Source organism: Neptuniibacter pectenicola (assembly GCF_001597735.1).
In the GTDB taxonomy this organism is placed as follows: Bacteria; Pseudomonadota; Gammaproteobacteria; order Pseudomonadales; family Balneatricaceae; genus Neptuniibacter; species Neptuniibacter pectenicola.
The window spans coordinates 1-57,671 of the sequence record NZ_LUTS01000002.1 but is presented as its reverse complement, the minus strand read 5'-3'; the positions used below and the strand labels follow the sequence as shown (position 1 = coordinate 57,671).

The following is a 57,671-nucleotide window of genomic DNA, read 5'->3' as shown; positions in this document are numbered from 1 at the left end:
TTTAACAGCGCATCCGCTTTACCCGTAACAAGATTAACCGTGATACCCGTTTCTTCAGTAAAGCGGTCAAATAAAGGCTTAATCAGCGCCTCTTTACGTGCAGAATAAACATTAACAAGGTTATCATCAGCGGATACAGATAAAGGCAACAACCCTGTAGCAAAAACAGCAGCCATAGCCATTGTAGAAACAACGTGTGTGAATTTCACGGTAAACCCCTTACAAGAACAAAACGTAGAGAGAAGCTTTAAATTAAGTGGGCTAAAATTACCACAACACAAAAGATAATGCTACCGATAAACATTCTCATTTAGATTAAAAGCATTAATTATTGATCTAGATTAGTAGTCGCATCTATTAATATTGCTCGATAAACTAACCACCCCTAACGACCTAGACGCCTATAGCAAAACATATGAATCTAATACTTCTCACTGAGCATGATTTAATAACAGACGAGCAGGTTCAACTCGACGACAGGCGCTTCCAACATATTCGGATGGTGCATAAACCTGAAGTGGGCGCACACCTCAAGGTTGGTATGCTAAACGGTCTACTAGGTACAGGGCAGGTGTTAGCACTATCCGACACAGCAGTGACACTACAGGTTTCTTTCCATAAAACACCGCCTCCTCCCCTGCCTTTAACCCTGCTTTTGGCGCTGCCTCGACCTAAAATGCTCAAACGCATCTTGCAAACCGTAGCCGCTATGGGCGTTAAAGAACTCTACCTTATCAACAGCTATCGGGTTGATAAAAGCTATTGGGGAAGCCCTGTTTTAGAAAAACAGATTATGGAACAGTTATTACTTGGACTAGAGCAAGCAGGTGATTCAATCATGCCCCAAGTACATTTACGAAAACGCTTTAAACCGTTTGTCGAAGATGAGCTCCCCCATTTAGTGGAAGGCACAAGAGCACTCATTGCGCACCCCTATCATGCTGCCCCCTGCCCACCCGCCGAAACAACACAAACCACACTCGCCATAGGGCCCGAAGGCGGTTTTATACCGTATGAGGTTGAAAAATTAAATGAAGCGGGATTCCAGTCGGTCCATATCGGCGAGCGGATTCTACGAGTAGAAAATGCCGTTCCTGCGCTACTGTCGCGCCTTTTCCCTGTCTAACTGCCGAGCGTTGAGCACGCTATAAAAATATTCCCAATCAAATGCAGGCCCAGGATCCGTTTTCCTACCAGGTGCAATATCTGAGTGGCCAACTATTCGCTCATTCGTAATGGCCGGAAATTCAGCTTGTATAGCGATAGTCAACTCAACTAACTGTGCATATTGTTCCGGGGTATAGGGCTCAACATCCGTGCCTTCAAGTTCAATACCGATGGAAAAATCATTACAGTTAGGCACACCTTGATAACAAGACACGCCCGCATGCCACGCCCGCTTATGTAAAGGCACAAACTGAACAACCCGTCCGGTACGCTCAATCAGTAGATGTGCAGAGACCTGCAAATCTTTAATCTCTTGAAAAAACGGATCATCATTGATGGGTAGTTGATTAGTAAAAAATTGTTCAACATAACCTCCACCGTACTGTCCCGGCGGCAAACTAATATTGTGAACCACTAACAGCGAAACAATCGCGGCTTCAGGCCTCTCGTTAAAATTGGGTGACAACAGGGTATCTACACCGAGCAACCCGTCATTTTCGTTTTTTACAACCATCATCCCCTATCCGCTATTACTTAGATTCGTTAGAATTAGCGACCGATTAACTATCACTAATCAATAATAACAGAGGCTAGCCCTCTTTGACCCCATTCTCATCAGGAACTTACTATGTTGAATCGTGCCGATATCCAGCACCTTATTCCAGACGCCGTCACTTACGCACTCCGTGAAGATATTGGTAACGGGGACATTACGGCCCAACTTATTCCTGAGGAACAGACCGCTACCGCCCGCATCATTAGCCGACAAGACGCTGTGATCTGTGGTGTCGATTGGGTTAATGAAGTGTTCAAACAGGTTGACCCTAAGCTAACGCTTGAATGGCAAGTCGATGATGGTGATGTAGTACAGCGGGATCAGGTATTGTTTTATGCTAAAGGCGCCGCTCGCAACCTGCTAACAGCCGAACGCGCCGCTTTAAACTTTTTACAAACACTCTCTGGCACCGCAACCATCAGTAAATTTTATGCGGATAAAGTAACAGGGACCCACGTAAAATTATTGGATACACGTAAAACCCTACCAGGGCTTCGTTTTGCGCAGAAATATGCCGTCACCTGTGGCGGCTGCTTTAATCACCGCATCGGCCTTTTTGATGCCTTCCTGATTAAAGAGAACCATATTATGGCTTGCGGCGGTATTAAAGAAGCCATACAAACCGCACGCAATAATGAGCCAGAAAAACCCGTGGAAGTCGAAGTAGAAAGTATGGAAGAGCTGAAGCAAGCCTTAGAGGCCGGCGCAGATATTATTATGCTTGATAACTTTTCACTTGATGAGATGCGCGCATCCGTAGCACTAACCCAAGGCGCAGCCAAACTAGAAGCATCCGGTAATATTACCGATAAGACCTTGCGTCCCATCGCAGAAACCGGTGTCGATTATATCTCTATCGGCGCATTAACTAAGCATTGCCAAGCGGTTGATTTATCTATGCGTTTAATTGACAACTAAATAGCGGCATTTACCCACAAAAAAAGGCTCAACGGAATACGTTAGCCTTTTAAAATCCAACACGTACTAAAGATACCATCGCGTTAATAGACTGACTTACATGCATCAGATGCGAGTTTTTTCCACTCATCTTCTTTTTGAATTTTAACTACATCGTAGACTTCGACAGACACGGAGCTTATCCCCTTAGAGGCTAAGACTTTACACGCTTTATCCGCTGCCTGGTGAGGATTTGTCTGCCCAGCCAACACACCAATCGCCAACACAGAATCATCATGCCACCAAACAGGACGCGCAGGAAATTCGTCTAATTCAAGTAACTTATTCTCGACAGCACTTTTTATTTGCGGCGACAAAGGCTCCGTAGAGTTTGCAATATACCAAGTCACCCCAACACAAGCGGCAATCAAAATAATTATTATAGTTCGTTTCATTTACAGCATTTCTACTTATCAATAGATTAAATACAAAAAAAAGACGCAAAAACTTTGCGCCTTTTTTCTTGATACTCTAACTTTACACAATTAAGTAATTAGTCACACAAACCTGCATCATCACAAGTAGATGCGCTACTACTTAAACTCCATTGAACAGCCCCTTGAGTCAATAAACCAACAAGAGCATAAGTTTCACCATTCAGACCATTACCAGTGACGGCAGTCGCAGTAATAGTCGCATCAGATGCTGCTAGACCTGAAATAGCTACAGAAGAAACATACTGACCTACATTTGAGCCTGCAAGCGCTTTTGCCACTGTATTATTTCCAGCATCACATGAACTCATACTACCATTTGTTTGCCCGCAAATCTCGAGAGCTGTTTTCACACCACCTGTTGCATTGATTACTTCTGAGAAGCGTGCTTTAGCAGTGTAAGTTTGATAAGCAGGCAACGCAATCGCCGCCAAGATACCGATGATCGCCACAACGATCATCAATTCGATCAGGGTAAAACCTTGTGCTTTTTTATTCATTTCCATTATTTTATCTCCAGCGAAAAAAATTCCTTGGGATCAACCAAGTCCTTTGATTGTAGCGCATTTTTTATGACGCGCCAGTTACCAAATCAGTTTTATCTTATAAACCTTATAGTGCGCATTTTCAAACTATGATGCAAATGCTATTTTATAGGTATGATATGCGTTAATTCATGGAATGATAGTAAGGGGTTATATTTTGCAGCCGAACCAACCACTTAGCGGACTCGCAAAAAGATTAGTTAACGAAGGGGTTTGCTCCGCTGAAGTGGCTGCTGATGCAGCGATTCAGTGCCGTGAAAAACAACAAACATTTATCGCCTATGTTATTGAGCAACGTTTAGTCAGTGCCTATAGGGCAGCTGCCGCAGCATCGGAAGAGTTCGGCATGCCCTTACTCGACCTCGACGCCATGGACATGTCGACCCTGCCCCAAGGCCTCATTAACGACGCACTCATTAACAAACATCATGCGTTGCCCCTCCAAAAAAGGGATAACCGTCTTTTTGTTGCCATTTCTGATCCGACCAATATCCAAGCCCTAGACGAGTTTAAATTTCAAAGCGGCATCACCACCGAAGCGATCATTGTTGAGGAGGACAAGCTCACTAAAGCCATCGAATCCTTCCTCGACAACCAAGACTCCGCCTTAGATGACTTAGAAGATAGCGACCTTGATAATTTAGAGATCGATGACTCACTCCCTAATGCCGCACAAGAAGAATCAGCCGAAGAAGCAGCAAACGATGCGCCCATTGTGCGCTTTGTAAACAAAATTTTATTAGACTCCATTAAAAACGGCGCGTCCGATATTCATTTTGAACCCTACGAAAAAACTTATCGAATCCGCAGCCGTATAGATGGCATCTTGCAAGAGATCGCAAAGCCGCCATCCAACCTTTCATCACGCCTCTCTGCACGTTTAAAAGTTATGGCCCAGATGGATATCTCTGAACGACGCGTCCCTCAGGACGGTCGAATAAAAATGAAGATATCCAAAACTAGAGCGATCGATTTTCGTGTCAACACCCTACCCACCCTCTGGGGTGAAAAGATCGTACTGCGTATACTTGATCCCAGCAGTGCCAAGATGGGGGTGGAAGCGCTGGGCTTTGCCGACTTCCAAAAGGAGATGTACCTCTCCACCCTGCATCGACCTCAAGGGATGGTATTGGTCACAGGCCCAACCGGTAGTGGTAAAACCGTCAGCCTCTATACTGGCTTAAATATTCTCAACACCGAAGAGCGCAACATATCTACAGCGGAAGACCCTGTAGAGATCAACCTCGAAGGTATTAACCAAGTTCATGTCAGCGCTAAAGTAGGCCTCACCTTTGCCGAAGCGCTACGCGCATTCCTTCGTCAAGACCCTGACGTGGTTATGGTCGGTGAGATCCGAGATTTGGAAACCGCTGAAATCGCCATTAAAGCCGCACAAACCGGCCATATGGTGCTATCCACACTGCATACCAACAGCGCACCTGAAACCCTCACCCGACTTAGAAATATGGGCGTCCCCGCCTTTAACATTGCCACCTCTGTGAGCTTGATTATTGCGCAGCGCTTAGGGCGACGCCTCTGCGAAGGCTGCAAAAAACCCATCACATTACCTGAAGTCACCTTACGTGAAGAGGGCTTCACCGACGAAGAGATAAAGAACATGACGCTCTTCGAAGCGAACCACGAGGGTTGCAATAAGTGTAACAGGGGTTATAAAGGTAGGGTTGGTATCTACGAGATGCTCGCGATGTCGCCTGAGATCGCAGAAGTGATCATGCAAAATGGCAACTCGCTAGATATACTCAAGGTGGCCAACACCCAAGGTTTCCAAAGCTTAAGGCGCTCCGGCCTTAAGAAAGTAGCTGAAGGTATTACCAGCCTTGAAGAGATGAATCGCGTCATTAAGACTTAATAACAGGACACATTTGCTATGGCCAACGAAGCCAAGTTACACACATTTACCTGGCAAGGCAAAGACAAAAGCGGCAATGCCAGCAAAGGGAAGGTTGATGCAACCAATATTGCAATGGCGAAGGCTCAACTACGTAAACAGGGTATTCTCCCCTCAAAAGTAGCCAAAGAGAGAGGCGCCAGCTTTTTTAGCGCGAAAAGCAAGCCGATAAAGCCCGTCGATATCGCCTTTTTTACACGCCAAGTGGCCACCATGCTGAAATCCGGTGTTCCTTTGTTGCAAGGCTTAGATATTACCGCCGGCGGGGTTGAAAAAGACAAGTTGAAAGATATCATTTACGGTATTAAAAACGACGTCAATGGAGGGCTTGATTTTTCCACCGCGTTAACCAAATACCCTGAGCATTTTGATGACCTGTACTGCAGCCTTGTCAGCGCTGGCGAGCAGTCGGGGGCACTAGAACAGATGCTCGATCGTATCGCCACCTATAAAGAGAAGCTTGAAAGCCTAAAAGCTAAGATCAAAAAAGCCCTCACCTACCCCACAGCCGTTATTATTGTTGGTATCGTCGTATCGGCGATCTTGCTGGTCAAGGTGGTTCCTCAATTTCAAAGTGTATTTGACAGTTTTGGTGCCGATCTGCCTGCATTTACCCTCTTCGTTATCCACCTATCGGAGGTTGCCCAAGAGTGGTGGTGGATTGTACTTATAGGCATTGCCTTATTCGGCTATGCCTTTAACAAAGCGAAAACAAAGTCTAAGAAATTTAGAGATGCCGTGGACAAAGCGATGTTAAAAATCCCCGTTATCGGGCAGATTTTACATAATGCCTCTATCGCTCGCTTTTCCCGCACCTTAGCAACAACTTTTTCCGCTGGGGTACCTTTAGTGAATGCTCTTGATTCTGCCGCCGGCGCATCAGGCAACGCACTCTACCGAGATGCCATACTCCAAATAAGAAACGGCGTGTCTACAGGGCAATCATTAAAAGATGCGGTCACGATGACCGGCATCTTCCCCAACATGACCGTGCAGATGATCGCCATTGGTGAAGAAGCGGGCTCCCTAGAAATGATGCTAGAGAAAGTCGCTGATTTCTATGAAGAACTGGTAGATAATGCCGTCGACAACCTGTCTAGCCTATTAGAACCACTAATTATGGCGGTCTTAGGGGTATTAGTCGGTGGTTTGGTTATCGCCATGTACTTGCCTATATTCCAGTTAGGTAATGTGGTGTAGCGAACCTTTATTGCTCACTATTGCATAAACGCTCCCTTATAGAATGAGTCACTAAGAAGATTACTGATGACCCTCCTTTCAATTGAACCCGCGTGGGCAATAGCCTACGCTTTTATTTTATCTCTCTGTGTCGGCAGTTTTTTAAATGTCGTTATTCACCGAATCCCCATCATGATGGAACGTGAATGGCTATCAGAGCACGCTACCGAAAACACAGAGCAACAGGACCGATTCAACCTGTCCACTCCCGCTTCCACCTGCCCCCAATGCGGACACAGGATTCGATGGTATGAAAACATCCCCCTCATCAGTTATCTTTACCTGAGAGCAAAATGCTCATCATGCAGCTTACATATACCCTTCCGCTATCCCTTTATTGAGCTGTTAACCGCCATAAGCGGCGCCGCCATCGTCTACATCTATGGCGTTAATATGACTAGCTTGAGCCTAACACTACTGACCTGGGGCTTAATCTGTCTTATCTTTATCGACATTGACCACCAGCTTTTACCCGACCGTATTACGCTACCATTACTTTGGCTGGGGTTATTATTTAACAGCTTTAATCTATTCACCACTCTGGAAAGTGCAGTATATGGGGCAGTCGCGGGCTATCTAAGCTTATGGAGCGTGTATTGGGTATTTAAGCTTCTTACAGGCAAGGAGGGTATGGGCTATGGTGATTTCAAACTACTGGCAGCCTTAGGCGCTTGGGCCGGCTGGGCCCAACTACCCCTTATTATCTTATTAAGCTCCCTTGTCGGTGCGATCTTAGGTCTTGCGATGATCGCAGCAAAAAAACATGAGCAACAAAACCCGATCCCCTTCGGCCCCTATCTTGCCATCGCAGGCTGGATTGCTCTGATTTGGGGTGACTATATCACCGGCACCTACCTCCAATTTGCAGGCTTATAGATGTTGATTGTCGGCATAACAGGCGGAATCGGCTCTGGAAAAAGCGCAGTCACGCGCGAATTAGAGCAATTGGGTATTGAGGTGGTTGACGCTGATATTGTTGCACGTGATGTTGTTAAACCGGGTGAAAAAGCGCTCGAGGATATAACGGCTCACTTTGGTAACCATCTGCTCACAAGCGCTGGCGACCTAAACCGTGCTGCACTCAGAACGCTAATATTTGATGATCCCGCCGCCCGTAAATGGTTAGAAGAGCGCCTTCATCCGATCATCAGGGAGCGTATAGTTCAGCAATTAAACAACGCACAATCACCCTACGTGGTGCTCGCATCACCCTTACTACTTGAAACAGATCAGCATCAACTCACGGATCATATTGTTGTTGTCGATGTACCTGAAGCGATACAGATCACACGCACAGGTTCACGCGACAGCAACAGCGCAGCGCAAGTAAAAGCAATTATTCAAGCACAAATGCCAAGAGATCAGAAGATAGCAAAAGCAAATACAATCATCGATAATAGCGCGGACTTGGCAACCCTTAAAACCAAGGTGGTTGGCCTACACGCCAAACTACTCACACTCGCTAAACAGGCTCCCAACTGTGACTAAGCCCAAAGTAAAATGCCCAACCTGCCAGAAAAAGCAGGTATGGAACAGTGACAACCCTTTTAGACCTTTTTGCAGCGAGCGCTGTAAATTGATTGACCTTGGCGCTTGGGCCAATGAGGAATATCAAATTCCTGAATCAAAATCCGCCAGCGATTACAGCAGCGCAGAAAATGAAGAACAGGTTGACCGAGACGGTCCTATCCCTTTTGACCCTGAGACCATGCACTAATCCCCGCTATACCTTGCGCTCCACAGCCAATCGCCTGTTCGAGGACGTGCTTATCAAGCCCTCCTAAGGCGTATACCGGTATCGCACACTCATCAACCATCTGCTGGAATATCGGCCACCCTAGCGGTTCAGTCTCTGGATGTGAACCTGTACTAAGTACAGGTGACAGGGTTATAAAATCTATATTTTTAGCAAGCGCCCGATCCAGCTCTGCGCGATTATGGCAGGAAGCACTTAACCAGCGCCCAGAAAACTGATCTCGTCCCTGCAGTTCGGACAACCGAGAGGCACTCAAGTGCAAGGCATCCGCCTGCAGTGCCGTAGCCAGCTCAAGCGAACAGTTCACGATTAGAGGGATTGATGCGGATGCAAGCATGCCATTAATCCGCTGATATGCACGTTCAAACATATCGTCAGACAGGATATGGTTTCTTAACATCACCCCCTGAGCGCCACAAGATAGCGCCTGCTCCACAAAATAAACTAACCCATCAAGCGTGGTAAAATCAGGTGTGATAGCGAGCATTGTCGGTAAAAGACAGGCATTAAGAATCGGCTGATTCGCTGCAGGAAACGAAAAATGATCCATCTCCGCTTTTGCTACCCACTTTATGGGCTGCCCCTCTTTACCCCACGCCTCGCCAGTGAAGCGAGTAACCTCAAACACATCCAACAATACAGATTTATCACTGTAATGATGAGGCACCTTTATGAGCGGTCTAGCCTCCGTCACCTCTATCCCCAGCTCTTCATAAAGCTCTCTCGATAGGGCCGAAAGTGCACTTTCACCTTGCTCCACCTTACCGCCCGGAAACTCCCACAAACCACCTTGATGCTGCGCTTCAGAACGTTTTGCTATTAACACCTCTCCTGAGAGATTTGTAATAACCGCCGCGGCAACATGAATTAATTTACGGCTCATTTATCTGCAACGCCCGTTAAACAACACATAGTCAGTAGCATACAGGCATCCATTAGCTGCGATAATCTGCATTAATACTCACGTAGTCATGGGATAAATCCGTTGTCCATACCGTTTCAGTCACATCACCACGGTTCAACACAACTCTAATTAGGATCTCTTCACCATCCATCACTGCCTGTCCTGCATCTTCGGTATAGCCGCTATCTCGACCACCTTGACTAACAATACAAACATCACCTAAAAAGATCTGTAGCGCGTTCAAATCTAAATTTTCGATACCGGCACGCCCGACAACAGCCAAGATACGTCCCCAGTTTGGATCAGAAGCAAAAAGTGCAGTCTTAACTAACGGAGAATGGGCAATATCAAAAGCAGTCCGCAACGCCTCTTCTTGACTCGCGGCGGATTCAACGCAAACGGTAACAAACTTAGTAGCGCCCTCACCGTCCCTGATGATCGCATGGGCAAGCGTTTGCATCACTTCAGTCAATACCTGTTTGAACGCTAAAAACCCCTCTTGATCGCTTTCAGAGACAACCAAACCCGATTTACCCGTTGCCACCAGCATGCAGGAGTCATTCGTTGACGTATCACCATCAACAGTAATGCGATTGAATGAACAATCAGTTGCATCAATCAACAACTGCTGCAGTAACCCCGCCTCTACCTCAGCATCAGTCGCAACATAACCTAGCATCGTTGCCATATTAGGCTTAATCATGCCCGAGCCTTTAGATATACCCGTCAACGTCACGGTTTTACCCTGATAGACAAACTGTTTCGAGCAACCTTTCAGCCGTGTATCAGTAGTTAAAATACCTTCCGCCGCATCGTTCCAGCCATCCACTGACAACGCCTCTTTCGCCTTAGGCAGTGCTGCTATAAGCTTCTCAACCGGTAGTTTTTCACCAATCACCCCTGTGGAAAAAGGCAATACAGATGCGGTATCGGTATCGCACAACGTCGCAACCGCCTCACATGTGGCGACCGCATCCTGCCATCCCTCTTGTCCTGTGCCCGCATTCGCATTCCCTGTGTTGACGATAAGATAGCGGGCGGCTGCTTTACTTAAATGATCTTTACATAGCTGAACCGGCGCAGCACAAAAAGCATTTTTAGTGAAAACACCGACAACGCTGGCATCATCACAAATACGCATGAGTACAACATCTTTACGACCCGGCGTTTTAATACCGGCTGACGCGGTACCTAGTTCAAACCCTTGTACCGGATGCATTTTACTTGGAAAGGTTGCGGGACCAACGGCCATTTAAATTTTCTCCTTTAGCGCAGAAAGCAGCCAACAGGCTGCTTTCTTAACTGTCTCAAACTGTATAAAAGTTATGTGGATAGTTTACCGTGACACTGTTTATATTTTTTACCGGAACCACATGGACAAGGCTCATTTCGACCCACCTTACGTCCATCTCTTACAAACGTTTCACCCTGTTCATCTGTAGATTCAGCGTTATCGTCGTCAGACAGCGCGGAACTCTGATCATGGGTAAAATCCATCTGCTGATTTTCAGCCTGCTCACGGCGTAATTGCTCCATCGCCTCAAGCTCTTCAGGTTGCTGCACCTGTACATGACAGATAATACGAATAACATCACGTTTAATATTATCCAATAGCTCCTGAAAGAGATGGAACGATTCACGCTTATATTCTTGTTTAGGGTTCTTCTGAGCATAACCACGCAAGTGGATACCTTGTCGCAGATGATCCATGGTTTGTAAATGCTCTTTCCAAAGCGTATCAAGCACTTGTAGCATAACTTGCTTTTCAAAGTTACGCATAGTGGACTCGCCCACCTGCTGCTCTTTCTGCTTATAAACCGCTAAGATCTCGTCCTGAACTTTTTGATACAAGGTTTCTTCGTGCAGACTATCATCTTGATCAAGCCACTCTTGAACAGGTAACTTCACTGAGAAATCCGCTTCAAGTGAGCGCTCAAGCCCCGCAATATCCCATTGCTCTTCTAAGCTTTGCGGTGGCACAAACTCACTAAATTTACTTGCAACAACCTCTTCACGCACCGCATTAATCGTTTCAGAGATATCATCCGTTGCCATGATTTCATTACGCTGTTCATAAATAACCGTACGCTGATCATTCGCAACATCATCATACTCAAGTAATGATTTACGAATATCAAAGTTACGACCCTCAACTTTGCGCTGCGCTTTCTCGATAGCATTACTTACCATCTTATGCTCAATCGCTTCACCACGTTCCATACCCAGTGCTTGCATCAACTGGCGAACACGATCTGATGCAAAAATACGCATAAGGTCATCTTCCAACGAAAGGAAAAAGCGCGACGAACCTGGGTCACCCTGTCGACCTGCACGACCACGGAGCTGGTTATCAATACGGCGTGACTCATGACGCTCTGTACCAATAATATGTAAGCCACCGTTCTCGAGTACTTGCTTATGACGCGCTTCCCAAGCCGCTGTTACTTCAGCAATCTGTTCATCAGTTGGGTTATCAAGCTCAGCCAGTTCTGCTTCAAGTTTACCGCCGAGAACAATATCCGTACCACGACCTGCCATATTGGTTGCGATCGTTACCGCACCAGGACGGCCCGCTTGGGCAATGATCGATGCTTCACCACCATGGTTCTTGGCATTCAATACATTATGTACAATTTTCTCTTTCTTTAAGAGCGTAGAGATCAGTTCAGACGACTCAACTGACGCGGTACCCACCAAAACGGGACGCAGCGCTTCCTGACAGGCACGAATCTCTTTCACTATCGCTTCGTACTTCTCTTCTACACTCATGTAGATAAGATCATTTTCATCTTTACGTGAGATAGGCTTGTTCGTTGGAATTACAACAACATCTAAACCGTAGATCTGACGAAGCTCAAACGCTTCAGTATCAGCGGTACCGGTCATGCCTGAAAGTTTTGAATATAAACGGAAGTAGTTCTGGAAGGTTGTAGACGCAAATGTCTGGCTTTCGTTCTGTACCGACACGCCCTCTTTGGCCTCAACTGCTTGATGTAAGCCTTCAGACCAACGACGGCCTTGCATAATACGACCGGTATGCTCATCAACAATGACAACTTCATTGTTTTGTACAATATAATCAACATCTTTCTGGAACAGGTAGTGGGCACGCAAGCCCGCCAACACATGATGCAGCAAGTTCAGGTTATGAGGGGCATAAAGACTTTCCCCTTCATTTAACAACCCTTGTTCTGTTAACAATTCCTCAACAGCAGCATGACCCGCTTCGGTAAGCTCAACCGTACGATTCTTTTCATCTACCGCAAAGTGCTCACTAATATCTTGTGACTCATCTTGCGGATCAATCTCACCATCAAACTTTTTCAGCTGTGGAATCAGCTGATTAATCGTGACATACATCTGCGAGCTATCTTCGGCTGGGCCAGAGATAATCAAAGGTGTACGCGCCTCATCGATAAGAATCGAGTCGACCTCATCCACAACCGCAAAGTTAAAGTCTCGCTGTACCTTCTCATCAAGACTAAACGCCATATTGTCGCGAAGGTAATCAAAACCAAACTCGTTGTTCGTTCCATAGGTAATATCAGCGGCATAAGCAGCGCGCTTAGTTGCGGGGTCTTGTCCCGAAAGCGCAACACCTACCGTCAAGCCTAATGCTTCATACAATGGACGCATCCACTCGGCATCACGACTCGCTAGATAATCGTTGACAGTAACAACATGCACACCCAAACCAGTTAACGCATTTAGATACACTGCAAGCGTTGCCACAAGGGTTTTACCCTCACCCGTACGCATCTCAGCGACTTTGCCATCATGCAATGTCATACCACCGATTAGCTGTACATCGAAATGGCGCATCCCCATGACACGCTTGGACGCTTCACGAACAACAGCAAACGCTTCCGGCAACAACTGATCAAGGTCGGCACCCTCATCAAGACGCTGACGAAACTCAACAGTTTTCGCTGCCAGTTCTTCATCTGTTAGTTTTTCAAGATCGACTTCTAATGCATTAATCGCCTTAACGATTTTACCCATGCGCTTGAGTTCACGATCATTCTTACTACCAAAAACTTTTTTTAACAATCCTGTCAGCATATCTCGACTTATACCTATGAAGTCTAAAACGATCCTCGACTCTTTTCAGAGGAGGAAAAAATTAACTCAGCATTCTACCTTTATTTGGGGCAGAAATTGAATCTAAAAGGGCGAATTAATAAAAACCTTACATAAAATGCAAAAAAAAACCGAACATAGAGTTCGGTTTTCTTATAAATCAGGGATCAGAGCGCTAAAATAGGCTTTTGATAAGAGATAGGTGCACTTTCTTCATTATCTTCAAATGTAACGATCTCCCATGCATCTTCATTCGCTAGCAGCTCACGTAATAGGCGGTTATTCAGGTAATGGCCTGACTTATCTCCATAAAACTCACCGATTAAGCTCTTACCTAAAAGGTAAAGGTCGCCAACGGCATCAAGCACTTTATGCTTAACAAACTCATCATCATAACGAAGGCCGTCTTCATTAAGGATACGGTAATCATCTACAACAATGGCATTATCGAAGCTACCACCTAGCGCAAGATTTTGTGAGCGAAGGTATTCATAGTCGCTCATAAAACCAAATGTACGGGCACGGCTTACTTCTTTAACAAAGGACGTACTGGAAAAATCTAAAGATGATTCCATTTTTCGCCCTTCAAACGCAGGGTGATCAAACTCAATTTTGAAGCCTACTTTAAAGCCGTCAAACGGTTTAAACGTAGCAGATTTCCCGTCTGATTCAACAGTCACTTCTTTAGTAATACGGATAAACTCTTTCGCAGCATTCTGCTCTTCAAGGCCCGCAGACTGAATAAGAAACACAAATGGCGCAGCACTGCCGTCCATAATAGGTACTTCTTCAGCACTTAACTCAACATAAGCATTATCAATACCTAACCCCGCCATCGCGGACAGTAAATGCTCGACAGTAGCGATACGCGCACCGTCTTTAGCCAAGTTTGTAGACAACGTTGTATCGGCAACGTTATGCGCGTGCGCCAAGATTTCAACCATAGGGTCTAAATCGACGCGACGGAATACTATGCCTGTATTGACAGGTGCTGGTTTCAGGGTCAGATAAACTTTCTGACCTGTGTGTAAACCAATTCCTGTTGCTTTAATGCTGTTTTTTAACGTTCTCTGCTTAATCATGCCATCTGCCAAAAATAAAAAGGGCCATACTACCGCGCGATATTAACAAAGAAATCATCTTTTAGAAAGATAAATCCTTCCCCCGAAGCGTTTGCCTAATATTAGTCTGCCTGCTTTCTTAAGAAAGTAGGAATATCTAAATAGCCCGCATCACCTTCTGTACCCGTTTGTTTCAGTACATCTTCTGTGAACTCTGCAGGACCATCTAACGCTTCATTCTTTCTTCTACGAAGAATAGTAGGCAAGTCAATTTGTTCTAAGTTCAAACTTCCGTCTACTTTTTTCATATTGTCTTGAACAGGACGTACGGCTTCTTGCGGCTTATCCAACCCCGTTGCAACCACCGTTACCTTCAATTCGTCAGACATACCGGGTTCGATAACCGTACCAATGACAATGGTGGCATTTTCAGAAGCGTACTCTTCGATCTGATTACCAACCTCAGTAAACTCGCCTAGGCTTAAATCCATGCCTGCGGTGATATTGACCAAAATACCACTGGCACCACGAAGGTCTACATTATCAAGCAATGGGCTTTTAATCGCTTTTTCTGCCGCTTCCGCTGCACGATTTTCACCTCGAGCATGACCCGTTCCCATCATCGCCATACCCATTTCGGACATCACCGTACGTACATCGGCGAAATCCACGTTAATCATACCTGGGCGCGTAATTAGATCAGAGATACCTTGTACCGCCCCTCTAAGCACGTCATTTGCGGACTCAAACGCATTCAACAAACTACAATTGCGCCCAAGTACCTGCATCAATTTTTCATTTGGGATAATGATTAGCGAGTCAACACTCTCACGCAGCTCTTTAATGCCATCGGCGGCAATCGACATGCGCTTGCGGCCTTCAAATGGGAACGGCTTCGTCACGACAGCAACCGTTAAAATTCCCATATCTTTCGCCACTTCAGCCACAATAGGTGCTGCACCTGTACCGGTACCACCCCCCATACCTGCAGTAATGAAGACCATATCTGCGCCTTTCAGCATTTCGCCAATACGATCTCGATCCTCCATAGCCGCTTGACGACCCACTTCTGGATTTGCCCCTGCGCCTAACCCTTTAGTCAGGGCATTACCAAGTTGAATGACCGTCTGAGAAGACATTGATGAAAGCGCCTGTGCATCTGTATTCGCACATACGAATTCAACTCCCTCAAGATCACCACTTTCCATGTGCTTAACGGCATTGCCGCCACCGCCACCAACACCAATCACTTTGATCACTGCATTTTGTGGAACGCTATCTAACAGTTCAAACATTGTTAGCTCCTTTAGTGCTCAACCAAGCACTATCCCCTAATTCGCTGCCAAACATCATTAACAGCCGAAACATTAAAAATCGATTTAAGCTGGCTTAATAATTACTTTTAAACCAAGCTTTCATTTTTTCTAAAACACCTATCCGTGGAGCAGAGGCTACATCTTGATTAACCGTCTCTACACTACCGCCTACATGGTCATGCTGTGCATACTGCAACAACCCTATACCTGTGGCATAGATAGGGCTGTTAAGAATATCTGCCATTCCCCGCACACCATGAGGTGATGCTAGGCGTACCGGCATATGGAAAATCTCTTCTGCCAGTTCAATCGCCCCCTCCATTTTTGAGGTCCCTCCCGTTAAAACGATGCCGGCCGCAACCAGATCCTCAAAACCACTGCGACGCAGTTCTGCTTGGATCAGGCTAAACAACTCCTCGTAACGGGGCTCTACAACTTCAGCCAACGCTTGTCGGGACAAATCTCTGGACGGTCGATCGCCTACACCGGGCACTTTGACGGTTTCACTACCGGTCGCAAGTTGAGCCAAGGCACAGGCATATTTAATTTTTATCTCTTCCGCATGTTGAGTCGGTGTACGTAACGCCATAGCGATGTCATTAGTCACCTGGTCACCCGCTATAGGGATAACTGTGGTGTGCCTAATTGAACCACCGGTAAAGATAGATATATCGGACGTACCGCCACCTATATCTACCATACACACGCCGAGCTCTTTCTCATCTTCCGTTAACACGGAATAACTCGATGCCAACTGCTCAAGGACTAAGTTATCAACCTCTAGGCCGCAACGACGGACACACTTCTCAATATTTTGAGCCGCATTTACAGACCCCGTCACTAAATGGACTTTGGCCTCTAAACGAACACCCGACATGCCCAACGGTTCTTTAATACCTTCCGAACTGTCGATCTCATACTCTTGCGGCAAAATATGTAGGATCTTTTGATCCGCAGGAATCGCAACCGCCCTAGCCGCATCAATAACACGCTCAAGGTCATATTCAGTCACTTCTCGATCACGTACAGCAACAATACCGTGCGAGTTCAAACTACTTATATGACTACCGGCGATGCCAACGGTGACCGAATGAATTTTACACCCAGCCATCAACTCAGCCTCTTCAACCGCGCGCTGTATTGAACTGACCGTCGACTCTATATTTACAACAACGCCTTTTTTAAGCCCCCTTGATGCGTGAGAGCCGATGCCTATTATTTCGATGGCACCATCAACACCGATCTCACCCACAAGGCATAACACCTTAGATGTACCGATATCCAAGGCAACAATCATATTGTTATCCATCGAATTACTCATTTTCCTTACCCTGCATTTTCATCTTCGGGTTTTTCTCGCCACTTAACCGCTACACCATGGGTATAACGAATATCAATTGCTTCTATCTCATCAACCTGTTTTGACAATCTCAGCTGATAGAGATCCAAAAACCGCCGCAAACGCTCATTAATCGCTTCGCGTCCCACTGTCACCTTAATCTGGTTGTCTAGCTCAAATGTCCACGCACCTCGAGCTTCCAAATTAAGGCTTACCACATTCAGTCCTACCTGCCTCAGCATCTGACTCAGGTCATGAAACTGGGCCATCACTCGCTCGGTTTCAGGGGCCGGGCCACTTAACCGAGGTAAGCTGAGGTATTCATCTTTCAACTCAGGCCAAAAGATATCACCCTGATGATTAAGTAAGCCCCGTTCACCCCACCGTGCAACAGGAACTTCCTCTTCAATGTTAATCACCAGGCGATTAGGCCAATCACGCTTAATCGCAGCGACACGTACCCAGGGGTGTTCACTAACCAGCTCCCGAATAACTACAATGTCAGCGCTCAACAACCCATGTTTTAAACCGGTTCCTATATCTTCAGCCAACGCTTTACGATCTAAGTGCTGAGCCGTACCAATAATAACAATCTGTTCTACCGGCCTATCCAACCACGCCCATACGTTATAACTCACCCCCCATAACACACCGATAAAGATCAGTAGTGATGAGATCGTCCCAAAAGGCTTCCACCAGCGGTCAAAATCACCCGCTGTCTTTAACGTACTTTCTGTCTTATCAGCCAACGCCTCACGGCTTGCGCCTCGAGGAAACAAAGCAGGTTCAACATCAACCTCCTCCGTCTCTTTTCGCTTCAGAAAGTCGAAAAGCGCCATATCAGTGAGCCGTCTTTAAAATTTCTACAACCAATTGCTCAAACGAAATACCCTGCTGTTTAGCGGCCATCGGCACTAAACTATGATCCGTCATCCCGGGCGCAGTATTAACTTCTAATAACTGAAACTCGCCATGTTCATCCTGCATAACATCCACACGCCCCCAACCTGCACAACCTACAGCGGCAAACGCTTTTTCTGCGAGGTCGCGTAACGCTTTATCTTTTTCAGCGCTCAAACCATGGTCAAACCGATACTCTGTATCGTTTGCTACATATTTAGCATCAAAATCATAAAACTCATGGTTGGTCACCAGTAAAATGGGAGACAGCGCCTTTCCATCTAATACCGCAACTGTATATTCATCACCACTCATCCAGCGCTCAGCAATAACTGTGCGATCAAAACTTTCGGCGGTTGTTAATGCATCCGCTAATTCCGCACGACTGCGCACCTTACTCATACCGATGCTGGAGCCCTCATGTGCAGGTTTCACAATAATCGGAGTACCTAAACGCGTAATCACCTCATCTAAGGACTCATGTTGACCACACACTGCAAACGGTGGTGTTGGTAAACCCGCACCTAACCACAGCTGCTTTGTACGCAACTTATCCATACCGATTGCTGAGGCTGCTACGCCGCTACCGGTATAAGGTTTACCCAGCATCTCTAACGCGCCCTGCAGAGTTCCATCCTCACCACCTGGACCATGAAGAATAAGAAATGCACGATCAAACGCTTCCTCTTGTAACTGACGCAAGGGCTCTAAATCTGCAGACTCACCGTATAAATCGATTCCAAAAGCCTCTACACCCGCACGTTGCAAACCCGCTAGCACGGCTGCACCACTTTTTAAAGACACGGCGCGCTCAGATGAGTTGCCACCATAAATGACCGCAACACGCCCAAAACTCGCCTTTAAATCTGAATCGATCACAAAACTCATCTATTTCAATCCTCAGCAACTAAAGACAACTGGTTTAACTGGTGCGCCAATGCAGTAATGTCACCTGCACCTTGCGTAAGCAGTAGATCGCCTGGCTGCAAAATACCTTTTAGAACATCTGCCACTAAATCTTTATCACTCACAAAAACAGGGTCAATACGGCCACGCTGACGAATACTGCGACATAAACTTCGGCTATCCGCCCCCGCAACAGGCTCCTCTCCCGCGGCATAAACCTCTAGCAACAACAAAATATCGACTTCAGATAAAACCTCAACAAAGTCTTCATAAAGATCACGTGTACGGCTATAACGATGGGGCTGATTGATCATAACTAGACGCTTATCAGGCCAACCTTCGCGAATCGCTTTAATCACCGCGCTTACTTCACGTGGATGATGTCCATAGTCATCCACCAGCATCGCATTCCCGCCTTTAACCGCCACTTCACCCAAAACTTGGAATCGGCGACCGACGCCTTCAAACTTAGTAAGGGCCGCACAAATCGCCTCATCAGAAATACCTTCATCAGTAGCGACAACGATCGTCGCTAAGGCATTCAACATATTATGATGACCCGGCATATTTAACGACACATTAAGGTCCGCAAACCCTTCAGGACGTTTAACGGTGAATCGAGTAAACATCCCCTCTTGGCGAACATTTTCTGCTCGATAATCCGCATCATCAGACACGCCGTAAGTTAATACAGGGCGGCTAACCTCAGGCAAAATATCTCTCACAACAGGATCATCAATACACATCACGGCTAAGCCGTAAAAAGGTAAGTTATGGAGAAATTCGATAAAGGTTTTCTTCAAAACAGAGAAATCATTACCATAGGTTTCCATATGGTCAGCATCAATGTTCGTCACAATGGAGACCATAGGTTGCAGATGCAAAAACGAAGCATCGCTCTCGTCAGCTTCAGCCACAAGATAACGGCTTGTTCCCATTTTGGCGTTTGTACCCGCACTATTTAAGCGCCCACCGATAACAAACGTTGGATCTAACTTACCTTCCGCAAAAATAGACGCCAATAGACTTGTCGTTGTTGTTTTGCCGTGGGTACCCGCAACCGCTATACCATGACGGTAACGCATTAACTCAGCCAACATTTCGGCTCGGCGAACAATTGGAATTCGCTGGCCACGCGCTGCTTTGACTTCAGGGTTCTCTTCATTAACCGCAGTCGACACAACAACAACATCAACACCTGACACATTCTCAGTCGCATGACCAATAAAAATGGACATACCCAACTTCTCAAGGCGATCCGTCGTCGCTGACGCTTTTAAGTCAGACCCTGAAATCTGATAACCTTGGTTAAGCAAAACCTCTGCAATGCCACACATCCCCACACCGCCGATACCGATAAAGTGAATACGGCTGATACGGCGCATTTCGGGTATTTCAAATCGTGTAAAAGCATTTTGTTGTTCCATTATTTCATCGCCTCAAGACAAACGTTTGCGACCCTATCACTTGCTTCAGGTTTACCAAGAGCACACGCTTTATTTGCCATTTCAATCAACGTCTCACGCTGATTTAACTGTTCTGTAAGTAAACGTTTCAAAACATCTCTGCTCAAATCGTTCTGCTGCACAAGAATCGCAGCACCATTATCTGCCAAAAACGCAGCATTCTTTGTTTGGTGATCATCAACCGCATAAGGAAAGGGAACCAAAATAGATGCAACACCTGCAATACTCAGCTCACTGACGGTTAACGCCCCAGCTCGACATAACACAACATCAGCCCAACCGTAGGCCTCATCCATTGCATCAATAAACGGCTCCACCCTACAGCCATTAATATTAAATTTTTTGTAACGCTCTAACGTCTCTTCAATATTGCGCTTACCCGTTTGATGCCAAACCTCTGGGCGCTGCTCTTCAGGGACCTCAGCCAATACCTCAGGCAGCAGATCATTCATCGATTTAGCCCCTAAGCTCCCCCCAACAACGAGCAACCGAATGTTCCCATTACGCGCCGCCATCCGTTCAAGGGGCGTACGCATCTCTAATATGGACCCTCTCACCGGATTCCCGACAGATTCGGTAGCTACACGACCTTTAAACGCCCCTTTAAACGCTTCCAACACCCGCGTAGCAACCTTAGATAACGCTTTATTTGTCATACCAGCCACAGCGTTTTGCTCATGGATGATTAAAGGAATTCTCATCAGCCATGCCGCAACGCCTCCGGGGCCAGATGCAAAACCACCCATACCAAGCACAACATCAGGCTTCACCTTTCTCACAACCTGTAGTGCCTGCCATAACGCAATAATCAATTTAAACGGCGCTAACAACAGGCTGAGTTTCCCCTTACCTCGCAAACCTCTCACTTCAATAGAGTGCAACGTCAATCCAGCAGCCGGCACTAAATCCGCTTCAATACCGTGACGAGATCCCAGCCACTCGACATGCACACCTTGAGCCTGCATTTTTTCTGCCGTAGCAAGCGCAGGAAACACATGCCCTCCCGTTCCTCCTGCCATAACCAAGGCAACCGGTGTTTTACGCTGACTCATACATGCACCTTTTGCTGAACCCTTTCATTAGACCGTTTTTTCGCTGCACCATCGGACGTATTCGACTTCCCTTTTGCACGTGTAGCCGACAGATCAAATCGGCTTTTCTTTAGTTCGTAATCAATTCTTAAAATGACCGCTAACATGGCACAACTAACCAATAAGCTACTGCCGCCATAACTCACTAAAGGTAAGGTCAAACCTTTGGTCGGCAATGCACCTACATTCACACCGATATTAATGAGCGCCTGCCCAGCAAAAATAATTCCAAAGCCATAACAAACATAGGCTTTAAAAAACGCTTTCATTTTCTCCCCACGCCGGCCTATACGGAAAATATTTACAACTAGCACTGCGTATAAAACAATCAGTGACGCAGCGCCAATAAAACCAAGCTCTTCAGCCAAAACCGAAAAAACAAAATCGGTGTGAGCTTCAGGCAGATAAAAAAGCTTCTGGACACTATTGCCCAACCCCGTACCGAACCACTCACCACGTCCAAACGCAATTTGCGCTTGCGACAACTGATAACCCGCACCAAAAGGATCCTGCCACGGGTCCAAAAAGCTCTGCAATCGCGCAACACGGTATGGCTGTAAACCCACAACCAAACCTAATAAGGCCACAACACTCACAATTACAACTAAAAACTGCGAAAAACGCATACCGCCTAAAAAGATCATGCCCATAACCGTTCCCATCAGCACAACTAAGGCACCAAAGTCAGGTTCAAAGTAGAGCAATACACAAAAAATTCCTAAAGGTAGCGTCGGCTTAGCGATCCCCTTCCAACTGCGTCTTACCTCATGGAGACGGCGTACCAAATAGCCGCCCATGTACAGCACCATACAAAACTTTGCGACTTCCGATGCCTGCAAGTTTAAAGGCCCTAAAGGCAACCAACGATGACTACCATTAACCCCTTTCCCTACTCCCGGGATTAACACTAAAATCAATAAAAAACCCGCAGCAAGCATCCACCAGTGCCCAGTTCGCTCCCAAAAACTAATCGGGAAATTCCAGACAATAACGGCACCGATTAAAGCGATAACGATAAAAGAGGCCTGTCTAATCACGTAGTAATAAGGCGTACCATTATTTTCCATTGCAACATCTAACGAGGCCGAACTGATCATCACAAACCCAGTCAAAATCAACGCAATCGCGCAGCCTAAGACCCATGGATCAAAAGGCAAAACACCGAGCTTTGATTGCGGGGTTGAAGATGACATGATCGCACTAAGCATCAGAGCGAACCCACCGCATCAACAAACGCATCACCACGCGCAGGAAAGCCACTAAACATATCAAAGCTCGCACACGCTGGAGAGAGCAACACGATATCTCCGGATTCCGCCAGGCTAGTCGCCTTAGCAACCGCATCAGACATACTGAGTGCCGCTACTTTTTCAAGGGACCCACAGGCCGCCGCCAAACGCTCACCATCTTCACCCAAATACACTAAACCTCGACCGAAACGCTGTAAGGGTGCTGCCAAATCAAAAAACTCAGCGCCTTTACCTACACCGCCCGCAATCAACACTATTTTCTGGGTACCTGATAAGGTCTCACCTAAGCCAACCAATGCTGCAACGGTTGCACCAACATTTGTGCCTTTTGAATCATTAAAATAACTAACACCCGCTTTATCAGAGACCCACTGGCAACGGTGCTTTAAACCACCAAATGAGCGTAAAGCCCCCAGCATTGCATCCATTGGGAAGCCCGCAGCATGGCCAATAGCTAAAGATGCCAACGCATTGGCTATATTATGACTACCCCGTATCTTCAATTCAGAAGCGGGCAGCAGTTTGTTAAATTCAAAACTTAACCAACGCTCGCCCTGATCCTCAATTAAACCAAATACTGAAAAATCAGGTTTACCTAAACGGTAGGACAACGTATTCACATTGGTGGATAACAGCGGTGCAGTTAATGCATCATCGAGATTGATAACCACATGCTTGGCGCCCCGAAATATGCGATGTTTAGCTTGATAATAGCCCTGCATATTATTGTCATAACGATCTAAATGATCGGGTGTCACATTCAGCACTGTCGCCACTTCAGCCCGAAGCTCATGGGTTGTTTCCAGCTGAAAGCTAGATAGCTCCATGACATAAAGATCTTTTTCGGGCTGGTCTAACATCTCTAATACTGGGGTGCCTATATTGCCACACACACCTACATTCAGACCGGCCGCTTTGGCCATTTCACCCACCAAGGTTGTTACTGTACTTTTCGCATTAGAGCCAGTGATAGCAATAATCGGCGCGTCAACCTCTCGACAAAACAGATCGATATCACCCGTCAGCGAAACCCCTGCAGCAACCGCGTCTTGAATAGCTGACGCCCTCTGACTAACCCCAGGGCTCAGAATCAGCTCGCTCGCTCTTTTCAAATATTCACTATCAAAAGCGCCACAGCGCAAATCGACAGCAGGGAACATCTGTTTAAACTCATCAGCGCCTGGCGGATTAGCACGGCTATCAACCACCGCAAAAGAGATCCCTTTTTTAGCTAAAAAACGTGCGCACGCCAGCCCGGTCCGTCCCAGACCGATCACAATTTTAAAATTATCGCTGGCGATTAATCCCATAACTCAACCTACTACTCTTAACGAATTTTCAGTGATGCTAAACCAATCAGCACCAATACAACGGTAATAATCCAGAAGCGCACAATCACGCGCGGTTCTGGCCAACCTTTTAATTCAAAATGATGATGTAACGGCGCCATTCTAAAAATACGGCGCCCCGTCAGCTTAAATGAAGCCACTTGCAGGATGACGGAAACGGTTTCAGCTACAAAGACCCCTCCCATAATAAAGAGGATAAACTCCTGCCTAACAATCACGGCGATTACGCCTAATGCAGCGCCCAACGACAGCGCACCTACATCGCCCATAAACACTTGAGCTGGGTACGTGTTAAACCATAAGAAACCCAGTCCAGCCCCCACAATGGCGCCACAGAAAATAATCAGCTCACCCGAACCTTCGATATAGGGAATCAACAGGTAATCCGCAAATTTAACGTTACCCGACAGGTAAGCAAAAACCCCTAGAGCACCCGCCACCAAAACCGTGGGTAAAATAGCTAGACCATCCAAGCCATCCGTTAAGTTCACCGCATTGGAGCTACCAACAATGACAAAATAGGTAAACACAATAAAAAATATACCTAACTCAATAGATACATCTTTTAAAAACGGTATAAGTAATGACGTTTCAACCGGTGTACTTGCAACGGAATACAACACGACCGCCGCACCGATCCCACCCACTGATTGCCAAAGGTATTTCCATTTAGCCGGCAAGCCACGGGGGTTTTTCTCAACCACTTTACGGTAATCATCAACCCAGCCCACTGCACCAAAAATCAACGTAACCAGCAAAGTAATCCATACATAAATATTGCTAAGGTCGCTCCATAGCAGCGTACTCACAGCAATAGCAACTAGAATAAGCGCGCCCCCCATCGTTGGGGTTCCCGCTTTGCTCAAATGGCTTTGCGGGCCATCATCACGAATCGCCTGACCAATCTGATTACTTCGTAATTTATTAATTACAAAAGGCCCCACCAAAAGAGATATCATCAGGGCGGTTAAGACGCCCAAAATACCTCTTAATGTCAGATACTGAAATACAGCGAAGCCGCTGTAATACTCTGATAAAAATTCTGCTATTAGTGGTAGCATTTTTGCTTAATCCCCTTCAGACAGGCTGTTCACAACCCGCTCCATTGCTGCACTACGTGAGCCTTTAATCAGAATATTAGTATTCTGACGTGCCGCACCCAATAGCGCGGCGCTTAGCTCTTCTTGAGTTTCAAAATACTTACCACAACCGGGTAACTCGGCATTAAATGCCGAAACAGAGTGCCGAGACAGCGCGCCGGTCGCCCACAGGCTTCCAGCCCCCTTCTGCGCCGCTCGACAACCTACCTTTTTATGCTGTTCAGCGGCATCAGCCCCTAACTCAGCCATGTCTCCTAACACCAGAATAGATTCGCCTGGCAAGCTAACCAATAGGTCGACTGCCGCGTTTACTGATCCTGGGTTTGCGTTATAACTATCATCAATAACTAAAGCACCCTGTGGGCCTTTAACCGGACACATACGCCCTTTAACAGCTTTAAAACGATGCAGCCCCTCAGCAATCTGCTGTAAAGATATCTCTTGGGTACTCACCGCTGCAGCCGCCGCCAATGCATTAGCGACATTATGTTGTCCCATAACGCTCAACTGAACGGGTACCACTTGCTCACCCCGATGCAGCATAAATGAGAAACATCCGGTATCCGATGCTTTGATATCAGACGCATAAATATCAGCCGTATCAGACACACATGAGAACGTTTTACGCTTTTGCCCTTCCGTGCCACCAAGCCAAAATTGAGCGTATTTATCATCCGCGTTAATGATGGCGTACCCATTAGTTTTTCTAAGCTGTGAGAAAATTTCTGCTTTCGCCTCAACAACCCCTAACAAGGAACCAAAGCCCTCTAGATGAGCCCCCATGGCATTAGTAAGTACTGCCACATCAGGCAAAGAAAGAGCTGTTGTATACGCAATTTCTCCCCCTGCACTGGCACCCTGCTCAATAACGGCAGCTTGATGCTCATCATTTAGGCAAAAGAGTGTAAGCGGCACACCGATATCGTTATTAAAATTGCCTTTCGTGGCTAACACCGAGCGCGTCTGAGACAGAATGCTATATAGCATCTCTTTTACTGTGGTTTTGCCACTACTGCCTGTCACCGCATATAAGCAACCATGAAAACGCTGTCGATTGGCCAGCGCTATATCGGCCAGTGCTTTATGCGTATCGCTAACAACCCATTGCGCTATTGACGGCTCAACAGGATGGGAAACAACCGCTGCCACCGCGCCTTTAGCCAGCGCTTGTTCAATAAATTCATGTCCATCAAAGCTAGGACCAACGAGCGCCACAAACAGATCGCCCGGCGTAATCGTCCGCGTATCTGTGCTGACACCACTGAAAGGTACATCCTCAGTCACATCGCCGCCAAACTGTTGCTGTAATTGCGCTAAACACCACTCGCCAATCATGCTGCAATTCCTAAAAACTTACGTGTCACCACTACATCGCTAAATGGGTAACGAGTACCAGCAATCTCTTGATAGTCCTCATGCCCTTTGCCCGCAATTAAAACAACATCCTCTGGTGACGCTTTCATAATCGCCAACTGAATCGCTTCAGCCCGATCTATTTCAATATCTGGTACATGTAAGCTGATGCCGTGTTTAATCATCTCTATTATTTTCTGTGGCTGCTCACTACGTGGGTTATCACTGGTTACAACTAAGTGATCCGCTAAACGGTCTGCTATGTTGCCCATCAATTCGCGCTTACCTATATCCCTATCACCACCGCAGCCAAATACACACCATAAAGTTCCAGAGGTATGCGCCCTGACCGCTTGCAAAGCTTTTTCTAATGCATCCGGCGTATGGGCATAATCAACGATCACCAAGGGCTTATTAGCCGCTACGATCGCTTGCATTCGCCCAGGAACCGATTCTATTTTGGATAATGCGTCAACCAACTGCTCATAGCTAAAGCCTTGTTCAACTAGCGTTGCAGCAACGATAAGTAAATTGTCTAAATTAAAATCACCGATGATTTTACTGCAAAATGCAAAACCGCCAGTTGAGGTTTTAACCTCCGCTTCAATACCGTGCAGTGCTAGACGATAGGCCGCTAAACGGTAATCCCCATGAACTCGACCCACGGAAACAGCTTGGCCCCGTATCCCATCATCAGCCCACAACTGTCGACCAAACGCGTCATCTATATTGATAATCGCTTTTTTTAGGGATGGCATTTTAAAAAGTTTTGCCTTCGCTGCACCATAGGCATCCATAGAGCCATGGTAATCCAAGTGATCACGGCTCAAATTAGTCAATACGGCGTAATCAAACGCGACCGCCGCTACCCGCCCTTGATCTAAGGCATGGCTTGATACTTCCATCACAACCGCGTCAGCCCCGGCCTGCTTTAATTCCGCAAACAACTTTTGCAAACCAACCGCATCCGGTGTGGTATGTGTTGCTTTGTCTAGGGCGCTTGGAAAACCATTACCAACGGTGCCGATAATGGCCGTTTTAACATCCAACGTATTCATCGCTTGGGCGATAAAGTGTGCGCATGACGTTTTACCGTTAGTCCCTGTGATACCTATCACCGTCATATGCTTACTGGGCTCGTCATAAAAGCGCGCCGCAATAAAACCTATATGACTGATCAAATCGGGGATGGCGATCACTGGCACATCAACCTGTGGGCACGAATCAACTTCACTCGAATCCAACACAATAGCGACAGCGCCCGCGGCCACAGCATCAAGCACAAAATCCACACCTCGGTGTAATAACCCCGAACGTGCAATAAACAAGGTGCCTGTACCAATTGCTCGGCTATCTTGAGAGATATCAGACACAACGAGATCGGCGCAGGTTGTATTAACCCACTCCGGCAATATCTCTATAAGTGTCTTTTCTATCTTCAACATATCGATCTCTTAGATCACCGAGTTATAATTGTTTATTAACGTCTGGCCAGTTATCAGGTGGCACATTCAGTAAACGTAACGCCCCTCCCATCGCGCGCGAAAAAACAGGCGCGGCAACTTCACCACCGTAATACTCTTGCCCTTTAGGGTTATCAATCATCACGACGGTCACTAGGCGTGGGTTACTGACTGGCGCCAGGCCTGCAAACGTCGACATATATTGATCGTCAATGTAGCCACCACGGCCCACTTTATGCACTGTGCCCGTTTTGCCTGCCACTCGATAACCCGGAACCGCCGCTCTGCGGCCGGTACCTTTGCTACTAATAACCGTTTCCATCATTACACGTACATCTTGCGCCACACTCGCAGGCATAACACGTACAGGCTTACCCGCTTCTTTCTGACGAATCAGGTTCACTGGGCTCATCACGCCATCATTGGCTAAGGCCAAATAGGATTGCGCTAACTGCAACGGCGTCACCGATAAACCATAGCCATAGGATAACGTCGCTCGTTCAACCACCTGACGTTTATTCAAATAAGGCAGATACCCCGAACTCTCTCCGGGAAAACCTATGCCTGTTGCCTGACCTAACCCCACATTGTGGTACAAGTTGCGCACAGAGCCTTCAGGCAAACTCATCGTTAACTTGGTAACACCGACGTTGCTTGATTTAGTAATGATTGTAGAAACATCAATCTCACCATAATTACGGTGATCTCGAATGGTTTTACGTTTCACTCTTAAATAGCCTGGCGATGTATCAACCAGCGTATCGGGCGTATATTGCCCACTCATCAAGGCTGCCGCTACCGTCATGGGCTTAACCGTTGAGCCCGGCTCAAACGTATCGGTTAATGCACGGTTACGTAACGCAGATGATACGCGCTGTCGCGGATCATTCGGGTTATAGGAGGGCTGATTCACCATCGCTAAAACTTCGCCCGTCTTAACGTCCAACATAACCAAAGACCCGCCATCCGCTTTATGCGCTTTGACCGCTGCTTTTAGCTCTCGATAAGCAAGGTACTGCAATCGCAGATCAATACTTAACTCAATATTATTGCCATGCTGAGCCGACTTCACCTCGCGGACATGCTTAATGGTCCGGCCCAACCGATCCTTCATGACTAACTGCTTGCCCGGCTCAGCTTTAAGCCAATCCTCATACGCAAGCTCCAACCCCTCTTGGCCTTTACCGTCTAAATTGGTAAAACCCACCAAGTGAGTGGTCACTTCCGCTGCAGGGTAGTAACGTTTATATTCTCTATCAACGTGCACACCTGGAATCCGCAACGCTCTGACTTTTTCCGCTAGCTCAGGCGTACCTTGTCGCTGCAAATAAAGAAAACGCTTAGCGCGATTAGCTGACAATTTAGCGGTTAGCTTTTGCTTATTACTTTTAAGCAGTATTGCTAGCTTTGCGATATTTACATGCTGCAGATCCATCATCTTAGGATCCGCCCAGATCGTCGCTACCGGCGCGCTCACAGCTAACGGCTCGCCATTACGATCCGTGATAATTCCCCGATGCGCAGGCACCTGAACAGTCCGCAATGTTCGTTCATCACCCTGCGTCTGTAGAAACGCCTGATCTTCAACGTACAGCGACAACATACGCGCAGTGATACCCATCGCCACAAGCAACAAAAGAATCAGCACCAACCAAAGGCGCCATCCTCGTCCTACTGTCGCTTCGGTACTATCACCGGCTTCGTTATTATCGCTCATTGCGGATAATCTCTATTTGATTCACTTCAGGCACTTTCATACCCAATTTTCTCGCGGCTTGCTGCTCAACACGGTTGTTGGCAGACCAAGCGCTTTGTTCTAATAAAAGCTGTCCCCATTCAACCTGTAACTCATCTCGCTGCTGTATTAACTCTTGGTGGTGATTAAAAAGCGTTCGATACTCAAACGCACTCAACACAACCACCAAACATGACACCACCAGCAGCACAACTAAGACCAATACCGTTAAAAAAGGCCTTAATAGAGTTTCCACATTGCAAAACTCACCGGCCTGGGGCGTATCAACCTCATCACCCCCTTCAGCCTGTTTTTTTTTCAACCATCGTTGAAAAAAACGGATCCGCACTTAAGCCACCTTCTCCGCTATACGCATAACAGCACTCCGCGCACGGACATTGTCTTGCGTTTCATTATCACTCGCTTTTACTGCTTTGCTGACACTTCTCAAACGAATTTCAAGCATGTCATTAGTAAACGGAATACCCCGTGGTAGATGCTCATCACCTTTAACATGCTTACGAATAAAGCGTTTAACGATGCGATCCTCTAACGAGTGAAAACTGATCACTACAAGGCGCCCACCAATTTTCAACATATCCAACGTTTGATCTAAGCAGCTTTCTAAATCGTCTAATTCTTTATTAATATGGATACGAATACCCTGAAATGCTCGCGTAGCGGGGTTCTTACCCTTTTCCCAAGCGGGATTTGCTTCAGCAATTATTTTAGAAAGCTGAGCCGTTGTTGTAATCGGTGTCTCTTGACGCTTAGCAACAATCGCTTTAGCCATACGACGGGAGAACTTTTCCTCACCGTAGGTATAAATAACATCAGCAATTTCGGTTTCATCTGCACGGGCAATCCACTCCGCCGCACTTTCACCTGATGACGTATCCATCCGCATATCAAGCGGACCATCATTCATAAAACTAAACCCTCTCGATGCATCATCCAATTGTGGAGAAGACACACCTAAATCAAGCAGCACACCATCAACCTTGCCTGCCATACCCCGATCAGTAACAAACTGTTCTAGTTGCGCGAAACTACCGTGCGCGATAGAAAAACGCGGCTCATCAGCAAAGCGCTCATTCGCATGAGCAATCGCTTGGGGATCTTTATCGATACCTAATAGTTCACCCGTTTCCGCCAACTGCTCAAGCACTAACGCAGAGTGTCCACCACGCCCAAACGTTCCATCGACATAAAAACCAGATGCATCCTGCACCAAAGCATCAACAGCTTCCTGCAACAGAACGGTAATATGTTTAAATTCCTGGCTCATCGATAAATCTCGCTAGCTTTCATCTTTATAATGAAAGGTTCTGTAACTCTTCAGGCATTGCCATGCCCCCATCCACATCCTGAAGATACTCTTCACGTGTGGCTAACCATCTGGACTCATCCCAGATTTCAAACTTTTGGCCTTGACCAAGCAGTACAATTTTCTTATCTAACTCAGCATATTCACGTAAAGGCGCCGACAACAACAAGCGTCCATTACCGTCCATATCCAAATCAGTAGCATGCCCAATCAATAGCCGTTGAATACGTCGTGCTGCGGGATTAAAACTAGGCAGTGCCTCTATTTTGGCTTGAATCTCTTCCCATTCATGCAGTGGATAAAGCAATAAACAGCGCTCTTCAGTATCAATCGTTGCCACGAGCTGCCCATCACAACACGCCGCGATTTTCTCGCGATAACGTGCTGGGATCGCCATGCGCCCCTTAGCATCTAGATTGATTTGATTTACGCCTCTAAACATTTCTCGCTCTCAAAACCCACTTGAATTACAGAATTACCCACTTTTACCCACTTTATCCCACTAAAGCACACTATAGAAAGGAACCCCAACTAAAGCAAGACAGAATGAGCACCAAACAACGGTTTAATCGTTCGGTTTATTAGATAAATTGATAATGAGAAATACGGCTCAAGAAAAGCATCAAGAAAGACACTTTAAAAACAAGGAATTAGAATTTCAGCTGCAAAATAAACGCAAAAATCGACCAAAAATGGATTTTAAATATGAAAAGAATAAAAGTTTAAGAATTTGCAAAGGATAAAAAAGTTGTGGAGTTTTCCGGTAAGCCCTGAGTCGTTCTGAGGGGCCGTCGTGGACAGCCACTCACCTGAAGCATCCATCAAACCGCACACTATTAAGCGTCCAAACAAATGGCATACACCATTTGAGAAAGAGAAAAAGTTGAGGAGCTTGCCGGTAAGCCCTGAGCCGTTCTGAGGAGCCGTCGTGGACAGCCACTCACTGAAGCATCCATCAAACCGCAACACTATTAAGCGTCCAAACAAATGGCATACACCATTTGAGAAAGAGAAAAAATTGAGGGGTTTGCCGGTAAGCCCTGAGCCGTTCTGAGGAGCCGTCGTGGACAGCCATTCATCTGAAGCATCCATCAAACCGCAACACTATTAAGCGTCCAAACAAATGGCATACACCATTTGAGAAAGAGAAAAAATTGAGGGGTTTGCCGGTAAGCCCTGAGCCGTTCTGAGGAGCCGTCGTGGACAGCCATTCATCTGAAGCATCCATCAAACCGCAACACTATTAAGCGTCCAAACAAATGGCATACACCATTTGAGAAAGAGAAAAAATTGAGGGGTTTGCCGGTAAGCCCTGAGCCGTTCTGAGGAGCCGTCGTGGACAGCCATTCATCTGAAGCATCCATCAAACCGCAACACTATTAAGCGTCCAAACAAATGGCATACACCATTTGAGAAAGAGAAAAAATTGAGGAGCTTGCCGGTAAGCCGGGTTCTGTCGTGGACAGTCATTCATCTGGGATACGCATCACTACGCACCTCAAGCAACCTACCCGGTTCCAGCGCGGGTCACGCCTATAGGAACCCTATTTGGTCTTGCTCCGAGTGGGGTTTACCATGCCGTGGAATGTTGCCACCCACGCGGTGCGCTCTTACCGCACCATTTCAACCTTACCGTTATACCGAAGTATACTTAGGCGGTGTATTTTCTGCTGCACTTTCCGTCGACTCGCGCCGCCCAGACGTTATCTGGCACTCTACCCTTTGGAGCCCGGACTTTCCTCCATCCTTTTACAAGGACAGCGACTGCCTGGCAAACTCCTCGGCGCGGATTCTAACAGAGAGATTCAGCTTTAGCGATGCCTAACGACTCAAAGCCGCTTGATAAAGTACCTTTTTCTTTAACCCTGTGATTTTTGCCGCTAATGAAGCCGCCTGACTTGCAGGCAGTTCCGCCAAAAGGATATCCAGCACTTCCAGCGCCTTAGCATCCAGTAGCACCTCCCCTTTAGTTTCAACCCCATGCACAAGAACAACAAACTCCCCCCGCTGCTGGTTTGAGTCGGCTTCCATCCATTCAATTAAAGGGGTTAATTGGTCCACATGGATAGTTTCATAGGTTTTCGTGAGCTCCCGAGCAACCGCCACAACACGTTCACCACCAAACACATCCCGCATATCCTTCAATGAAGCTAAAATACGGTGAGGAGACTCATAAAAAATGAGCGTTCTCGACTCGCCAACCAAGCCTTTTAACTGCTGTTTACGCCCACTCGACTTATGCGGCAAGAACCCCTCAAACACAAAACGATCGGTGGGCAACCCTGCGGCCGATAACGCAGTGATAAAAGCAACACAGCCAGGCACTGGAACAACACGAAAGCCAGCCTCCCTTACCCCCTTAACCACAACATAGCCTGGGTCAGAAATTAATGGCGTGCCAGCATCAGAAATAAGCGCAACACTGGCACCAGATTGCAACTGGTGTACAATCGTCTCAATTCGCTGGCGTTCGTTATGCTCATGAACGGAAACAAGGCGGGTATCGATTCCACAATGCGCCATTAAACGGGCACTATGACGCGTGTCCTCTGCAGCAATTAGCTCAACTTGCTGCAATACTTCAATTGCGCGAGGAGTCATATCCTGCAAATTTCCAATCGGTGTCGCTACAACATACAGTGCCGGTTCTAACATTACAGATACCATCCTCAAACTTGGGTTGTGAAGTATATGAAATTTAAGTGGCGCCTGTCTCTTTTAGCCCTACTCCTTAGCACGATTATTTCGGGCTGTTCTGTTCAATCGCCTTCAAAACCGCCTTTAAGCAGCGCTGAACAAAACCGAAACCGAGCGACCGTCTTGCTCGACAAGGCCGACAAAGCCAAACCCATCAAGGCTGCCGAGTTACGCGCAGAGGCCGCTCAAATACTGTTATCACTCAATCAAAAAGAAAATGCATTCAATGTATTAAATGCGATTGATATCAGCTTATTGCCACCATCGATGCGGTTCGATATCGCCAAATTAAAAGCCCAAGCAGCCATCGAGCAAAATCAGCCCGACAAAGCACTTGAAAACCTTGCCCAGCTTAAGGCCTATAGCAAAACAGGGTTCGCCAAAGAGCAAGAGATAGCGCTTCTACAGCTTGAAGCCCAAGCATTTAACCAGCAAGCGGCATTATTTTCTGAAATTCAATCCCTCATCAAGCTCAGCCTTTTACTCGACAGCAATGAAGAGAAGCAACAAATACACGATGAGATCTGGGACCGACTCCTTCAACTCGACAGTAGTACTCGCGCCTCTTTATTAAAAAGCGGCAGCAATAGCTATTACGAACAAGGGTGGCTAGAGCTAATTAACGAACTATCAAGCAACAAACAGCTCGACACACAGTATCAAGCGATTAACAACTGGTCGGTCCTGTGGGAGGGTCATCCTGCCAAAGCCCTACCACCAAGCTCACTTAGCGGTCTAAGCAAACAGACCCTTAACGCTCAAAAAATTGCGATTTTACTCCCCCTTGAAGGCAAACTGACAAAACCCGCTGCGGCGATAAAAGAGGGCATCCTGATGGCGCACTTCCGCCAACAGCAGCCTAACACCCCAGCACCGGAACTCCTTTTCTTGGATTCGGAAAAAATAAACACGCCAATCCAGCTGGCCACCATCCTAGAGCAGGAGCAGGTTGACCTTGTTATCGGCCCCCTCCAAAAAGAATATGTAGCCGCACTGGCCAGCGACAGTCACATCAACACACCTATTTTGGCGCTCAATTCAACCGAAGGCGCTAGCAGAGAGGGCCTTTACCAGTTTGGCTTATCTACCGATGATGAAGCTCAGCAAATCGCCGAAAAAGTTTGGAATGATGGCATACAAACCGCAGCCGTACTTATACCCAGCCAAGCGTGGGGCGAACGCGTCGCAAGCGCATTCACCGAGCACTACACCGCTCTCGGCGGCAACGTAGTAAACGTACAAGCCTTTGGCGAAACCAGCGAGTTTTCCGCCAGCATTGCATCGTTCTTAAGCACAAACAAAAGCACCGAACGCTACAAAAAAGTTAGGCAGGCCATTTATACGCGAAAAATAGAGTTTGAAGAGCACCGCAGACAAGATATTGGTGCGATCATTTTAACCGCACTCCCTAATGATGCGCGCCAGCTCACCCCTATACTCGCCTTTAATTTCGCCGGCGACATACCGATATACGCCACCTCTCACCTATTTAGCGGCACCAGTAACCCAATACAAGACCAAGACCTAAATAGAATTAAGTTTGTCGACACACCCTGGAGCTTAAACCCACCATCACAGAGCAAGGTACTACTCGCCCAAGAGCGCATAGACACTAACACTCGCTTCGGCAGGCTTTACGCACTGGGTCTTGATGCCTATCGCATATTCCCCTATCTACAACAACTCAGCGCCCTACCCGGCACAGAGATTGAAGGGGAAACCGGAAAATTAAGCGTAAGCCATGACGGCATGATCAAACGTAAGCTTATATGGGCAGAATACAAAGAAGGCACCCCATCCATTATTGAGTAGAACCCCCATGGACAGAAAAAAAGCCGGCAAGGACGCCGAAAAACAAGCCGAAACATTCTTATACAAACAGAAACTAAAGCTTCTAAACCGTAATTTTAGTTGCCGATTTGGTGAGATTGACCTAATAATGACTGATGGAGACACAATTGCCTTCATCGAAGTTCGTTATAGAAACACAAAAAAATATGGCGGAGCCGCCGCGTCGGTTACTCCGCTTAAACAAGCGAAAATCATCAAAACCGCACAACTTTATTTAAGCCTGCACCCTAAGCTCGCTAATAAAAATTGTCGTTTTGATGTCATCGCGTTCGAATATGATGCAGCACCTTCAAACCCTCTGTGGTATAAAGATGCATTTAGAATTTAAGGCATAATTAAGGACAGCATGGAACTCGAAGACCGCATTGTCAGCCAGTTTCACAATTCAATGGAAATCAATGCGATAACCATTGAACAATATACTCCGTTAATAGCCCATGCTGGTGAACTTTTACTCCACTGCCTTGTCAGTGAGAATAAGATTCTCTGCTGTGCAAATGGAGCCTCATCCTCATTAGGGCAACATTTCACCACATTGCTGATGAACCGCTTTAGGCATGAAAGACCAGGCCTGCCTGCGATCAACCTAAATTCTGACGGGTCGACACTCAGTGCTATCTGCGAAGATACCAGCTTTATGGATGCCCAAGCGAAACAGATTCATGCGTTGGGACAGCCGGGAGACATTCTTTTATTGGTCACACCTCACGGGCGATCAAGTAACTTAGTGCAAGCGATTCAGGCAGCGCACGATCGCGATATGACCGTTATCGTATTAAACGGCGCCGATGGCGGTGATATTACCGCACTCTTGAGCCCAGAAGAGATCGAAATATGCGTACCCAGCGACGATAGTGCTTTAGTGCATCACGCACAACTACTCGTCCTACACGCATTATGCGACTTAATTGACTATCAACTATTTGGAAGCGACTAGTGATGATTAACAGCAAAACTCTTTTACTAATTACAGGTCTCAGCCTATCAGTTATTATTAGCGGCTGCTCCGACGTTATAAGTGTTAGCCGCGAAGAACCTATACAGGAAGATCCCGGCCATCGAACTGTCGGTTCCTACATCGATGACGAAGTGATTGAAACACTCTCGATGGTTAATCTAGCCAAAGGCTCTGAGCAGATGAAAGCCACCAATGTTAGCGTTACTAGCTACAATGGTGTCGTTCTTCTAACCGGCCAAGCCCCAAGCGACGCAGCACGCAACGAAGCCGAGCAGATTGTTAGCCAAGTACGCAAAGTCAGAAAAATTCATAACGAGATTAAACTCTCCGGCGTTTCTTCAGCACTCGCAAGAACAAACGACACATGGCTAACAACCAAAGTTAAAGCAGAGCTACTTACCAATGAAAACGTTGAAGGCTCACGTATTAAAGTCGTGACTGATAGCAGCACCGTGTACCTTATGGGACTTGTTAGCCCACAAGAAGCCGACACAGCAATCAGCATTGTACGCGGCATTCCTGGTGTAGAAAAAATCGTTAAAGTATTCGAATACGTTAATCGTTAAAAACTACCATTGCGCCGCAACGCACTCGTTCGCGGCGCATTTATATCAAAGAATCACTTAACCACTTTCAAGCTAGGACGCTTAGCTTTAGGCTTCTCTTCACCTTCACTATTCTCAGCTATCTTTTTCGCTGGATCAGCTTCACCTACTGGTGTCTGCAAATACGCCTCAGCACCGGGCTCACCACCAAACCCCATCCCCTGACCATTCTCACGCGCATAAATCGCTAAGATAGCTTGCATGGGAATATAAACATCCATCGGCTGCCCCGAAAAACGCGCATTAAACGAGAGCGCCTGATCATCCATATAAAAATCACGCACGGCAGAAGGGTTGATATTCATAACAATCTGCCCCTCTTCAACAAACTGGGTCGGTACCGTTACATTCTCTTGCATTGCATCAACCAAAAGATGAGGTGTTAAATCATTATCCAGCAACCAATCGTATAGCGCTTTCATGATATAGGGGCGGCTTGGCTTCATATTTAGTACTCACAAACAGTTTAAAAGTCACAAAAAAAGGGATGAAATATCATCCCTTTTTATAAACCAGACGTAAAGCCTAGTCGCGCATTTCACGTTCAGCTTCAGACAAGCTAACCTGAAAAGATTCGCGTTCAAACAAACGTTCCATGTATTTTACTAACGGCTTACACTGCTCTTCAGGAATGTCGATTCCCAATAGAGGCAAGCGCCACAATAGTGGAGCAAGACAGCAATCAACCAATGTAAAATCTTCACTCATAAAGAAAGGCTTATCGTCAAAAATTGGCGATGTTGTTACTAAACTATCACGCAACTCTTTACGAACAGATTCAGCAGTCTCTTCATCATCCGCCAAAGAGGCCTCGATAATTTGATCTGCAAGATCACACCAATCACGCTGAATACGGTACATATAAAGACGGCTTTCAGCACGAGCTACCGGATATACAGGCAACAGCGGTGGATGAGGGAAACGCTCATCTAGATATTCCATCATTACATTTGGCTCATACAAAACCAAATCGCGATCCAACAATGTTGGTAAGCTGTTATATGGATTCATAGAGGTTAGATCTTCAGGAAGATTATCCTCATCACAATCATGAATCTCTACAGCAACACCCTTTTCAGCCAAAACAATACGAACGCGATGGCTATACTGGTTTTCACCATTAGAGTAGAACGACATGGAAGAACGTTTTGCCACGACACCCATTAACTATTCCCCTTTTCAGAAACAGACACGCGGCCCCAAAATGGAGCCGCGCATGAAACGATGTGATTATACCACAACGCTATTAGTGTATATCTTTCCAGAACTCTTTCTTCAGCGCATAAGCCAAGAAGAAGAACAAGAATAGGAAGATCAATACGTACGTACCAATGCGATGGGAATCCAACTTAGATGGCTCACCCATGTACACCATGAAATTCACAAGATCATACACAACCTTATCAAATTCCTGAGGTGACAACTCGCCTGTACCTTTAACAATACTTGTACAATTGCTCAAAGGCGTATTTGTTAGAGGATCAATACCATGACCCGCTAGACCATGAGCATTCATATCTTCCCAAGAACAGTTTGCCTTAACAACACCCTGTAGAGAGCCTAACACATTAGGCATACCTACATCTTTAAACACAGCGTTGTTTACGCCCCATGGACGGGAATCATCAGCATAAAAGCTACGAAGGTAGGTGTACAACCAATCACCACCACGTAAACGCGCTTCAAGCGTCAAATCAGGTGGAGGATTACCAAACCACTTACCCGCATCCTCTTTGGACATTGAGTTAGTCATTTGCTCACCAACCTTCTGCTCACCGAAGATCAAGTGCTCAGCAACCACTTCAGGATTCATCCCTAGGTCAATGGCAGCACGCTCATAGCGCTGATATTCAGCCGAGTGACAACCCATGCAGTAGTTAACAAATGTTTTCATGCCGCGCTGCAAAGACGCTTGGTTATGCAGATCAACATCCATGTGGTCCAGGTGACCAGAACCACCAGCGGCATTAGCTGTAAGAGGCAGCACCGCCATTACTAATGTGATTAAAAACTTTTTCATTAGCCTGTAACCCTTTCTGGAACCGGTTTAGTACTTTCCATTTTGGTGTAGAACGGCATCAGGAAGAAGTACGCGAAATAAAGCGCTGTACAAACCTGAGCAACAATGGTCCGCCCCGGAGTAGAAGCCACAACACCAAGATAACCTAAAATCACAAAACTAACGCAGAAGATTACCAACATAATCTTGCTCGCCATACCTTTGTAACGAATAGATTTAACTGGGCTACGATCAAGCCATGGAAGAACAAACAGAATCGCTATAGCACCACCCATTACGATAACCCCAGGGAACTGAGATCCGAATAGAGGCGGAATCGCACGCAACATTGCATAGAATGGCGTGAAGTACCATACAGGCGCAATATGCGGCGGTGTTTTCAGCGGGTTAGCTGGCTCAAAGTTTGGCGCTTCGATCAAGTAACCGCCACCTTCAGGGAAGAAGAAGACAACAGCACAGAAAACAAACAAGAACACAACCACACCCACAATATCTTTAACAGAGTAGTAAGGGTGGAATGGGATACCGTCTAATGGCACACCGTTCTCATCTTTCTTTTCTTTAATCTCTATACCGTCAGGGTTGTTTGAACCCACTTCATGCAATGCAATGATGTGCAATACAACAAGCGCAAGAAGAACGATAGGCAACGCAACAACATGCAAAGAGAAGAAACGGTTCAGCGTAATACCAGAAATCAGGTAATCACCACGAATCCACTCAGCAAGATCAGGACCGATAAAGGGCACCGCTTGGAACAACGATACGATTACCTGTGCACCCCAGTATGACATCTGACCCCATGGCAATAGGTAGCCCATGAACGCTTCAGCCATAAGCGCAAGATAAATAGTCATACCGAACAACCAAACCAACTCACGTGGCTTACGGTAAGAACCATACATCATGCCGCGGAGCATATGCAGATAAACAACAACAAAGAAAGCCGACGCGCCAGTCGAATGCATGTAGCGCAGTAGCCAGCCATACTCAACATCACGCATGATGTATTCGATAGAAGCAAACGCACCTTCCGCAGAAGGGTTATATGACATGGTCAACCAAATACCTGTCAATAACTGGTTAACAAGAACCAATAGCGCTAGAGAACCAAAGAAATACCAAAAGTTAAAGTTCTTTGGTGCGTAGTATTTAGAAAGGTGATCTTCCCACATCGCTGTCGCAGGGAAACGATCATCAATCCAACCCATGATACCTGGGTTACCTTTATTACGAGAACCAGCCATTATGCACTCTCCTGATCTACACCAACAATGATCACGCTATCGCTTTCATAACGATGAGGCGGAATCACTAGGTTAGTTGGAGCCGGTGAGCCATTCATCACACGACCGGATAGGTCAAAGCGAGAACCGTGACATGGACAGTAGTAACCACCAACCCAATCTTCACCCAAATCTGCAGGCGCTATTTCGGGGCGATACGTTGGAGAACAACCCAAGTGCGTACAAATACCAACCAACACAGATACATCCTCACGGATAGCACGCGCAGGCGTAGTTGGTACATAGGCAGGTTGCTGTGGAGCTTCAGAATTTGGATCCTGTAAGTTATCCAGCTTTGCTAGATTTGCCAATGTTTCTTCGCTACGACGAACGATCCACACTGGTTTACCACGCCACTTGGCAACCATCTGCTGTCCAACCTCAAGCTTACTAATGTCCACCTTTACAGGCGCACCAGCAGTTCGAGCTTTAGCACTTGGATTCCAGGAAGCTACGAATGGGACAGCTGCTCCGACAGCACCAACCGCACCAACTGCGGATGTAGCACCGATCAGGAGACGGCGCCGACCCTTATTCACGCCATCATTGCTCATTAAGACTATCTCCCCTCAATCGACCTTATATTGCATTTTCGCAGGTGCAAAAATACCCTGGCCGCTAAGAATTATAAAACCATGGAAACATGTATCTTTAAAATGGCCCAAATAGTAATGAAAACACCCCATTTTTACAAGGTGAATTACTGTTTTTCGCTCTACATTAGGCCAAAGTATTGACTTGATACAGCACAAAAAAAACGCCCATCCCAAAAATGAGACAGGCGCTTTTTCTGAATCCGAAAAACTCCGCAGAGAATTCGAATTAACGTTTTGAGAACTGTGGTTTCTTACGCGCTTTACGTAGACCAACTTTCTTACGTTCAACCATACGCGCATCACGAGTAACATAACCCGCTTCACGAAGAGAAGGACGTAGAGTCTCGTCAAAGGCTAGCAACGCACGTGTAATACCGTGACGAATTGCACCCGCTTGACCGAAACCACCACCGCCTTTAACAGTAACAACAACATCAAATGACTCACCGTTGTTTGTCAATTCTAGTGGCTGACGCACGATCATACGTGCAGTCTCACGACCGAAGTAATCTTCGATAGTGCGATTGTTAATAGTGATAACACCTGTACCTGGACGTAGGAAAACACGTGCAGTAGACGTTTTACGACGACCTGTACCGTAATACTGTGTAGTAGACATAATCTTCCTTCCCCTTAGATGTTCAATTCTTTAGGCTGCTGAGCCTGGTGCGGATGTTCTGCACCAGCATATACTTTCAGCTTAGTGTACATAGCGCGACCCAATGGGCCTTTTGGTAGCATGCCTTTAACAGCAAGCTCAATAGTACGCTCAGGGAAAGTCTCTACCATTTTCTCGAAAGATGCTTCTTTCAAGCCACCTGGAAAACCAGTGTGGTGGTAGTACATTTTATCTTTACGCTTGTTACCAGTAACGCCTACTTTTTCAGCGTTGATAACTACAATGTAGTCACCAGTATCAGTGTGCGGAGTGTAAACTGGCTTATGCTTGCCACGTAGACGACGTGCAATTTCAGTAGCCAGACGACCCAGAGTTTTACCTTCTGCGTCAACAACGTACCAGTCGCGTTTTACTTCGGCTGGCTTAGCGACGAATGTTTTCATCTGTATAGCCTTTCAACTTTACTCAAATCTCGCATCAGCTAACAAAATATCGTTAGATAATACCGACCTGACTTATAATTATTTGTTGCCTAATCCAAGATTAAGCAACGCGCTTTTGCCCAAAATTTAAGCAACACCTAAACTTGGGAGCGCGCATTATAATGATGGACAAAGACGACCGCAAGATATATTTCCAACAAACTAAGCCACAGCGCCCTAATGTTCGGCCAGAAGACCGACCTCCTACCCTACACCCCCCCCCTGCAGGAGCTCACCCTTTATGCCCGGAACGGGTGCCAGAGCGAATGAATTACGCTCGAAACCACAACCCTTCGGCCAGGGGCGGGCCTCCTACAAAAGCACCCTGTAGATACTCACCCTTTATGCCCGGAACGGGTGCCAGAGCGAAGCATCGTGCAGATAGCCTTCAACACACAAGTTGTAGGAGCTCACCCTTTATGCCCGGAACGGGTGCCAGAGCGAATGAATTACGCTCGAAACCACAACCCTTCGGCCAGAGGGCTGGCCTCCTACAAATGCACCCGTAGGAGCTCACCCTTTATGCTCGGAACGGGTGCCAGAGCGAATGAATTACGCACCCAACCCAATCAAAACACAACCACCTTCAGCCAGAGGGCTGGCCTCCTACAAATACACCCTGTAGGCGCTCACCCTTTATGCCCGGAACGGGTGCCAGAGCAAATAAATTACGCGCCTAACTCTTCGGTCAGAGTAAGGTTTTCTCCACGCATAAAAAAAGCACCCGAAGGTGCTTTCCAATAAAACCGATCACTAAACGCGATGTTCACGCGCCAAATATTCGTGTGACTGCATCTCTAACAAACGGCTCTGGGTACGCTGAATCTCAAACTCTAACCGCCCTTCAGAGTAAATCTCATGGATTGGTTTTTCAGCACTTAAAATCAGCTTAACCCCACTATCATAAAACTCATCGACCATATTAATAAAACGTCGAGCAGCATCATCATTGGACCGACCAAGCTGAGGCACATTCCCCACCATGACCGCATGAAAAAGCTTAGCCAGCTCTATATAGTCATTTTGTGAACGTGGCCCTTCACAAATATCAGGAAAATCAAACCAAATCACATCTTCACAACAACGGCGAGCTTTCATCTCTCGTCCATTAATCTCAATCACTTCGTTTTCACTAACTTCATCAAGATCAGGCACTAAACTTTCAAAACTACGATTTAAACTCGCATCAGCCTTTTCATCTAATGGACAGTGATAGAGCTCCGCCTGCTCTAAAGCGCGCAACCGGTAATCAACCCCTCCGTCGACATTGATAACATCCGTATAACGATTCAGCATATCGATCGCAGGCAAAAAACGCGCTCGCTGCAAACCATCCTTATAAAGGCCATCAGGCACGATATTAGATGTTGCTACCAAAGCCACCCCGTTATTAAACAGCTCCTGTAACAAGCTACTTAAAATCATGGCATCGGTAATATCGGTAACAAAAAACTCATCAAAGCAAATAATACGCGTTTCGCTCGCATACTTTCTACCAATCTCAACCAACGGATTAGCCGTACCGTCTAACTCTTTAAGTTCCTGATGCACACGCTGCATAAACCGATGGAAATGCGTACGCATCTTCTGCTCAAACGGCAAGCTGTCATAAAACGTATCCATAAGATAGGTTTTACCGCGCCCCACACCACCCCAGAAATACAGCCCCTTGATAGGCGCTTCCACGTCTGGTTTTTTAAACTTACCTTTCAAGCGCCCCATCAAACCAACTTTTGGCGTGTCTTTCTTTGCCAACAAATCGTCATACAGGCGCTGAAGATTTTCTACCGCTATCTCTTGTGCCGGATCATAAGAGAAATCATCACGCTGAAGGTCAAGCTTGTATCGTTCTAATGGGGTCATGTCTAGCTGCCAATCTGAATAGGTTTCAACCAGCGCGAACTTTACCGATGAATGCCCCATTTAGCAAATGCAACATAAGGAGGGTAGACAACGCCGTTAGGCAAAAAAATAGCGCTCAAAGGTGAGCGCCATTACCTAAGCCCTGCTCTACAAACCGATAATAGGAATCAATATCGGCAGAAAAAACGCCGTAAAAGCGCCGGTCATTCCCATCGCCAAACCACCAAACGCACCAGCAACCATGCCGTATTCAAAGGCAAAAGCCGTTCCCATCGCATGGGCTCCCACGCCTAAAACAAATCCTTTAACCGATTCATCTTCAATCCTAAGCAAGCGATAAACCACCGGCGCAATCACACAACCGATCGCCCCCGTAATCAACACTAAACCCGCCGCAAGCGAAGGAAAACCACCGATCTTTTCCGCAATTGCGATAGCAATAGGCGAGGTAACCGATTTCGGCGCAAGTGTAAGCAATAACTGATCACTTAGCCCAAACCACATACCCAACATAATCGCAGAGACTGAGGCGACAATCGCACCCGAAACACACCCTACCACAAGCGGTATAAGCAATCGCTTCACGGTTGCCAAATTATCGTACAAAGGGATCGCCAACGCGACGACCGCTGGGCCTAAGAGGAGGTGTATATACTGCCCACCCAACATATAAGTTTCATAATCAGTTTCTGTCGCCAACAGCACAACAATAATCAAGGAGAGAGAGACCAATACAGGGTGTAAAAACGGCGTTTTTCCCATGCGCGCATTAAACCAAGAGGCCACGAGGAATACCGCTAACGTAACGACCAACCACAAAACAGGCAGTGTTTGAAAATGAGACCAATGCATTATCAATGACCCTCTTCATGCTTTTCTTGCGACATAAGCCGCAATAACGCCGCAACGACTAACATGGTCACTAAGGTGCTCACAAACAAAATAATCAGCAACTGATACCAATAGGCGGACAACACGCCAAAATATCGCATCAACCCAACCCCCGCCGGCACCAACAAAAGGGGCAGTATTTTTAATAACCCCTCACTGGTCGATCTAAGCCCATCAGGCACTTTTTTGTAAATCATCAACCCTACAAGCAGCAGGATCATACCCACTACTGAGCCAGGAATAGACACCGCTAACCATGTTACCAAGCACTCACCTAGCAGCTGACAAAAAAGCAAAATAAGAAAACCCTGAACCATACAGATCACCGCCTAGATTAATGATTGATATAACTGAAAAAACGCAATTCCCGCAAACACCATAAACAAGATACCCGCGCCCCGATGAATCAAGGCAATAGGCACCCTTGTCAGCAAGACCCGACCACAGCCTATGCCTATCACCGTCGTCAGTCCCAATGCGACCGTACCCGCCAACCAAACAACCCAAGCCTGCTCAACAGCCGCCATCCCTGCAATAGCCAACTGTGTTTTATCACCTAACTCGGCTAAAAAAATCAGTACAAATACGGAGACAACAAGATGCTTACCTACAGTAACGCGTTCTTCACCTTCGTCATCACCCGCCATAAAGGACTGAACCCCAAAGACAAAGAACAGCAACCCCACAGTAAAAAAGATCAACGCCTGCGGCAAATAAGCACTCAACGCAGCCCCAAAAACGGCGGCTAAGGCATTCAACACAGAAAAAGCCAACACACTCCCAACCAATACCGGGATGGCACGATACCGTGCTGACAGCGTCATGCAAACAAGCTGACTTTTATCGCCAAACTCAGCCAAAAACACCAATAAAAACACTTTAACAAAAGGTTCGATAAGTTCCATAAGAGACAACTAACGTAAAGAAAGGAGGAAGACTACCAGAAAAAGGGCACAATACTTAAGAGGAACAGAGCTTATTCTGTAGATGATCACGCGTTAAATAGGCACAAATAGAGGATTTTTTTTGATACGCCGACAAAATAGCACCCACTTCAGGCAGCGTACGCACCATGCCACGCTCAATATTACGGGCAAACAGACGCTTCTGCTCTAGGGATAAGGAGGGCCAAGAAAGGGCCGCCGCATGCGCCAAAGTCAAATGAACTGACTTCTCCCAAGGACCGTATGTAACCGCACTGATCAGCGCTTGATGATACTCTTCATCAAACTCATTCAAATAAGCTTTTACCAACACTAAATTAGCCCAACTATAAGGCCAACGTGGTCTTAAACTAATCGCTTTCTGGTGAAGCGCCTTTGCCTCTGCAATATCCACAAGGCCCTGTTCATTAAAACCTACAACAAGCGCGCGGTAGTAAAGCACACGCCCCTTCAGCTCCACATACTCAGGGTTATCACCCTCCCAACGCAAGGCGGAATCCACATCCGCAAGCGTAACAGCAACCTCTTCCACGGAAGGAAAGGCGGGTTTTTCTTGCCACTGCTCTAACGCATAGCGAACCTTGTAACCATACAGGTCCCCCATACCCCACGAAAAAACAACATAAATACCGAGCAAAGCAACAGAGATCAACCCACAGACAAACACGTAAACAACACCAGAACGCTTAGATGAACGCAAGATTTCCGCGTCACTCCCCGGTTGAGCCACTGCACTATCAGCCACTTAATAAACCCCTATTATTTTCGCAGGGTTACCCCACACTAAGCGTCTCGCCTCACTATCGCCAATCAACTCAGCCGCCGAGCGCACCGCCTCGGACAATACCGGCGGTCTACGATCACAATTATGGCCATCGGATGCAATCACCGTTACCCAGCCATTATCCAGCATCTGATCAGATAAACGTTTAGCCTCAACACCAAAACCACCTGAAACCGACATCGCTGTTAACTGAAACAAACACCCCATCTCAATAAAAGGAGCGAGCTTAGTAACATCAGCCATAATGCCTTTGTTCCGCTCAGGGTGCGCAATCATGGGCAATACACCACGATCCAGCAACCACTTAACTAACTTATCGCTCCCCGGCGGCACATGACTGTGTGGAAGCTCAAGGAGCATTACCTTTTTCCCATCCCACTCACCCAAAAAGGGCAACTGACCGGCGGCAAACATCGTTAGCACCTCAACAGACAAGCGAACCTCACCTGCCGCCTTCACACTCAGCAGGATATCATTTTCAACCAACGCGGCTTGAAACGCCTCAAATACAGGACGAATTGAGCGCACATCATTTTCATACCGCCCAGGGTGCACATGGGGCGTCACCACCATATGAGTAATCCCATCATTCACCGCAAGACGGGCAAGCGAAAGAGCCTCTTCCATAGAAGAGGCTCCGTCATCAATACCTGGCAATAAGTGGCAATGCAGATCAATCATGCCGTATTTTTACTATCCTCAGCATAGCCATAGGTATCGTAGTAGCCACCATAGTCACCACCGTAATACTTCGCTGCTTTTTTCGTATTTACTTGGTTCAGCACGACACCAATCAACGGCGCATTCACATCCTTAAGACGCTTAATACCCGCTTTAGCCTGCTGATAGGTCGTGGAATCCGCTTTAACAACATAGATCATCCCCCCAACCAAAGGAGAGATAACCATCGCATCGCTTACTGACTGGGAAGGCGCCGTATCAATAACAATACGATCATACTGCCCTTCAAGCACCCTTAACGCCTTGGAAAAACGCTGAGACGATAAAAGCTCCAACGGATTTGGCGGAATAGTACCCGCAGGTAACACGTCAATTCCACCCTCGTCCAAATGCTGAATACAATCTTCAAGCTTGGCGGTTCCTGCCACAAAATTAGATAAACCAATCGCGTGTTTATCAATACCTAACGCTTTATTAAACGCCGGTCGACGCATATCCGCACCAATCAATAAAACCTTTTCCATCTGCCCCAGCGCAAACGCCATATTAATAGCCACTGAGGTTTTCCCCTCATCAGGCATAGTCGAGGTCACTGCCAATACTTTATGTGGATTATCCAACGCAGACAGCACTATGCCGGTCCTAATCGTACGGACAGACTCTGCAAACGAAGAGTGATTACTCTCAAGGAATTCACGGTAGGAGGGATGAGGATTCTTTTTATCCTGCTTCAGCAAAGGCAACACACCCAGCAACGTAGCCGACAACTTACTTTCCACATCTCGAGCAGTCTGTATGGTGTTATTCAACGCTTCAAGCAAAAAGGCGAACACTACACCAAACATTAAACTGGCTACAAATGCAGCCACGATGATTAATTTCTTCTTTGGCTTTTCGGGTAACGAAGGAACAATGGCCGGGTCAATAATACGTGCGTTAGCGGAGTTCAAATCACCCGTTGCATTGGTTTCATTAAAGCGCTGCAAGAAAGTATCGTAAACTGCTCGTTTAGACTCGGCCTCGTTCTCTAACTCTTTACGCTTGTACTCTTTCCGCCCCAAAACCTGAAGCCCTTCACGCGTACGCGCCAATGCCTTTTCTAACGATCTTTCACTGGCTAACGCCGCTTGATAATCACTTTTAATGCCATTAATAACGCTTTTAATCTGGCTATTTAATGAATTACGCGCATTCGCCACTTCAGACTGCACAGCTATCATACTCGGGTGTTTTGAACCATAACGCTTGGCAAGATCGGAGCGCTTCAGCTCAACCTCAAGCAATTGACGCTTAAACTCTTGCACCGTGCGGTCTTGCAAGACCCCAGGCACCAGCTCATAAAGACGAACAGAACCTTTTGCAGCCTGAATCTGATTGTAGTGGCTTTCTAAATTTAAACGATCACGCTTAGCTTCAATATGTTTAGACGAAATGAGCTCTAGCTCTTTATTTGCAATAGTAGTGCCGCCCTCTTCACCCACTAAATTTTCAGCATCCAGAAAATCCTGTAGCGCTTTTTCGGCCGCATTAACGTCTGCCTTTAACCCTCCTAAGCGCTCACTCAACCATGAGGAAGCCTGCATCGTTACTTCAAGCTTAGCTTCTAAATTACTCTCTATGTACGCCACACCAATCGCATTAGCCACATCAGCAGCAAGCTTAGGATCATTCGCTTCAAATGAGATCTTAACTAATTGGGTTTTCCGGATAGGCACAATCGCTAAACGCGCGCTAAAGCCATCAATAAACTTATTCAGAACAATGCGTTCAACTTCTGCAGCCGACATACCGGCTGCGTCATCATTTTCAGGCAGATCAAAGGGCAGCATCTCACGCCAATTAAACGATAAGAATGGCTCTTGATTAAACTCAGGATGTTCTTGTAATGATAACTTTTTAACAACTTTTTCAGCCAAACGTCTCGATTTAATAATCTCAAATTGAGTTAAAAAATATTCACTATTACTCTTATCAAGACCATAAACCTCTTCAATCGAAACAACGTTTGCTTGCTGACTTTCAATTAACAAAGTCGCCGTCGCTTTATAGACCGGCTTCATAGAAAAAACAACCAGAATGGTCAACACAGTAATAGCAAGCGCAAAGCCTAAAATGCCCCACTTATTACGCATCAATGTGCGCCAGTATTGCTGAAGATCGATTACTTCTTCGTCCGCTAAGCGCCCCTGAGTATGAGAGGACTGATTATCATTCGTCATGCAGCAAATCCATTTGGAAAGATGAAATTATTAAAAGAAGCTTTCTTCAACCGTAATCGTATCACCAGGCTTGATGATGGCATTGATACCGACTTTACGCGGTGATTCGTCACCCTGACCTTCAGTCGCAACAAAAAACTTATCATCAGAAGCACGCTCAGAGAAACCACCCGCAATCGCCACCGCCCGTTGCAAAGTTAACCCTGGCTGATAAGGATAACCACCCGGCTCCTCAACTTCACCGTAGATAAAGAACTGACGATATTCGATAATTTCAACACTAACACTGGGGCTAACAAGGTAACCATCGGCAAGCTGACCACGAATAGATTCGCCCAACTGCCCTGTTGTCAGCCCTAGTATCTTCAGCTCACCTAAAAATGGATACGCAACCGTACCCGCATCACTGAGGCGAACCTCCATGCTCAGGTTTTCTTCACCAAACACAGTGATTTTAATGAGATCCCCAACACCCAACGGGTAATCAGACAGCCCGCTCCCTTTTTCAGCAGACGCCACGACACTGGCAAAAAGACAAACAGTAACAACGACAAACCTAACAGCAGACTTCAACATACAAAAAAATCTCTCAGAGCGGAATATTACAACGAACCTTGTACGGTAAAGTAAATCATATTTTTATCATAATCCGTGTTGGCGACATTCGAATCTCGATCTAAGTAGCTATAATCTAAACCGAAATCCAACCAGCGGCGCATTTTATACGTTACACCCATGCCAAAGTTAGTATTTTCATCTTCACGCGTACTGGTAACGTATTCGGAATCTGATTGCCCATAAGACACTCGGGAGATGACACGATCAGTCCAATCATGTTCCCAATCCACATTCCAACTGGTTGTATCTATATAGTTACCGGTGCCATCCGTTTCCTCTTCTTCCTTACTCGTAGTAAATTTAACGACCGAATAGGTTCTCGGGGCCCATTGCATGGCCAACTCCCAACTAATACCGTCATCATCTTCACGCGAGGCTGAAGCAAAATCCTTTTCCGCATAACCAATTTTAAATATGCCTGTAGTTTTGGCTGTAGCGTCCCAAGTAGCCCCCATCAAGTACTCTGTTTCCGTACTATCTAGGGTGACTGAAGCGAGGTCGTAATCTATATCTTCATGGCTTACCTCAAAAAGCAAAGAGGTTTTAGGCATCACACGGTAGTAAAAGGTCGCACTCGTACTCACGCTCTTACGGTCTTTCGCTTCAGTTTGCGAACGGAAGTTATCGTATTCACGATCATCAATCTTTGCCGCAACCTCAATACGCCCTTTAGCATTTAAACCACCAAAGCCATACTTAGCGGAAAGCGTATTCACATGATACTCAACAGGTGCATTATTAGCGGTGGCATTCGCCCCTTGATTTAAACCTGTACCTCGATCTTCATGCGTTTTTAAGTAACGTGCCAACAGCTCTAAACGGTTACGTATATTAAAATCTAAGTAAGCCTGAGCCGTTAGGTCATGATCGGTATAATTATCTGCGGAGTCATAGTCATAGATACCCTGCTTAACTCCGTAATTTACGCTATAAATATCTAGATCTTTTTCAAGAACAACCTGAACAGATGGATTTAATACGGTAATAACAGAATCCACGCGGTTCGTTTCAGTCGAGTAGATATTATCATCATGCCCAACTTGTAAATTCACTTGAGGGATAACTTGCAAAGGCCCTGCGTCAGCAGCTGCGGGCTCAAGGGCAACAGCCGATGTTGGCATTAAAAACATTGTGGGGAATAAAAGAAGATAAGTACGTGTAAATGCGAGACGTAATCTATTCATGGAAAGTCATCCCTAGCTAACCCATTCAAATTAAAATTGCGCGATTTTCATTCTACCATACTATTTTTATATTAATAAGATGTTGCAACTGCAAAAAACACAACCTGAAATATTCCAATTTAGCCATTAAAACTTGTAATACAAGCGTGCTACTATCTCCCTATCATGGATATTAAAAAATGAGGTTTTAAAGGATGACGACATCAGTAACTAAAGCAGTGATACCCGTCGCAGGATTAGGTACACGCGTTTTACCCGCGAGCAAAGCCATCCCAAAAGAGATGATGCCCGTTGTAGATAAGCCTGTAATTCAATACGTTATAGAAGAAGCTATCGCGGCAGGCATTACTGACATTGTACTGGTGACTCGCTCAGGAAAGTCATCCATCGAAGATCATTTTGATTGCCATTATGAATTAGAAGCTGAATTAGAAAGAAAAGGTAAAGAGGCTATTTTAGCCTCCGTACGAGATATTATGCCTGCCGGCGTATCCATTACCGCAGTGCGACAAAAAAAAGCATTAGGGCTGGGCCATGCGGTGCTCTGCGCAGCGCCCATTATTGGCGATTCTGACTTTGCCGTACTCCTACCTGACATGCTGATCAATTGTCATGGACAAGAAAAAACCGACCTCCAAACCATGGTAGAGTCTTACCAGAAAAGCCAGCATGGCCAGATTATGGTAGAGCCCGTCCCAATGGAGCACGTCGATCGTTACGGTGTCGTTGATTGCTCCGGCGCGACCGTATTACCCGGCCAAGCAGCAGACATTGCACAAATGGTCGAAAAACCACCAAGGGATGAGGCCCCATCTAACCTCACCATTAATGGCCGATATATTTTGCCTGCCAGAATAATGGAGATCCTAAAAGATACTAAACCGGGTGCAGGCGGTGAGATCCAACTCACCGACGCTATGGTAGACTTCCTAAAAGAAGGCACGCTACAAGCCTTTCATATGCAGGGAAAAACCTACGATTGCGGTAATAAAGCAGGCTATTTACAGGCCAATGTCATTTACGGTTTACAAAATAGCGAAACCGCTGAAAGCTTTAAGGCTTTCATTAAAACATTAGCACTGTAAGCACCATTATAATCTTGGAGGTAGGGGCGTAGTCACACGTATACATCGCCTATGTGACAGCGACCACCTCCGATAACATCCGCATAAAGTGGGTTTCATGATTCAAGGAACATTTTATCTGCAGATTTACGTTCAGATAAAATAGTAGATACGTACTGGATACTCAAAAGGAGTCTACATGTCACCAAAAGAGACGACAGCTTGGGTGGACCTACAGTCCCACGCTTACTACATGTCACAATCACACATAAGTACGCTATTCGATGAATCGCCCAATCGTTTTGCTCAGTTTGGTTTCACACAAGATAACTTACTACTAGATCTGTCCAAACAGCGTATCACCGACGAAACCCTACGCTTACTGATCGACTTAGCGAAAGAACGCGGCCTATCTACTTGGATTGAAGCCCTCTTCAACGGTGAGCATATCAATGACTCTGAAGACAGACCTGCACTTCATACCGCCCTCCGCACACCGAAAGGCGTGAAATTAGAGGTCGATGGAGTCGAGATAATTGAAGAGGTACACCAAAACCTAGAAAGCATGGAAGCCATTGTCACTAAAATCCATTCAGGTCAATGGCGCGGCTTTACTGGGCACTCAATCAACACTGTGGTTAATATAGGCGTTGGCGGCTCGGACTTAGGCCCTCTCATGGCATGTAAAGCCTTAGCCGAACATGCGCCCGAGAGCGCGCGCAACCTTAACGTTCATTTCGTATCATCGATGGATGGCAGCCAATTAGCTGACCTTCTTAGCCACCTAAACCCAGCCAGAACACTTTTTGTCATCTCTTCAAAGTCATTCACCACCATTGATACTTTAGCCAATGCAAACACGGCAAAAGAATGGCTAAAACAAGCAAGCGATGACGCCAGCGAAGCTATTTTAGTGTCTAGACACTTTATCGGCGTATCCGCCAGCCCAGATAAAGCGCTCAAATGGGGGATACCTAAAGCCAACCAACTCGCTTTTTGGGATTGGACCGGTGGCCGCTATTCGATGTGGTCCACAATAGGGTTACCGATCGCACTTAAATTAGGTATGAAAGGATTCCGTGAAATTCTTGCGGGTGCGCACGCCATGGACACCCATTTTAGAGAAACCCCTTTAGAGCAGAACCTGCCAGTACTTATCGCCATGGTTGGCATCTGGAACATTAACTTCCTCAATATCAATGCCCATGCGATTTTGCCTTATGATGGACGACTCAGCCACCTGCCAGCCTACTTAGAACAACTCGAGATGGAGAGCAACGGAAAGTCCGTTACACGCAAGGGCGAAGCAACCACGTACAACACCTGCCCGATCCTATGGGGTGAAGTAGGCACCAATGCGCAACATGCCTTCTATCAACTACTCCACCAAGGCACAGAATCAGTCATGTGTGACTTTATCGTGGCCGCCAAACGCTACCACGACACCGACAACTCAGAATTAAAACATCAACACCAGCTTAACCTAGCTAACTGCCTAGCCCAATCACGCATACTGGCCTTAGGTGACACAGTTATCAAAGATGCGGAAAGCGCTCCCGTCTATAAACGCTATAAAGGTAATCAACCCTGCACCACTTTGCTTCTAGACGAACTAACCCCCCACACATTTGGTCAAATCATCGCCATGTATGAACACAAAGTGTTTGTACAATCTGTTATTTGGGATATCAACCCGTTTGATCAGTGGGGTGTAGAGCTCGGAAAGAAAGTCGCAACGACACTCTTGGACGCACTCGCACCTAATGCATCTATTGAGGCGTTCGATGCCTCCACCCAAGGGCTTTTACAACATATCTCGATAAGGAATAAGTAAGATGAAAATTACGATATGGGGTAATGAGCTACCCGCTTGGACATCAGCAGCAGCCTTAGCTGAAAGCGGAAACCATGTACAGATCGTGACGGGACTCGATCAGGCAGGTAATAAAAATGAGATCGCCTTTAAAATAAGCAACGAACCGGGTCTGCAACACTGCATTGACGAAGCCATCAACTCTGGGCGCTTAAAATCGGTTACCGCTAAAGAGGGCCTTTCGCCTGCCACACATATTATCTGCCTCAACCCTGATGAGTACGATATAGCTGCACAACTAATAAAAGAGCTCGCCACCGAGCACCCCAGCAACCTATTAATCATCAACCAATCTAATTTTGGCGTAGGCAGTACCGATAAACTGCAAGCCCTACTTTACGAGCCCTACAACCAGACACTGGCCTACATCCCCGACATGCTCGCTGAAGGCTCAGCCCTTAACAACTTTAAACACCCCGAAACAATCATTGTTGGCTGCAGCAATGACTGGGCGCTCCTTAATATCAAAGCACTGATGCGCCCCTTTAGCCAATCTCTAAAACAGTGGATGCTAATGACCCCAAAAGAGGCAGAATTCACCAAATTCGCCAATACGGGCATGCTCGCATTACGACTTAGCTATATAAATGAACTCGCTAACCTAGCAGACCACCTCGATGTTGATATTGAAGTCATCCGCGAAGGAATGATCAGCGACCCTCGTATCGGCCCACACTATCTACACCCAGGCTGTGGCTTTGGTGGACTACACTTCCAACAATATATCGAAGGCCTTTCCGAGCTCATGGAGGTTAATCGTAACTCCAAATTACTTAATACCGTCCTCGCCGAAAACGAGAAGCAGAAGGAGCAACCGTTCCGCAAGCTATGGCGTCATTACGAATGTGATTTAAAAGATAAAACTGTGACCATCTGGGGGCTTTCATTCAAGCCAGGTACCGCCAGTATTGATAATGCCCCCAGCCTAAAAGTGATCGAAACTTTATTAGCCCAAGGCTGCAAAATCCAAGTCCACGATCCAGAGGCCGGTAGCAACATCGCCCAATACTTTAACAACCACAAACAGCTCGAACTTGTAGACTGCTGCTACCAAGCGCTCCAAAACAGTGACGGCCTTCTACTCCTAACAGAATGGCCCGAATACTGGTCACCTGAATACGATGAGATGCTGAGTAAAATGCGCCACCCACTCATTATTGATGGGCGTAATATCTTTGATAAAGAGATACTACAAAGCCTAGGCTTCACCTATTACGGTGTAGGGCGTTAAAACACCGTCACAACTGCAAAAAAAATACCTTAAATTTTAGATGAGTATGCCAAACAGTGCGCATTAGATTAATCAACCAATACAAAACCATCATATGGATTATATTTCTTTGCGCACTCGCGGGATTAGCCTACGGCATCTTCCGGACAACACCGCCACAGGAGTTATTTCAGAACTCAGATAAAGTCGGCCACTTTGCCGCCTTCTGCTGTGTCTCATTTTTAGGCCGGCTAGCCCTCCACAAAGTACCGGCCATAGCCTATTGGGGGAGCTGGTTTATACTTGCAGGTCTTTTGGAGTACCTTCAAGGCGAATGGCGGCCTTTAAGGCATTTTTCTATAGAGGATGCTTATGCTAACGCAACAGGTGTTGTGATAGCCCTAGTGCTTACCTACACACTTCACAAGATCTTGTTAAAGCTGGCACAAAGATCAAACCCTGATTAACTCGACACCCTACACGCTCAATAAACGGCGTAGATGCAAGATAACAAAGAAGCCTGCAGCGACGCCGACCTATGCCTTTAAAGTGCCGATATCACTACCACCTAAACCGATCACAAAGATTCAACTATTCGGCAACGGTGCCCTTCTAAATTAACCTCGGTTAACTGATAAGAAAGGTCCGCTTTCATTAAAATATTCATCGAGAAACGCTCATCCGGCGCCGTAACAACATGCTCTAAGGTCTGACTCACAGGAACAGGAATCAAATCGCCCTTAAAGGTTTTCGCCACCAGCTCAGCACTACAATTAACTTTGATCTTTTTTAACCCAGCCCCTTTCACTAATGCATACTCAAGATAAAGGTCACAGCCTTGGATAAAGTCATTCCCTATAACTTTCTCACACCCCAGCTCAGCCCCCTTATCAGCAAGCACTAACTCTTTTTTCAAGGCTTCGTTTACGGCCACCGTCTCAGGCGCTAAAAACTGACTACTCATCCACCCCTCTGTTCGACCGTTTGCCTCTTCACGCCCAATAAAATAAATCTTAGTCCAACCATCCTTCTCATCCAGCTTAATGACAAGATGCCCTTTGTTTAGCATCACCAAACTACGACCGTCCAAACTAGGCGCTGCACGCACCCGAACAAAATCATTAGTGACAACATAATAATCTACAGCTGATGCCTGACAGGAAACCATCAACAGAAAGGCAAACATAAATTTATTCACAACAACACCTTATAAAGAGCATCAGTAAAGTTAAGATGGTAGTAATTCTTTCACCTTAGATGCAAGCAATCAATTTAAAGAAAACAGTAAATGTTTTTTACAAAAGTGCAAGCAACGCCCACCGCCTAATAAAAACAAAAATATACAGCGACACAAACAAAGTAAAAATTAGGAATTTTTCTTATATACCCATATGAAAAATAAAATTATTCTAACGCCACAGAGTACATCAAGGATGATGTTTTGCCCTCAGGATGAGGGCCTCTGTACCTAAACATTAGGATGATGCAAAGTCGGCAAGGATGCCGATGTAGCTTTCAAGACTTCACTCCCCAGCAAAACACAAACACCTTCGACCAGAGGCTGGCCTCCTACAAATACATCTCTGAACGAAGAATTTCGCGCTATCAGCCTACATATAGTCCCTGTAGGAGCTCACCCCGTGAGCGAATGAATTACGATCCTTCGGCCAGGGGCTGGCCTCCTACAAATGCACCCTGTAGACACCACCCCTTTATGCCCGGAACGGGTGCCAAAGCGAAGCATCGTGCAAGAAAGCCACAAGATAGCCTTCAACACACAAGCTGTAGGAGCTCACCCTTTATGCCCGGAACGGGTGCCAGAGCGAATGAATTACGCTCGAAGCCACAATCCTTCGGCCAGAGGGCTGGCCTCCTACAAATACATCTCTGAGCGAAGAATTTCGCGCTATCAGCCTACATATAGCCCCTGTAGGAGCTCACCCCGTGAGCGAATGAATTACGCTCGAAACCACAACCCTTTGGCCAGAGGGCTGGCCTCCTACAAATGCACCCTGTAGACACC

General features: G+C 46.4%; 57 protein-coding genes and 1 other RNA gene (1 of these 58 running past the window's edge). 15 read left to right on the top strand and 43 right to left on the bottom strand.

The window, feature by feature from the left end; genetic code table 11:
* A protein-coding gene (locus A3773_RS02850; protein WP_067983538.1) for a Fe(3+) ABC transporter substrate-binding protein crosses the window boundary here: on the bottom strand, positions 1–176 show its start. It extends 829 nt beyond the left edge of the window; only the first 176 of its 1,005 coding nucleotides appear in the window; its start codon is at positions 174–176; its stop codon lies off the left edge, out of view.
* A gap of 239 nt (positions 177–415) precedes the next feature.
* On the opposite strand from A3773_RS02850, the gene A3773_RS02845 reads away from it, so the two are divergent.
* Positions 416–1,126 carry a 16S rRNA (uracil(1498)-N(3))-methyltransferase gene (locus tag A3773_RS02845; RefSeq protein ID WP_067982893.1) on the top strand — a complete coding sequence of 237 codons (711 nt, stop codon included), beginning with the start codon at positions 416–418 and terminating at the stop codon, positions 1,124–1,126.
* On the opposite strand, the gene ampD is transcribed toward A3773_RS02845, so the two are convergent.
* Complete coding sequence (gene ampD, locus A3773_RS02840; RefSeq protein WP_067983537.1) at positions 1,100–1,681, bottom strand: 1,6-anhydro-N-acetylmuramyl-L-alanine amidase AmpD; 582 nt, start codon at positions 1,679–1,681, stop codon at positions 1,100–1,102. The two genes, A3773_RS02845 and ampD, sit on opposite strands and share 27 nt — an antisense overlap.
* A gap of 114 nt (positions 1,682–1,795) precedes the next feature.
* Between ampD and nadC the strand changes: the two genes are divergently transcribed.
* The gene (gene nadC, locus A3773_RS02835) at positions 1,796–2,641 is read left to right on the top strand and encodes a carboxylating nicotinate-nucleotide diphosphorylase (protein WP_067982890.1); all 846 of its coding nucleotides are present in this window, start codon (positions 1,796–1,798) and stop codon (positions 2,639–2,641) included.
* 83 nt (positions 2,642–2,724) lie between these two features.
* Here nadC and A3773_RS02830 read toward each other — a convergent pair whose 3' ends face one another.
* Together A3773_RS02830 and A3773_RS02825 are read right to left on the bottom strand one after the other, a co-directional pair.
* Positions 2,725–3,075: a hypothetical protein gene (locus tag A3773_RS02830; RefSeq protein WP_067982889.1), complete on the bottom strand. Its 351-nt coding sequence runs from the start codon at positions 3,073–3,075 to the stop codon at positions 2,725–2,727.
* A 98-nt stretch (positions 3,076–3,173) separates the two neighbouring features.
* A complete protein-coding gene (locus A3773_RS02825; RefSeq protein WP_269454471.1) occupies positions 3,174–3,620 on the bottom strand; it encodes a pilin in 447 nt (148 codons plus the stop codon).
* A gap of 175 nt (positions 3,621–3,795) precedes the next feature.
* Here A3773_RS02825 and pilB point away from each other — a divergent pair, with 175 nt between their 5' ends.
* The 5 genes from pilB to yacG all read left to right on the top strand — a co-directional run bounded on the left by pilB (position 3,796) and on the right by yacG (position 8,524).
* Positions 3,796–5,529, top strand: coding sequence for a type IV-A pilus assembly ATPase PilB (pilB, locus tag A3773_RS02820; RefSeq protein ID WP_067982883.1), 1,734 nt, complete (start codon positions 3,796–3,798; stop codon positions 5,527–5,529).
* Between the two features lie 18 nt (positions 5,530–5,547).
* Positions 5,548–6,768 carry a type II secretion system F family protein gene (locus A3773_RS02815; RefSeq protein WP_067982881.1) on the top strand — a complete coding sequence of 407 codons (1,221 nt, stop codon included), beginning with the start codon at positions 5,548–5,550 and terminating at the stop codon, positions 6,766–6,768.
* Between the two features lie 66 nt (positions 6,769–6,834).
* Positions 6,835–7,683, top strand: a complete 849-nt coding sequence (locus A3773_RS02810) for a prepilin peptidase (RefSeq protein WP_067982879.1) — start codon at positions 6,835–6,837, stop codon at positions 7,681–7,683.
* Positions 7,684–8,295: a dephospho-CoA kinase gene (coaE, locus tag A3773_RS02805; RefSeq protein WP_067982877.1), complete on the top strand. Its 612-nt coding sequence runs from the start codon at positions 7,684–7,686 to the stop codon at positions 8,293–8,295.
* Positions 8,288–8,524: a DNA gyrase inhibitor YacG gene (gene yacG / locus A3773_RS02800; protein WP_067982874.1), complete on the top strand. Its 237-nt coding sequence runs from the start codon at positions 8,288–8,290 to the stop codon at positions 8,522–8,524. Before coaE ends, yacG begins: the two co-directional genes overlap by 8 nt.
* Here the strand turns inward: yacG and A3773_RS02795 are convergent.
* The 22 genes from A3773_RS02795 to rsmI all read right to left on the bottom strand — a co-directional run bounded on the left by A3773_RS02795 (position 8,493) and on the right by rsmI (position 33,858).
* Entirely contained in the window at positions 8,493–9,446 is a 954-nt protein-coding gene (locus tag A3773_RS02795; protein ID WP_067982871.1) for a Nudix family hydrolase, read from the bottom strand. The genes yacG and A3773_RS02795 overlap by 32 nt on opposite strands.
* Positions 9,447–9,498: 52 nt before the next feature.
* Positions 9,499–10,719 carry a bifunctional glutamate N-acetyltransferase/amino-acid acetyltransferase ArgJ gene (gene argJ, locus A3773_RS02790; RefSeq protein WP_067982868.1) on the bottom strand — a complete coding sequence of 407 codons (1,221 nt, stop codon included), beginning with the start codon at positions 10,717–10,719 and terminating at the stop codon, positions 9,499–9,501.
* Between the two features lie 71 nt (positions 10,720–10,790).
* A complete protein-coding gene (gene secA, locus A3773_RS02785) occupies positions 10,791–13,529 on the bottom strand; it encodes a preprotein translocase subunit SecA (protein ID WP_067982865.1) in 2,739 nt (912 codons plus the stop codon).
* A gap of 185 nt (positions 13,530–13,714) precedes the next feature.
* Complete coding sequence (gene lpxC, locus A3773_RS02780; protein ID WP_067982862.1) at positions 13,715–14,629, bottom strand: UDP-3-O-acyl-N-acetylglucosamine deacetylase; 915 nt, start codon at positions 14,627–14,629, stop codon at positions 13,715–13,717.
* A gap of 101 nt (positions 14,630–14,730) precedes the next feature.
* Positions 14,731–15,903 (bottom strand): cell division protein FtsZ, encoded by a 1,173-nt coding sequence (gene ftsZ / locus A3773_RS02775; RefSeq protein WP_067982859.1) that lies wholly within the window; start codon positions 15,901–15,903, stop codon positions 14,731–14,733.
* 94 nt (positions 15,904–15,997) lie between these two features.
* Positions 15,998–17,245, bottom strand: coding sequence for a cell division protein FtsA (gene ftsA / locus A3773_RS02770; RefSeq protein WP_067982855.1), 1,248 nt, complete (start codon positions 17,243–17,245; stop codon positions 15,998–16,000).
* Between the two features lie 5 nt (positions 17,246–17,250).
* Positions 17,251–18,102, bottom strand: coding sequence for a cell division protein FtsQ/DivIB (locus A3773_RS02765; RefSeq protein WP_082800529.1), 852 nt, complete (start codon positions 18,100–18,102; stop codon positions 17,251–17,253).
* 1 nt (position 18,103) lies between these two features.
* Positions 18,104–19,051: a D-alanine--D-alanine ligase gene (locus A3773_RS02760; RefSeq protein WP_067982853.1), complete on the bottom strand. Its 948-nt coding sequence runs from the start codon at positions 19,049–19,051 to the stop codon at positions 18,104–18,106.
* A 5-nt stretch (positions 19,052–19,056) separates the two neighbouring features.
* On the bottom strand, positions 19,057–20,496 hold the full coding sequence (gene murC / locus A3773_RS02755; RefSeq protein WP_067982849.1) for a UDP-N-acetylmuramate--L-alanine ligase: 1,440 nt from the start codon (positions 20,494–20,496) through the stop codon (positions 19,057–19,059).
* Positions 20,496–21,587, bottom strand: a complete 1,092-nt coding sequence (murG, locus tag A3773_RS02750; protein WP_067982846.1) for an undecaprenyldiphospho-muramoylpentapeptide beta-N-acetylglucosaminyltransferase — start codon at positions 21,585–21,587, stop codon at positions 20,496–20,498. The genes murC and murG overlap by 1 nt, the downstream gene beginning before the upstream one ends.
* Entirely contained in the window at positions 21,584–22,819 is a 1,236-nt protein-coding gene (ftsW, locus tag A3773_RS02745) for a putative lipid II flippase FtsW (protein WP_231902127.1), read from the bottom strand. The genes murG and ftsW overlap by 4 nt, the downstream gene beginning before the upstream one ends.
* A gap of 14 nt (positions 22,820–22,833) precedes the next feature.
* A complete protein-coding gene (gene murD / locus A3773_RS02740) occupies positions 22,834–24,186 on the bottom strand; it encodes a UDP-N-acetylmuramoyl-L-alanine--D-glutamate ligase (RefSeq protein ID WP_067982843.1) in 1,353 nt (450 codons plus the stop codon).
* Between the two features lie 17 nt (positions 24,187–24,203).
* Entirely contained in the window at positions 24,204–25,286 is a 1,083-nt protein-coding gene (gene mraY, locus A3773_RS02735; RefSeq protein ID WP_067982840.1) for a phospho-N-acetylmuramoyl-pentapeptide-transferase, read from the bottom strand.
* Positions 25,287–25,292: 6 nt separating this feature from the next.
* Complete coding sequence (locus A3773_RS02730) at positions 25,293–26,660, bottom strand: UDP-N-acetylmuramoyl-tripeptide--D-alanyl-D-alanine ligase (RefSeq protein WP_067982836.1); 1,368 nt, start codon at positions 26,658–26,660, stop codon at positions 25,293–25,295.
* Positions 26,657–28,123, bottom strand: coding sequence for a UDP-N-acetylmuramoyl-L-alanyl-D-glutamate--2,6-diaminopimelate ligase (locus tag A3773_RS02725; protein WP_067982832.1), 1,467 nt, complete (start codon positions 28,121–28,123; stop codon positions 26,657–26,659). The genes A3773_RS02730 and A3773_RS02725 overlap by 4 nt, the downstream gene beginning before the upstream one ends.
* Before the next feature lie 22 nt (positions 28,124–28,145).
* Entirely contained in the window at positions 28,146–29,858 is a 1,713-nt protein-coding gene (locus A3773_RS02720; RefSeq protein ID WP_067982829.1) for a peptidoglycan D,D-transpeptidase FtsI family protein, read from the bottom strand.
* Positions 29,848–30,225 carry a cell division protein FtsL gene (gene ftsL, locus A3773_RS02715; RefSeq protein ID WP_231902126.1) on the bottom strand — a complete coding sequence of 126 codons (378 nt, stop codon included), beginning with the start codon at positions 30,223–30,225 and terminating at the stop codon, positions 29,848–29,850. The genes A3773_RS02720 and ftsL overlap by 11 nt, the downstream gene beginning before the upstream one ends.
* Positions 30,226–31,164 carry a 16S rRNA (cytosine(1402)-N(4))-methyltransferase RsmH gene (gene rsmH / locus A3773_RS02710; protein ID WP_067982826.1) on the bottom strand — a complete coding sequence of 313 codons (939 nt, stop codon included), beginning with the start codon at positions 31,162–31,164 and terminating at the stop codon, positions 30,226–30,228.
* A 25-nt stretch (positions 31,165–31,189) separates the two neighbouring features.
* Positions 31,190–31,645, bottom strand: a complete 456-nt coding sequence (gene mraZ / locus A3773_RS02705) for a division/cell wall cluster transcriptional repressor MraZ (protein WP_067982823.1) — start codon at positions 31,643–31,645, stop codon at positions 31,190–31,192.
* A gap of 257 nt (positions 31,646–31,902) precedes the next feature.
* Complete coding sequence (locus A3773_RS17765) at positions 31,903–32,295, bottom strand: hypothetical protein (RefSeq protein ID WP_156473425.1); 393 nt, start codon at positions 32,293–32,295, stop codon at positions 31,903–31,905.
* Positions 32,296–32,629: 334 nt separating this feature from the next.
* An RNA gene (gene rnpB / locus A3773_RS02700) (RNase P RNA component class A) lies at positions 32,630–32,983 on the bottom strand.
* Positions 32,984–33,024: 41 nt separating this feature from the next.
* Positions 33,025–33,858: a 16S rRNA (cytidine(1402)-2'-O)-methyltransferase gene (gene rsmI, locus A3773_RS02695; protein WP_067982820.1), complete on the bottom strand. Its 834-nt coding sequence runs from the start codon at positions 33,856–33,858 to the stop codon at positions 33,025–33,027.
* Positions 33,859–33,894: 36 nt separating this feature from the next.
* Here rsmI and A3773_RS02690 point away from each other — a divergent pair, with 36 nt between their 5' ends.
* From A3773_RS02690 to A3773_RS02675, 4 genes are read left to right on the top strand one after another with little or no spacing between them, the layout of a single operon-like run.
* Positions 33,895–35,712 (top strand): penicillin-binding protein activator, encoded by a 1,818-nt coding sequence (locus A3773_RS02690; RefSeq protein WP_067982817.1) that lies wholly within the window; start codon positions 33,895–33,897, stop codon positions 35,710–35,712.
* A gap of 7 nt (positions 35,713–35,719) precedes the next feature.
* Complete coding sequence (locus A3773_RS02685) at positions 35,720–36,079, top strand: YraN family protein (RefSeq protein ID WP_067982814.1); 360 nt, start codon at positions 35,720–35,722, stop codon at positions 36,077–36,079.
* A gap of 18 nt (positions 36,080–36,097) precedes the next feature.
* Positions 36,098–36,688, top strand: a complete 591-nt coding sequence (locus tag A3773_RS02680) for an SIS domain-containing protein (protein ID WP_067982810.1) — start codon at positions 36,098–36,100, stop codon at positions 36,686–36,688.
* Positions 36,689–36,690: 2 nt separating this feature from the next.
* Positions 36,691–37,275, top strand: a complete 585-nt coding sequence (locus A3773_RS02675) for a BON domain-containing protein (protein WP_067982805.1) — start codon at positions 36,691–36,693, stop codon at positions 37,273–37,275.
* A gap of 53 nt (positions 37,276–37,328) precedes the next feature.
* Here the strand turns inward: A3773_RS02675 and A3773_RS02670 are convergent, their stop codons facing one another.
* From A3773_RS02670 to A3773_RS02595, 16 genes are all read right to left on the bottom strand, one after another.
* The gene (locus A3773_RS02670) at positions 37,329–37,760 is read right to left on the bottom strand and encodes a ClpXP protease specificity-enhancing factor (protein ID WP_067982802.1); all 432 of its coding nucleotides are present in this window, start codon (positions 37,758–37,760) and stop codon (positions 37,329–37,331) included.
* A gap of 79 nt (positions 37,761–37,839) precedes the next feature.
* Positions 37,840–38,478, bottom strand: coding sequence for a glutathione S-transferase N-terminal domain-containing protein (locus A3773_RS02665; RefSeq protein WP_067982799.1), 639 nt, complete (start codon positions 38,476–38,478; stop codon positions 37,840–37,842).
* Between the two features lie 82 nt (positions 38,479–38,560).
* A complete protein-coding gene (locus tag A3773_RS02660; protein ID WP_067982798.1) occupies positions 38,561–39,334 on the bottom strand; it encodes a cytochrome c1 in 774 nt (257 codons plus the stop codon).
* Positions 39,334–40,581, bottom strand: a complete 1,248-nt coding sequence (locus A3773_RS02655; RefSeq protein ID WP_067982795.1) for a cytochrome b — start codon at positions 40,579–40,581, stop codon at positions 39,334–39,336. Before A3773_RS02655 ends, A3773_RS02660 begins: the two co-directional genes overlap by 1 nt.
* Positions 40,581–41,174, bottom strand: a complete 594-nt coding sequence (petA, locus tag A3773_RS02650; protein WP_067982790.1) for a ubiquinol-cytochrome c reductase iron-sulfur subunit — start codon at positions 41,172–41,174, stop codon at positions 40,581–40,583. Before petA ends, A3773_RS02655 begins: the two co-directional genes overlap by 1 nt.
* Before the next feature lie 268 nt (positions 41,175–41,442).
* Complete coding sequence (rpsI, locus tag A3773_RS02645) at positions 41,443–41,835, bottom strand: 30S ribosomal protein S9 (RefSeq protein WP_067982786.1); 393 nt, start codon at positions 41,833–41,835, stop codon at positions 41,443–41,445.
* Between the two features lie 14 nt (positions 41,836–41,849).
* Positions 41,850–42,278 carry a 50S ribosomal protein L13 gene (gene rplM, locus A3773_RS02640; protein WP_067982781.1) on the bottom strand — a complete coding sequence of 143 codons (429 nt, stop codon included), beginning with the start codon at positions 42,276–42,278 and terminating at the stop codon, positions 41,850–41,852.
* A 792-nt stretch (positions 42,279–43,070) separates the two neighbouring features.
* Positions 43,071–44,180 carry a cell division protein ZapE gene (gene zapE, locus A3773_RS02635; RefSeq protein WP_067983528.1) on the bottom strand — a complete coding sequence of 370 codons (1,110 nt, stop codon included), beginning with the start codon at positions 44,178–44,180 and terminating at the stop codon, positions 43,071–43,073.
* Between the two features lie 147 nt (positions 44,181–44,327).
* A complete protein-coding gene (locus A3773_RS02630) occupies positions 44,328–45,032 on the bottom strand; it encodes an LrgB family protein (protein ID WP_067982778.1) in 705 nt (234 codons plus the stop codon).
* A gap of 2 nt (positions 45,033–45,034) precedes the next feature.
* Positions 45,035–45,388: a CidA/LrgA family protein gene (locus A3773_RS02625; protein ID WP_067982775.1), complete on the bottom strand. Its 354-nt coding sequence runs from the start codon at positions 45,386–45,388 to the stop codon at positions 45,035–45,037.
* A gap of 12 nt (positions 45,389–45,400) precedes the next feature.
* Entirely contained in the window at positions 45,401–45,976 is a 576-nt protein-coding gene (locus tag A3773_RS02620) for a TMEM165/GDT1 family protein (protein ID WP_067982770.1), read from the bottom strand.
* 55 nt (positions 45,977–46,031) lie between these two features.
* A complete protein-coding gene (locus A3773_RS02615) occupies positions 46,032–46,760 on the bottom strand; it encodes a hypothetical protein (RefSeq protein WP_067982767.1) in 729 nt (242 codons plus the stop codon).
* Complete coding sequence (locus tag A3773_RS02610) at positions 46,761–47,480, bottom strand: tyrosine-protein phosphatase (protein WP_067982764.1); 720 nt, start codon at positions 47,478–47,480, stop codon at positions 46,761–46,763.
* Positions 47,477–49,699: a GumC family protein gene (locus A3773_RS02605; RefSeq protein ID WP_067982761.1), complete on the bottom strand. Its 2,223-nt coding sequence runs from the start codon at positions 49,697–49,699 to the stop codon at positions 47,477–47,479. The genes A3773_RS02610 and A3773_RS02605 overlap by 4 nt, the downstream gene beginning before the upstream one ends.
* A gap of 30 nt (positions 49,700–49,729) precedes the next feature.
* Positions 49,730–50,275, bottom strand: a complete 546-nt coding sequence (locus A3773_RS02600) for a polysaccharide biosynthesis/export family protein (RefSeq protein ID WP_067982758.1) — start codon at positions 50,273–50,275, stop codon at positions 49,730–49,732.
* A gap of 26 nt (positions 50,276–50,301) precedes the next feature.
* Positions 50,302–51,501 (bottom strand): outer membrane beta-barrel protein, encoded by a 1,200-nt coding sequence (locus A3773_RS02595; RefSeq protein ID WP_067982754.1) that lies wholly within the window; start codon positions 51,499–51,501, stop codon positions 50,302–50,304.
* Positions 51,502–51,695: 194 nt separating this feature from the next.
* On the opposite strand from A3773_RS02595, the gene galU reads away from it, so the two are divergent.
* From galU to A3773_RS02575, 4 genes are all read left to right on the top strand, one after another.
* Positions 51,696–52,586 carry a UTP--glucose-1-phosphate uridylyltransferase GalU gene (galU, locus tag A3773_RS02590; protein WP_067982750.1) on the top strand — a complete coding sequence of 297 codons (891 nt, stop codon included), beginning with the start codon at positions 51,696–51,698 and terminating at the stop codon, positions 52,584–52,586.
* 178 nt (positions 52,587–52,764) lie between these two features.
* Positions 52,765–54,399 (top strand): glucose-6-phosphate isomerase, encoded by a 1,635-nt coding sequence (gene pgi / locus A3773_RS02585; RefSeq protein ID WP_067982746.1) that lies wholly within the window; start codon positions 52,765–52,767, stop codon positions 54,397–54,399.
* A gap of 1 nt (position 54,400) precedes the next feature.
* Entirely contained in the window at positions 54,401–55,669 is a 1,269-nt protein-coding gene (locus A3773_RS02580) for a nucleotide sugar dehydrogenase (protein ID WP_067982743.1), read from the top strand.
* 56 nt (positions 55,670–55,725) lie between these two features.
* Positions 55,726–56,115, top strand: coding sequence for a VanZ family protein (locus A3773_RS02575; RefSeq protein ID WP_067982741.1), 390 nt, complete (start codon positions 55,726–55,728; stop codon positions 56,113–56,115).
* A gap of 110 nt (positions 56,116–56,225) precedes the next feature.
* Here A3773_RS02575 and A3773_RS02570 read toward each other — a convergent pair whose 3' ends face one another.
* Complete coding sequence (locus A3773_RS02570; RefSeq protein ID WP_067982738.1) at positions 56,226–56,846, bottom strand: SH3 domain-containing protein; 621 nt, start codon at positions 56,844–56,846, stop codon at positions 56,226–56,228.
* Between the last annotated feature and the right edge of the window lie 825 nt (positions 56,847–57,671).

Coding starts and splice junctions, on each gene's coding strand:
- A3773_RS02845 (WP_067982893.1), top strand. CDS start 416: ATGAATCTAATACTTCTCACTGAGCATGATTTAATAACAGACGAGCAG.
- ampD (WP_067983537.1), bottom strand. CDS start 1,681: ATGGTTGTAAAAAACGAAAATGACGGGTTGCTCGGTGTAGATACCCTG.
- nadC (WP_067982890.1), top strand. CDS start 1,796: ATGTTGAATCGTGCCGATATCCAGCACCTTATTCCAGACGCCGTCACT.
- A3773_RS02830 (WP_067982889.1), bottom strand. CDS start 3,075: ATGAAACGAACTATAATAATTATTTTGATTGCCGCTTGTGTTGGGGTG.
- A3773_RS02825 (WP_269454471.1), bottom strand. CDS start 3,620: ATGGAAATGAATAAAAAAGCACAAGGTTTTACCCTGATCGAATTGATG.
- pilB (WP_067982883.1), top strand. CDS start 3,796: ATGATAGTAAGGGGTTATATTTTGCAGCCGAACCAACCACTTAGCGGA.
- A3773_RS02815 (WP_067982881.1), top strand. CDS start 5,548: ATGGCCAACGAAGCCAAGTTACACACATTTACCTGGCAAGGCAAAGAC.
- A3773_RS02810 (WP_067982879.1), top strand. CDS start 6,835: ATGACCCTCCTTTCAATTGAACCCGCGTGGGCAATAGCCTACGCTTTT.
- coaE (WP_067982877.1), top strand. CDS start 7,684: ATGTTGATTGTCGGCATAACAGGCGGAATCGGCTCTGGAAAAAGCGCA.
- A3773_RS02795 (WP_067982871.1), bottom strand. CDS start 9,446: ATGAGCCGTAAATTAATTCATGTTGCCGCGGCGGTTATTACAAATCTC.
- argJ (WP_067982868.1), bottom strand. CDS start 10,719: ATGGCCGTTGGTCCCGCAACCTTTCCAAGTAAAATGCATCCGGTACAA.
- secA (WP_067982865.1), bottom strand. CDS start 13,529: ATGCTGACAGGATTGTTAAAAAAAGTTTTTGGTAGTAAGAATGATCGT.
- lpxC (WP_067982862.1), bottom strand. CDS start 14,629: ATGATTAAGCAGAGAACGTTAAAAAACAGCATTAAAGCAACAGGAATT.
- ftsZ (WP_067982859.1), bottom strand. CDS start 15,903: ATGTTTGAACTGTTAGATAGCGTTCCACAAAATGCAGTGATCAAAGTG.
- ftsA (WP_067982855.1), bottom strand. CDS start 17,245: ATGAGTAATTCGATGGATAACAATATGATTGTTGCCTTGGATATCGGT.
- A3773_RS02765 (WP_082800529.1), bottom strand. CDS start 18,102: ATGGCGCTTTTCGACTTTCTGAAGCGAAAAGAGACGGAGGAGGTTGAT.
- A3773_RS02760 (WP_067982853.1), bottom strand. CDS start 19,051: ATGAGTTTTGTGATCGATTCAGATTTAAAGGCGAGTTTTGGGCGTGTT.
- murC (WP_067982849.1), bottom strand. CDS start 20,496: ATGGAACAACAAAATGCTTTTACACGATTTGAAATACCCGAAATGCGC.
- murG (WP_067982846.1), bottom strand. CDS start 21,587: ATGAGTCAGCGTAAAACACCGGTTGCCTTGGTTATGGCAGGAGGAACG.
- ftsW (WP_231902127.1), bottom strand. CDS start 22,819: ATGTCATCTTCAACCCCGCAATCAAAGCTCGGTGTTTTGCCTTTTGAT.
- murD (WP_067982843.1), bottom strand. CDS start 24,186: ATGGGATTAATCGCCAGCGATAATTTTAAAATTGTGATCGGTCTGGGA.
- mraY (WP_067982840.1), bottom strand. CDS start 25,286: ATGCTACCACTAATAGCAGAATTTTTATCAGAGTATTACAGCGGCTTC.
- A3773_RS02730 (WP_067982836.1), bottom strand. CDS start 26,660: ATGATTGGCGAGTGGTGTTTAGCGCAATTACAGCAACAGTTTGGCGGC.
- A3773_RS02725 (WP_067982832.1), bottom strand. CDS start 28,123: ATGTTGAAGATAGAAAAGACACTTATAGAGATATTGCCGGAGTGGGTT.
- A3773_RS02720 (WP_067982829.1), bottom strand. CDS start 29,858: ATGAGCGATAATAACGAAGCCGGTGATAGTACCGAAGCGACAGTAGGA.
- rsmH (WP_067982826.1), bottom strand. CDS start 31,164: ATGAGCCAGGAATTTAAACATATTACCGTTCTGTTGCAGGAAGCTGTT.
- mraZ (WP_067982823.1), bottom strand. CDS start 31,645: ATGTTTAGAGGCGTAAATCAAATCAATCTAGATGCTAAGGGGCGCATG.
- A3773_RS17765 (WP_156473425.1), bottom strand. CDS start 32,295: ATGGATGCTTCAGATGAATGGCTGTCCACGACGGCTCCTCAGAACGGC.
- rsmI (WP_067982820.1), bottom strand. CDS start 33,858: ATGTTAGAACCGGCACTGTATGTTGTAGCGACACCGATTGGAAATTTG.
- A3773_RS02690 (WP_067982817.1), top strand. CDS start 33,895: ATGAAATTTAAGTGGCGCCTGTCTCTTTTAGCCCTACTCCTTAGCACG.
- A3773_RS02685 (WP_067982814.1), top strand. CDS start 35,720: ATGGACAGAAAAAAAGCCGGCAAGGACGCCGAAAAACAAGCCGAAACA.
- A3773_RS02680 (WP_067982810.1), top strand. CDS start 36,098: ATGGAACTCGAAGACCGCATTGTCAGCCAGTTTCACAATTCAATGGAA.
- A3773_RS02675 (WP_067982805.1), top strand. CDS start 36,691: ATGATTAACAGCAAAACTCTTTTACTAATTACAGGTCTCAGCCTATCA.
- A3773_RS02670 (WP_067982802.1), bottom strand. CDS start 37,760: ATGAAGCCAAGCCGCCCCTATATCATGAAAGCGCTATACGATTGGTTG.
- A3773_RS02665 (WP_067982799.1), bottom strand. CDS start 38,478: ATGGGTGTCGTGGCAAAACGTTCTTCCATGTCGTTCTACTCTAATGGT.
- A3773_RS02660 (WP_067982798.1), bottom strand. CDS start 39,334: ATGAAAAAGTTTTTAATCACATTAGTAATGGCGGTGCTGCCTCTTACA.
- A3773_RS02655 (WP_067982795.1), bottom strand. CDS start 40,581: ATGGCTGGTTCTCGTAATAAAGGTAACCCAGGTATCATGGGTTGGATT.
- petA (WP_067982790.1), bottom strand. CDS start 41,174: ATGAGCAATGATGGCGTGAATAAGGGTCGGCGCCGTCTCCTGATCGGT.
- rpsI (WP_067982786.1), bottom strand. CDS start 41,835: ATGTCTACTACACAGTATTACGGTACAGGTCGTCGTAAAACGTCTACT.
- rplM (WP_067982781.1), bottom strand. CDS start 42,278: ATGAAAACATTCGTCGCTAAGCCAGCCGAAGTAAAACGCGACTGGTAC.
- zapE (WP_067983528.1), bottom strand. CDS start 44,180: ATGACCCCATTAGAACGATACAAGCTTGACCTTCAGCGTGATGATTTC.
- A3773_RS02630 (WP_067982778.1), bottom strand. CDS start 45,032: ATGCATTGGTCTCATTTTCAAACACTGCCTGTTTTGTGGTTGGTCGTT.
- A3773_RS02625 (WP_067982775.1), bottom strand. CDS start 45,388: ATGGTTCAGGGTTTTCTTATTTTGCTTTTTTGTCAGCTGCTAGGTGAG.
- A3773_RS02620 (WP_067982770.1), bottom strand. CDS start 45,976: ATGGAACTTATCGAACCTTTTGTTAAAGTGTTTTTATTGGTGTTTTTG.
- A3773_RS02610 (WP_067982764.1), bottom strand. CDS start 47,480: ATGATTGATCTGCATTGCCACTTATTGCCAGGTATTGATGACGGAGCC.
- A3773_RS02605 (WP_067982761.1), bottom strand. CDS start 49,699: ATGACGAATGATAATCAGTCCTCTCATACTCAGGGGCGCTTAGCGGAC.
- A3773_RS02600 (WP_067982758.1), bottom strand. CDS start 50,275: ATGTTGAAGTCTGCTGTTAGGTTTGTCGTTGTTACTGTTTGTCTTTTT.
- A3773_RS02595 (WP_067982754.1), bottom strand. CDS start 51,501: ATGAATAGATTACGTCTCGCATTTACACGTACTTATCTTCTTTTATTC.
- galU (WP_067982750.1), top strand. CDS start 51,696: ATGACGACATCAGTAACTAAAGCAGTGATACCCGTCGCAGGATTAGGT.
- pgi (WP_067982746.1), top strand. CDS start 52,765: ATGTCACCAAAAGAGACGACAGCTTGGGTGGACCTACAGTCCCACGCT.
- A3773_RS02580 (WP_067982743.1), top strand. CDS start 54,401: ATGAAAATTACGATATGGGGTAATGAGCTACCCGCTTGGACATCAGCA.